The 54,707-nt window shown below is 65.4% G+C and carries 60 protein-coding genes (1 of these 60 running past the window's edge); 29 read left to right on the top strand and 31 right to left on the bottom strand.

Annotated features, from left to right (window positions below; translation table 11 throughout):
- Positions 1–198 carry the 3' portion of a hypothetical protein gene (locus tag ACT3SZ_RS11360; protein WP_444618690.1) on the top strand. 342 nt of this gene lie to the left of the window's left edge, so 198 of the gene's 540 nt are visible here — the last part of the coding sequence; its start codon lies beyond the left edge, outside the window; its stop codon occupies positions 196–198.
- Between the two features lie 43 nt (positions 199–241).
- A complete protein-coding gene (locus ACT3SZ_RS11355; protein ID WP_444618688.1) occupies positions 242–1,258 on the top strand; it encodes a DUF808 domain-containing protein in 1,017 nt (338 codons plus the stop codon).
- A gap of 23 nt (positions 1,259–1,281) precedes the next feature.
- Here the strand turns inward: ACT3SZ_RS11355 and ACT3SZ_RS11350 are convergent, their stop codons facing one another.
- Complete coding sequence (locus tag ACT3SZ_RS11350; RefSeq protein ID WP_444618686.1) at positions 1,282–2,406, bottom strand: magnesium and cobalt transport protein CorA; 1,125 nt, start codon at positions 2,404–2,406, stop codon at positions 1,282–1,284.
- Between the two features lie 34 nt (positions 2,407–2,440).
- Positions 2,441–3,163, bottom strand: a complete 723-nt coding sequence (locus tag ACT3SZ_RS11345; RefSeq protein WP_444618685.1) for an endonuclease/exonuclease/phosphatase family protein — start codon at positions 3,161–3,163, stop codon at positions 2,441–2,443.
- 150 nt (positions 3,164–3,313) lie between these two features.
- On the opposite strand from ACT3SZ_RS11345, the gene arr reads away from it, so the two are divergent.
- Positions 3,314–3,733, top strand: coding sequence for an NAD(+)--rifampin ADP-ribosyltransferase (gene arr, locus ACT3SZ_RS11340; RefSeq protein WP_444618683.1), 420 nt, complete (start codon positions 3,314–3,316; stop codon positions 3,731–3,733).
- A 21-nt stretch (positions 3,734–3,754) separates the two neighbouring features.
- On the opposite strand, the gene ACT3SZ_RS11335 is transcribed toward arr, so the two are convergent.
- From ACT3SZ_RS11335 to ychF, 6 genes are all read right to left on the bottom strand, one after another.
- Positions 3,755–4,075, bottom strand: coding sequence for a YchJ family protein (locus ACT3SZ_RS11335; RefSeq protein ID WP_444618681.1), 321 nt, complete (start codon positions 4,073–4,075; stop codon positions 3,755–3,757).
- Complete coding sequence (locus ACT3SZ_RS11330) at positions 4,075–5,667, bottom strand: LTA synthase family protein (protein WP_444618679.1); 1,593 nt, start codon at positions 5,665–5,667, stop codon at positions 4,075–4,077. The genes ACT3SZ_RS11335 and ACT3SZ_RS11330 overlap by 1 nt, the downstream gene beginning before the upstream one ends.
- Before the next feature lie 223 nt (positions 5,668–5,890).
- A complete protein-coding gene (locus tag ACT3SZ_RS11325) occupies positions 5,891–6,427 on the bottom strand; it encodes a peptide-methionine (S)-S-oxide reductase (RefSeq protein WP_444618677.1) in 537 nt (178 codons plus the stop codon).
- A 59-nt stretch (positions 6,428–6,486) separates the two neighbouring features.
- Complete coding sequence (locus tag ACT3SZ_RS11320; RefSeq protein ID WP_444618675.1) at positions 6,487–6,774, bottom strand: HigA family addiction module antitoxin; 288 nt, start codon at positions 6,772–6,774, stop codon at positions 6,487–6,489.
- A gap of 48 nt (positions 6,775–6,822) precedes the next feature.
- On the bottom strand, positions 6,823–7,122 hold the full coding sequence (locus ACT3SZ_RS11315; RefSeq protein ID WP_444618673.1) for a HigA family addiction module antitoxin: 300 nt from the start codon (positions 7,120–7,122) through the stop codon (positions 6,823–6,825).
- An 88-nt stretch (positions 7,123–7,210) separates the two neighbouring features.
- Entirely contained in the window at positions 7,211–8,296 is a 1,086-nt protein-coding gene (gene ychF, locus ACT3SZ_RS11310) for a redox-regulated ATPase YchF (RefSeq protein WP_444618671.1), read from the bottom strand.
- A 230-nt stretch (positions 8,297–8,526) separates the two neighbouring features.
- On the opposite strand from ychF, the gene ACT3SZ_RS11305 reads away from it, so the two are divergent.
- Genes ACT3SZ_RS11305 through ACT3SZ_RS11290 form a run of 4 tightly spaced genes read left to right on the top strand, consistent with a single transcriptional unit; the run spans position 8,527 to position 12,841 of the window.
- Positions 8,527–10,182, top strand: a complete 1,656-nt coding sequence (locus ACT3SZ_RS11305; RefSeq protein WP_444618669.1) for a sodium-dependent transporter — start codon at positions 8,527–8,529, stop codon at positions 10,180–10,182.
- Positions 10,179–10,358 carry a methionine/alanine import NSS transporter subunit MetS gene (gene metS, locus ACT3SZ_RS11300; protein WP_444618667.1) on the top strand — a complete coding sequence of 60 codons (180 nt, stop codon included), beginning with the start codon at positions 10,179–10,181 and terminating at the stop codon, positions 10,356–10,358. Before ACT3SZ_RS11305 ends, metS begins: the two co-directional genes overlap by 4 nt.
- Positions 10,359–10,401: 43 nt before the next feature.
- Positions 10,402–12,024, top strand: coding sequence for an AI-2E family transporter (locus ACT3SZ_RS11295; RefSeq protein ID WP_444618665.1), 1,623 nt, complete (start codon positions 10,402–10,404; stop codon positions 12,022–12,024).
- Positions 12,025–12,046: 22 nt separating this feature from the next.
- The gene (locus ACT3SZ_RS11290) at positions 12,047–12,841 is read left to right on the top strand and encodes a DUF6542 domain-containing protein (protein ID WP_444618663.1); all 795 of its coding nucleotides are present in this window, start codon (positions 12,047–12,049) and stop codon (positions 12,839–12,841) included.
- A gap of 84 nt (positions 12,842–12,925) precedes the next feature.
- Here ACT3SZ_RS11290 and ACT3SZ_RS11285 read toward each other — a convergent pair whose 3' ends face one another.
- Entirely contained in the window at positions 12,926–13,960 is a 1,035-nt protein-coding gene (locus ACT3SZ_RS11285) for a 4-hydroxy-3-methylbut-2-enyl diphosphate reductase (RefSeq protein ID WP_444618661.1), read from the bottom strand.
- A gap of 35 nt (positions 13,961–13,995) precedes the next feature.
- On the opposite strand from ACT3SZ_RS11285, the gene xseA reads away from it, so the two are divergent.
- Both xseA and ACT3SZ_RS11275 read left to right on the top strand, forming a co-directional pair.
- Positions 13,996–15,366, top strand: coding sequence for an exodeoxyribonuclease VII large subunit (gene xseA, locus ACT3SZ_RS11280; RefSeq protein WP_444618659.1), 1,371 nt, complete (start codon positions 13,996–13,998; stop codon positions 15,364–15,366).
- Positions 15,359–15,610 carry an exodeoxyribonuclease VII small subunit gene (locus tag ACT3SZ_RS11275; RefSeq protein ID WP_444618657.1) on the top strand — a complete coding sequence of 84 codons (252 nt, stop codon included), beginning with the start codon at positions 15,359–15,361 and terminating at the stop codon, positions 15,608–15,610. The genes xseA and ACT3SZ_RS11275 overlap by 8 nt, the downstream gene beginning before the upstream one ends.
- Before the next feature lie 27 nt (positions 15,611–15,637).
- Here the strand turns inward: ACT3SZ_RS11275 and ACT3SZ_RS11270 are convergent, their stop codons facing one another.
- The gene (locus ACT3SZ_RS11270; protein WP_444618655.1) at positions 15,638–16,237 is read right to left on the bottom strand and encodes a DUF4245 domain-containing protein; all 600 of its coding nucleotides are present in this window, start codon (positions 16,235–16,237) and stop codon (positions 15,638–15,640) included.
- A 135-nt stretch (positions 16,238–16,372) separates the two neighbouring features.
- Between ACT3SZ_RS11270 and glpX the strand changes: the two genes are divergently transcribed.
- The 5 genes from glpX (at position 16,373) to ACT3SZ_RS11245 (ending at position 22,388) form a co-directional block, all read left to right on the top strand.
- Entirely contained in the window at positions 16,373–17,404 is a 1,032-nt protein-coding gene (gene glpX / locus ACT3SZ_RS11265) for a class II fructose-bisphosphatase (RefSeq protein ID WP_444618653.1), read from the top strand.
- A gap of 96 nt (positions 17,405–17,500) precedes the next feature.
- Positions 17,501–18,898, top strand: coding sequence for a class II fumarate hydratase (locus tag ACT3SZ_RS11260; RefSeq protein ID WP_444618651.1), 1,398 nt, complete (start codon positions 17,501–17,503; stop codon positions 18,896–18,898).
- A 112-nt stretch (positions 18,899–19,010) separates the two neighbouring features.
- Positions 19,011–19,970 (top strand): RNase H family protein, encoded by a 960-nt coding sequence (locus tag ACT3SZ_RS11255; protein WP_444618649.1) that lies wholly within the window; start codon positions 19,011–19,013, stop codon positions 19,968–19,970.
- A gap of 70 nt (positions 19,971–20,040) precedes the next feature.
- Positions 20,041–20,739: a TetR/AcrR family transcriptional regulator gene (locus tag ACT3SZ_RS11250; protein ID WP_444618647.1), complete on the top strand. Its 699-nt coding sequence runs from the start codon at positions 20,041–20,043 to the stop codon at positions 20,737–20,739.
- 71 nt (positions 20,740–20,810) lie between these two features.
- Positions 20,811–22,388, top strand: a complete 1,578-nt coding sequence (locus ACT3SZ_RS11245; protein WP_444618645.1) for an MDR family MFS transporter — start codon at positions 20,811–20,813, stop codon at positions 22,386–22,388.
- On the opposite strand, the gene ACT3SZ_RS11240 is transcribed toward ACT3SZ_RS11245, so the two are convergent.
- The 3 genes from ACT3SZ_RS11240 to ACT3SZ_RS11230 form a co-directional block, all read right to left on the bottom strand.
- Positions 22,385–22,924 carry a GNAT family N-acetyltransferase gene (locus tag ACT3SZ_RS11240; RefSeq protein ID WP_301443346.1) on the bottom strand — a complete coding sequence of 180 codons (540 nt, stop codon included), beginning with the start codon at positions 22,922–22,924 and terminating at the stop codon, positions 22,385–22,387. The two genes, ACT3SZ_RS11245 and ACT3SZ_RS11240, sit on opposite strands and share 4 nt — an antisense overlap.
- 48 nt (positions 22,925–22,972) lie before the next feature.
- Complete coding sequence (locus ACT3SZ_RS11235; RefSeq protein WP_444618642.1) at positions 22,973–24,352, bottom strand: PhoH family protein; 1,380 nt, start codon at positions 24,350–24,352, stop codon at positions 22,973–22,975.
- Positions 24,353–24,425: 73 nt separating this feature from the next.
- Positions 24,426–25,016, bottom strand: coding sequence for a hypothetical protein (locus tag ACT3SZ_RS11230; RefSeq protein WP_444618640.1), 591 nt, complete (start codon positions 25,014–25,016; stop codon positions 24,426–24,428).
- Between the two features lie 59 nt (positions 25,017–25,075).
- Between ACT3SZ_RS11230 and ACT3SZ_RS11225 the strand changes: the two genes are divergently transcribed.
- Both ACT3SZ_RS11225 and ACT3SZ_RS11220 read left to right on the top strand, forming a co-directional pair.
- Positions 25,076–25,420, top strand: a complete 345-nt coding sequence (locus ACT3SZ_RS11225; RefSeq protein ID WP_444619030.1) for a DUF5997 family protein — start codon at positions 25,076–25,078, stop codon at positions 25,418–25,420.
- A gap of 854 nt (positions 25,421–26,274) precedes the next feature.
- The gene (locus ACT3SZ_RS11220) at positions 26,275–27,447 is read left to right on the top strand and encodes an acyl-CoA dehydrogenase family protein (RefSeq protein WP_444618638.1); all 1,173 of its coding nucleotides are present in this window, start codon (positions 26,275–26,277) and stop codon (positions 27,445–27,447) included.
- Positions 27,448–27,538: 91 nt separating this feature from the next.
- Here the strand turns inward: ACT3SZ_RS11220 and ACT3SZ_RS11215 are convergent, their stop codons facing one another.
- Positions 27,539–27,703: an isochorismatase family protein gene (locus ACT3SZ_RS11215; protein ID WP_444618636.1), complete on the bottom strand. Its 165-nt coding sequence runs from the start codon at positions 27,701–27,703 to the stop codon at positions 27,539–27,541.
- Between the two features lie 479 nt (positions 27,704–28,182).
- Between ACT3SZ_RS11215 and ACT3SZ_RS11210 the strand changes: the two genes are divergently transcribed.
- Positions 28,183–29,256, top strand: a complete 1,074-nt coding sequence (locus tag ACT3SZ_RS11210; RefSeq protein ID WP_444618634.1) for an IS630 family transposase — start codon at positions 28,183–28,185, stop codon at positions 29,254–29,256.
- Positions 29,257–29,677: 421 nt separating this feature from the next.
- On the opposite strand, the gene ACT3SZ_RS11205 is transcribed toward ACT3SZ_RS11210, so the two are convergent.
- The 4 genes from ACT3SZ_RS11205 to glyA form a co-directional block, all read right to left on the bottom strand.
- A complete protein-coding gene (locus tag ACT3SZ_RS11205) occupies positions 29,678–29,926 on the bottom strand; it encodes a hypothetical protein (RefSeq protein WP_444618632.1) in 249 nt (82 codons plus the stop codon).
- 493 nt (positions 29,927–30,419) lie between these two features.
- Complete coding sequence (locus ACT3SZ_RS11200) at positions 30,420–30,719, bottom strand: hypothetical protein (protein ID WP_444618630.1); 300 nt, start codon at positions 30,717–30,719, stop codon at positions 30,420–30,422.
- 493 nt (positions 30,720–31,212) lie between these two features.
- The gene (locus ACT3SZ_RS11195; protein WP_444618628.1) at positions 31,213–31,797 is read right to left on the bottom strand and encodes an isochorismatase family protein; all 585 of its coding nucleotides are present in this window, start codon (positions 31,795–31,797) and stop codon (positions 31,213–31,215) included.
- A 21-nt stretch (positions 31,798–31,818) separates the two neighbouring features.
- Complete coding sequence (glyA, locus tag ACT3SZ_RS11190) at positions 31,819–33,126, bottom strand: serine hydroxymethyltransferase (protein ID WP_444618626.1); 1,308 nt, start codon at positions 33,124–33,126, stop codon at positions 31,819–31,821.
- A gap of 131 nt (positions 33,127–33,257) precedes the next feature.
- Between glyA and coaA the strand changes: the two genes are divergently transcribed.
- On the top strand, positions 33,258–34,187 hold the full coding sequence (gene coaA / locus ACT3SZ_RS11185; protein ID WP_444618625.1) for a type I pantothenate kinase: 930 nt from the start codon (positions 33,258–33,260) through the stop codon (positions 34,185–34,187).
- Positions 34,188–34,204: 17 nt separating this feature from the next.
- On the opposite strand, the gene ACT3SZ_RS11180 is transcribed toward coaA, so the two are convergent.
- The 3 genes from ACT3SZ_RS11180 to mca are packed head-to-tail and all read right to left on the bottom strand — an operon-like array spanning position 34,205 to position 36,144.
- The gene (locus tag ACT3SZ_RS11180; RefSeq protein WP_444618624.1) at positions 34,205–34,960 is read right to left on the bottom strand and encodes an isoprenyl transferase; all 756 of its coding nucleotides are present in this window, start codon (positions 34,958–34,960) and stop codon (positions 34,205–34,207) included.
- Positions 34,957–35,313: a hypothetical protein gene (locus tag ACT3SZ_RS11175; RefSeq protein WP_444618623.1), complete on the bottom strand. Its 357-nt coding sequence runs from the start codon at positions 35,311–35,313 to the stop codon at positions 34,957–34,959. Before ACT3SZ_RS11175 ends, ACT3SZ_RS11180 begins: the two co-directional genes overlap by 4 nt.
- 36 nt (positions 35,314–35,349) lie before the next feature.
- Positions 35,350–36,144 carry a mycothiol conjugate amidase Mca gene (gene mca / locus ACT3SZ_RS11170; RefSeq protein ID WP_444619029.1) on the bottom strand — a complete coding sequence of 265 codons (795 nt, stop codon included), beginning with the start codon at positions 36,142–36,144 and terminating at the stop codon, positions 35,350–35,352.
- A gap of 257 nt (positions 36,145–36,401) precedes the next feature.
- On the opposite strand from mca, the gene ACT3SZ_RS11165 reads away from it, so the two are divergent.
- Complete coding sequence (locus ACT3SZ_RS11165) at positions 36,402–36,836, top strand: DUF4307 domain-containing protein (RefSeq protein ID WP_444618622.1); 435 nt, start codon at positions 36,402–36,404, stop codon at positions 36,834–36,836.
- A 189-nt stretch (positions 36,837–37,025) separates the two neighbouring features.
- Positions 37,026–37,547 (top strand): transcription elongation factor GreA, encoded by a 522-nt coding sequence (greA, locus tag ACT3SZ_RS11160; protein WP_301442766.1) that lies wholly within the window; start codon positions 37,026–37,028, stop codon positions 37,545–37,547.
- 109 nt (positions 37,548–37,656) lie between these two features.
- Here greA and ACT3SZ_RS11155 read toward each other — a convergent pair whose 3' ends face one another.
- On the bottom strand, positions 37,657–38,547 hold the full coding sequence (locus ACT3SZ_RS11155) for a Bax inhibitor-1/YccA family protein (protein WP_444618621.1): 891 nt from the start codon (positions 38,545–38,547) through the stop codon (positions 37,657–37,659).
- Positions 38,548–38,753: 206 nt separating this feature from the next.
- On the opposite strand from ACT3SZ_RS11155, the gene ACT3SZ_RS11150 reads away from it, so the two are divergent.
- Complete coding sequence (locus ACT3SZ_RS11150; RefSeq protein WP_444618620.1) at positions 38,754–40,337, top strand: succinic semialdehyde dehydrogenase; 1,584 nt, start codon at positions 38,754–38,756, stop codon at positions 40,335–40,337.
- 16 nt (positions 40,338–40,353) lie between these two features.
- Here the strand turns inward: ACT3SZ_RS11150 and ACT3SZ_RS11145 are convergent, their stop codons facing one another.
- The gene (locus ACT3SZ_RS11145) at positions 40,354–41,043 is read right to left on the bottom strand and encodes an SDR family oxidoreductase (RefSeq protein WP_444618619.1); all 690 of its coding nucleotides are present in this window, start codon (positions 41,041–41,043) and stop codon (positions 40,354–40,356) included.
- Positions 41,044–41,148: 105 nt separating this feature from the next.
- Here ACT3SZ_RS11145 and ACT3SZ_RS11140 point away from each other — a divergent pair, with 105 nt between their 5' ends.
- Positions 41,149–41,409 (top strand): hypothetical protein, encoded by a 261-nt coding sequence (locus ACT3SZ_RS11140; protein ID WP_444618618.1) that lies wholly within the window; start codon positions 41,149–41,151, stop codon positions 41,407–41,409.
- A gap of 11 nt (positions 41,410–41,420) precedes the next feature.
- On the opposite strand, the gene ACT3SZ_RS11135 is transcribed toward ACT3SZ_RS11140, so the two are convergent.
- The 4 genes from ACT3SZ_RS11135 to ACT3SZ_RS11120 all read right to left on the bottom strand — a co-directional run bounded on the left by ACT3SZ_RS11135 (position 41,421) and on the right by ACT3SZ_RS11120 (position 45,091).
- On the bottom strand, positions 41,421–42,743 hold the full coding sequence (locus ACT3SZ_RS11135) for a threonine/serine exporter family protein (RefSeq protein ID WP_444618617.1): 1,323 nt from the start codon (positions 42,741–42,743) through the stop codon (positions 41,421–41,423).
- Between the two features lie 31 nt (positions 42,744–42,774).
- Complete coding sequence (locus tag ACT3SZ_RS11130; protein ID WP_444618616.1) at positions 42,775–43,242, bottom strand: DUF4442 domain-containing protein; 468 nt, start codon at positions 43,240–43,242, stop codon at positions 42,775–42,777.
- A gap of 95 nt (positions 43,243–43,337) precedes the next feature.
- Positions 43,338–44,075, bottom strand: a complete 738-nt coding sequence (locus tag ACT3SZ_RS11125) for an ABC transporter permease (protein WP_444618615.1) — start codon at positions 44,073–44,075, stop codon at positions 43,338–43,340.
- A gap of 8 nt (positions 44,076–44,083) precedes the next feature.
- Complete coding sequence (locus tag ACT3SZ_RS11120; RefSeq protein ID WP_444618614.1) at positions 44,084–45,091, bottom strand: ABC transporter ATP-binding protein; 1,008 nt, start codon at positions 45,089–45,091, stop codon at positions 44,084–44,086.
- A 151-nt stretch (positions 45,092–45,242) separates the two neighbouring features.
- Between ACT3SZ_RS11120 and ACT3SZ_RS11115 the strand changes: the two genes are divergently transcribed.
- The gene (locus ACT3SZ_RS11115; RefSeq protein ID WP_444618613.1) at positions 45,243–46,550 is read left to right on the top strand and encodes an MFS transporter; all 1,308 of its coding nucleotides are present in this window, start codon (positions 45,243–45,245) and stop codon (positions 46,548–46,550) included.
- On the opposite strand, the gene ACT3SZ_RS11110 is transcribed toward ACT3SZ_RS11115, so the two are convergent.
- Positions 46,525–47,442 carry a helix-turn-helix transcriptional regulator gene (locus ACT3SZ_RS11110; protein ID WP_444618612.1) on the bottom strand — a complete coding sequence of 306 codons (918 nt, stop codon included), beginning with the start codon at positions 47,440–47,442 and terminating at the stop codon, positions 46,525–46,527. The two genes, ACT3SZ_RS11115 and ACT3SZ_RS11110, sit on opposite strands and share 26 nt — an antisense overlap.
- Before the next feature lie 140 nt (positions 47,443–47,582).
- Between ACT3SZ_RS11110 and ACT3SZ_RS11105 the strand changes: the two genes are divergently transcribed.
- The 5 genes from ACT3SZ_RS11105 to ACT3SZ_RS11085 all read left to right on the top strand — a co-directional run bounded on the left by ACT3SZ_RS11105 (position 47,583) and on the right by ACT3SZ_RS11085 (position 52,396).
- Positions 47,583–48,608 carry a zinc-dependent alcohol dehydrogenase family protein gene (locus ACT3SZ_RS11105; protein WP_444618611.1) on the top strand — a complete coding sequence of 342 codons (1,026 nt, stop codon included), beginning with the start codon at positions 47,583–47,585 and terminating at the stop codon, positions 48,606–48,608.
- A 470-nt stretch (positions 48,609–49,078) separates the two neighbouring features.
- The gene (locus ACT3SZ_RS11100) at positions 49,079–49,813 is read left to right on the top strand and encodes an RES family NAD+ phosphorylase (RefSeq protein WP_444618610.1); all 735 of its coding nucleotides are present in this window, start codon (positions 49,079–49,081) and stop codon (positions 49,811–49,813) included.
- A 181-nt stretch (positions 49,814–49,994) separates the two neighbouring features.
- The gene (locus ACT3SZ_RS11095; protein WP_444618609.1) at positions 49,995–51,215 is read left to right on the top strand and encodes an MFS transporter; all 1,221 of its coding nucleotides are present in this window, start codon (positions 49,995–49,997) and stop codon (positions 51,213–51,215) included.
- Positions 51,216–51,386: 171 nt separating this feature from the next.
- Complete coding sequence (locus ACT3SZ_RS11090; RefSeq protein ID WP_444618608.1) at positions 51,387–51,731, top strand: hypothetical protein; 345 nt, start codon at positions 51,387–51,389, stop codon at positions 51,729–51,731.
- A gap of 317 nt (positions 51,732–52,048) precedes the next feature.
- Positions 52,049–52,396, top strand: coding sequence for a hypothetical protein (locus ACT3SZ_RS11085; RefSeq protein ID WP_444618607.1), 348 nt, complete (start codon positions 52,049–52,051; stop codon positions 52,394–52,396).
- On the opposite strand, the gene ACT3SZ_RS11080 is transcribed toward ACT3SZ_RS11085, so the two are convergent.
- The 3 genes from ACT3SZ_RS11080 to ACT3SZ_RS11070 form a co-directional block, all read right to left on the bottom strand.
- Positions 52,353–52,739: a hypothetical protein gene (locus tag ACT3SZ_RS11080; protein ID WP_444618606.1), complete on the bottom strand. Its 387-nt coding sequence runs from the start codon at positions 52,737–52,739 to the stop codon at positions 52,353–52,355. The genes ACT3SZ_RS11085 and ACT3SZ_RS11080 overlap by 44 nt on opposite strands.
- Positions 52,740–53,283: 544 nt before the next feature.
- A complete protein-coding gene (locus ACT3SZ_RS11075) occupies positions 53,284–53,676 on the bottom strand; it encodes a hypothetical protein (protein WP_444618605.1) in 393 nt (130 codons plus the stop codon).
- Complete coding sequence (locus ACT3SZ_RS11070) at positions 53,673–54,062, bottom strand: hypothetical protein (protein ID WP_444618604.1); 390 nt, start codon at positions 54,060–54,062, stop codon at positions 53,673–53,675. The genes ACT3SZ_RS11075 and ACT3SZ_RS11070 overlap by 4 nt, the downstream gene beginning before the upstream one ends.
- A 90-nt stretch (positions 54,063–54,152) precedes the next feature.
- Here ACT3SZ_RS11070 and soxR point away from each other — a divergent pair, with 90 nt between their 5' ends.
- Positions 54,153–54,605 (top strand): redox-sensitive transcriptional activator SoxR, encoded by a 453-nt coding sequence (soxR, locus tag ACT3SZ_RS11065; RefSeq protein WP_301443167.1) that lies wholly within the window; start codon positions 54,153–54,155, stop codon positions 54,603–54,605.
- The last annotated feature ends 102 nt before the right edge of the window (positions 54,606–54,707 follow it).

Genomic DNA, 54,707 nt, shown 5'->3' with positions numbered 1-54,707 from the left:
ATTTCGCTGGTGTACCTGTGGTCCGGGGTGCTGCTGCACCGACGCGCGAGCCATCAGGACCGTGACTTCCGCAAGGCGGTGGGCGCGCTGCTGCCCGCAGCGTCCGGCGCGCAGTCGCGCAGCGAACTGGTCGACCTGCTCCACGACAGCGACGTGGCCGACCTCAGCGGCCGCACCCGCCACGACACACCCCACTGAGTTAGCCCCTCAGAGTTAGCCCCTCAACCCTACGGAGAACACCATGGCCGGTGGCCTGTTCGCACTACTCGACGACGTCACCCTGATCGCACGCAAGGCCGCGGCCAGTACCGGTGACGTGGCCCGCGCGGCCGCCACCACCAGCACCAGGGCCGCCGCCGTGGTCGTCGACGATGCCGCAGTGACCCCCGGTTTCGTCGAGGGGGTCACCCCCGCCCGTGAACTGCCGATCATCTGGCGAATCACCAAGGGCTCGCTGGTGAACAAGATCATCATCATTCTGCCGGTGATCCTGCTGCTCAGCTGGCTTGCGCCGTGGGCGCTCACCCCGATCCTCATGGTCGGCGGCACCTACCTGGCCTATGAGGGTGCCGAAAAAGTGTGGCACGCCGTCGCCGCGCAGCGCGGCGGGAAGGAAAGCCACGCGCAGGACGCACCGGACGCCGAAGCGTCCTCCCCCGACGGCCCCGACGGCCCTGAAGGCCCTGATGATGAGGAGTCGCTGGTCAAGGGCGCGGTGCGCACCGACTTCATCCTCTCGGCAGAGATCATGGTCTTGTCACTCAACGAGCTGACCGACCGCAGCGTGCCGGAGCGTGCCGCGATCCTGGTCGGGGTCGCCCTGATCATCACCTTCGCCGTCTACGGTGTGGTCGGGCTGCTGGTGAAGATGGACGACGTGGGCCTCGCCCTCGCCGACCCGGAGCGCGACCGGCCCACTATCGTGCGGCGTGCCGGACGTGGTCTCGTTGCTCTGATGCCGAAGATCCTGACGACCTTGTCGGTGGTCGGGACCGCGGCGATGCTCTGGGTTGGCGGGCACATCCTGCTGGTCGGCACCGACGACCTCGGCTGGCACCTGCCCTACTCGGTGGTGCACCACCTCGAGGAGTCTGTCTCCAGCGCCGGCGGGGCCGTGCAGTGGCTCGTGGAGACCGGCTGTTCGGCGGTGGTGGGCCTGCTCGTCGGCTCCGTGGTCCTCGCCGTGCTTGCCGGTATCACCGGCGTGCGCTCGGCCGTCAGCTCCGCTCGTCCGGGGACTCCTCGCCCCGGGAATTGATATCGCCGCCGGGCGAACGGTACTTACATCCAGTCGCTACGGCGGAAGAAGTAGTAGAGCAGCACCGCCACCCCCAGCATCATGCCGAGCGCCATCGGGTAGCCGAGGGCCCAATGCAGTTCGGGCATATCATCGAAGTTCATGCCGTAGATCGCACCGACCAGGGTCGGCGCGAAGAGGATCGCCGCCCAACCGGAGATCTTCTTCATGTCCTCGTTCTGCCGTTGCGCCACCAGCGTGGCGTTGACGTTGAGGATCTGGGCGAGAGCATCGCGGTGGTCGGACGCCATGCGCCCGGCGCGGGTGAGGTGGTCGGCGACGTCGTCGAGGTAGGAACGCAATTCCTCGTGGATGTCGTACTTCACGAAGCCGGCGCGCAGGGAGTCCAGCACCTCGGTCATCGAGGCGATCGTCTGCTGGACGTCGATGACCTCCTGGCTCAGCCGGTAGATGCGCTCGGCGACGGCGGCGTCGCCGCTGAAGACCTGTCGTTCGATCTCTTCCTTGTCGATGGCGATGCCACGCAACACCGACGGGTAGCCATCCACGATCGCGTCCAGGATGCGGTAGACCACGGCCTCCGGACCGAGCCGCAGCAGGTCACGGTTGGCGAGCATATCGCCTCCGCGGGGGTCTGGGTTGTCGAGCCGTCCGACGGACGACGCGGCGAAAGCCTTGCTGTCCGTGCCATCGATCCACCGTCCGTCCTGGCAGAGCACCGCAACGGAACCGTCGCGCACGAGGATGTGGAACTCCGAGAAGGCGACGTCCTCGGCGGCGTCGTTGTAGCGCGCCGAGCGGGCCACCAGGAAGAGAACGTCGCCGTAGCGTTCCAGCTTCGGACGTTGGTGGGCGTTGACGAGATCCTCGACCAACAGTGGGTGCAGGTCCCACACCTCCACGAGTTCGCCGAGGCCCTCGCGCCCGGAGGCGGGGTACAGCGCCATGAGCATGCGCGCATCGTCCTCAGCGGCGGACGCTGTGGCATCGGCCAGCGAGACGTCCTGCGGGACGGCATGGGCGACGCCGTCGTCGACGTAGGTGAGCACCGGCGGCGTGGACGCCGGCACGGCTATCAGCCCCACCTCGCGGCTCTTTCCGCGGGTCAGCCGGCTCATTCTGCTGTCGTTCGTCCTACGGTTTCCCATGAGGTTACTTTATCCCGCTCGTACCGCCGGAAGCTCAGGCGGTCACCATGGGGCCCTGCGCAGAGAGGGCGGTGACTGGCAGAGCCGCCCGGTTCAACGACGTGCGCACCACGATCGGCAGGTGGTCGGACCCACCCTGCGGAAGGACATCGACCTGCGCGGGGCCAAAACCACGGGAGACCGCGAAGTCGTAGTTGCCACGCAATACGCCGTAGCGCGAATACGTTGCCTTCTGACTCCTCGACATCTTGTATCCCTGCGTCCCCAACTCGCGCTTCAGCCCGCGCTGGAACAACGGATAGTTGAAATCGCCGACCATGACCGACGGCAGTCCGGCACCGATCTGCTGGAGGGCGTCAAAGGAACTGCGGATCTGCTGACGGCGCAGCGAATTCGTGGCCGTCAACGGTGCCGCGTGGAATGATGCGACGACGACCTCTCGGTCGTGTTTCGCATCGTGGGCGCGGACCATGACCAGGCGCTCTGCGGCCGGTTTCATGACCCGGTCGTGGAAGGACTTCTCCAGAGCGATCACCTTAAGCTCCCTCGCATCAAGACGACTGGTGCGCAGGTACACGGCCAGGCCGAGTCGGTTCTCCGAGGTTGCGTGAACGAGGTCGAGGTCGCCGATATGGCGGGGCAGTCGGCGGGTGTCCGCCTCCTGGACGCAGAGGGCATCCGGGGCGTGACCGGCCACCAGCGGGGTCAGCTCGGTGACGGCGTTGTGTTTGTGCAGGTTGTAGCTAATCAGCTTCATTGATCATCAACCTTAGTACACCGCAGCACCGCTGAAATGTGCATATCCGTTGACATCGGTGGGATATTCCTCAGCTTTCGCTCGCCTCCCGGCCTTTCAGCGCATCGCTTTCACTCTTCCATCGACGCCCTGACCTGCTACGATCACGAGATGGAGCATAATGCGGAAACCGGCCCGTTCTTCCACGGCACGCGGGCGGAATTCGCGGTCGGTGACCGGGTGTGTCCGGGCCATCGGTCGAACTACAGGCCCGAGATCGTCATGAACCACGTCTATTTCACCGCCCTTAGTGACGGAGCCGCACTGGCGGCCGAGATCGCCGCCATGCTCGCCGGCGAGGACGCGCAACCCCACGTATACCGTGTCGAGCCGACCGGCACTGTCGAGGACGACCCGAATGTCACGGACAAGAAGTTCCCCGGAAACCCGACCCGGTCCTACCGGACGGACGCCCCGTTAGTCGTCGTCGAGGAGGTGCACGACTGGCCCCGCCTGTCGCCGCAGGATCTGGAGGCGTGGCGGGGACGCCTGACGGCGTTGCGCGACGGCGACGCCGAGATCATCAACTGAGCATCCCGGTACGCGTTCCCGTCAGTACACGTCACCGTCGATGTAGTACCAGCGACCCGACTCGCGGACGAAACGCGACCGCTCGTGGAGAGTGTCGACTCCCCCGGCTTCGGCAACGTAGGTTGCGCGGAACTCCACGATCCCAGCGGTGTCCCCTGCCGCTCCATCGACGACGTCAACGATCTGCAGGCCACGCCACCGTGGGTTGTCGGACAGGTCCAGCGTGCCGGGACGCGTGGAGGGATGCCACGTCCTGAGCAGCCAGTCAGCGTCCGCCCTGCGGAAGGCGTCGAACCGGGAACGCATCAGGTCCTCGGCGGTGGCAGGTTCCGGTGCGTCCACTACTGCAGGACCTCACCCTCCCACGCGTCGGAGTAGAACTCCGCGGACCGTGAGCCCAGCAGTTCCCGGTAGACGTCCGGGTCGAGGCTCTGTGCAGAGCCCGCCGGGATCTTATCGGAGAACGCCGAGACACCCAGGCCGGCCTCCCGCCCCTGCAGCCGGATACCTGCGGCCTCGAGAATCGTCGGCATCATGTTGACCTGGTCGACGCCGTTGCGCATCGTCGAGGTGAACTTGTCGTCGCCGGGAACCCAGACCCGGTTGAAGATGGTCCGGTTCGGGTTGTCGCCGAGCTCGTCACCGAAGGCATTGCTCGACCCCATGTGCTTGAGATGGTCGCCCATGATCACCACCGCGGTGTCGTCCAGATAGCCCTGGGCCTCCATGTGGTCGACGAAGCCTGCAACCTGCTCCATGGAGCACTGGTACGCCGAGATCAGCTCTTCCTCGGTGTCTACGTTGCAGTAGTCGTAGATATGCACCGGCTCGTGGGTGTCGACCGTGAGCATGGACAGGTTGAATGGCTGCCCGGTCTCCTCGGACTCGGCGTGGAGCTCATCAACCTTGTCCTTGGCGTTGGCCATGAGGCGGTTGTCACTGAGCCCCCAGTCATCGCGGAACTGATTGTCCGGCTCGCCCTGGGCGCGCCAGTAGTTCAGGTCGTAGAGCTCGTCGTAGCCATGATCGGAGAGGAACTGGTCTTTCGCAGCGAAGGAGCCGTTGGCTCCTCCCATGAAGACATTCTTGTAGCCTTCGTCGGCGAAGATATCGCCGCTGCAGGTCAGTCCGCCGAGGTAGTCACCCAGATCGCCACCCAGCGAGTTCAGCCCGGACTTGCCCGTCACGATGCCGTTACCCTTTAGCGGGATACCGCACTGCGTGCTGGCCAGGCCGGACATGGTCCAGCCACCGCCCTCGTACTGCTGGAAATCGTCGACGCTCTGCCACCCGTCGTCTTGCGACGTGGCGTCCTTCAGCGGGATGTAGGGGTCCTTCTCGAACAAAGTGGTGTCCGAGAGTGTCTCCTCCCCGGACTCCAGGTAAATCGTCACCAGGTTGCGCTTGCCTTCTGCGGACTCCACCTGGGGTGCGGTGTAGTACTGGTCAATGGTGTACTCCGAGTTCACGGCCTTGATGTACTCCCCGACGTGCACCGAGGAGCTGAAGGCCGTAGAACCCACGACCACCACTGCGGTGACCATCACTGCCGACACCGTGCGCGTGACCCACCGGGGTCCAAGAGTACGGACACGTGTTGAATCGTCTTCCGCTTCGTCGGCGGAGGTCCGAGCGGACCGAGTACGCACCTTGCGAACGTGACGGTAGTGGAAGAACCCGACGCCCAGGGTGATGAGAACAGGAAGCACGCCGAAAGCGAGGACTCCGGTGATCACCAGGGACCCGCCGCCACCGTCCGTGTCCGTGGCGACGAGGTTCATCAACATCTGGTCGACGCTGATCGGTCCCCACAGCATGCGAATTCCGATGCCGGTGACGAGCATGAAGACACCGGCCCAGATGAGCACGTACATGGCGACGTACCCCAGGATTGAACCGATTCGCTTGGCGGCGGTCACACCGGTACCAGACAATTGAGCATCTCACCTTTCCGACACCGAGACTGTGACGCATACGCTGGCGCGGGCTCCGGTCAGGTGCAGAACGGATCGCTTCCAGGTAGAAAATTCATTGACAGATCATAAAGTATTCAATCATAGTTCACCGCCTAGCCGCGAGAAGTCAAGTACAATCCGGCGTCTGTGGGTGGGGCCACTACGACGGGAATGAGCGGGCCAACGGGGTGGCTGCTGCCCGCTAATCGCGATACCGGTGGAGCAGTTCTGGTGGTAGATGGCAAGAATCCCCTGGGCATCGATCGAGCCGGTGCTGGTGCTCCTCGGCGCTGCGGACGTAGTTCGTCAAGGGCAGCACCTCGACGGCGATGCGCGGGGCGTCCTCGCGGGCCGCAAGGTAGTCGCGGGCCTGTTCGAGGTGTCGCGGATCCTGCGAGTACAGCCCAGTGCGGTACTTCTCCCCCACGTCCGGGCCCTGCGCATTGACGCTGTAGGGATCGATGATCTCGAAGAGGTACCCCATCAGTCCGGCGACGTCGACGATCTGCGGGTCGAACCTGGTGCGCACGCACTCGGCATAGCCGTCGTACTCCCCCACCAACGACCTCCCCGCACCGTTCGCCCGACCTGCCTCGGTGTGGGTCACCCCAGGGATGGTGGAGAAGAAAGCCTGCACTCCCCACAGACAGCCACCGGCGATGAACACCTCGTCGGTGGTGGCGGTGACTTCCCCGTCGGCCGGTTGGCCCGACCACTCTGTCGCTCGTTGGGAGTTCATCGAAGCGATGGTACTACCGCGGTTGGCTACAAACCTCTCAACGGAGAGATCGCTGTGACCTACTCGCGCGACGTCCTGGGTTCCAGCCGAAGTTCGTAGTTCGACTGCAGGGTCATCCAGCACTCCTCGGAAGTACCGAAGTACCGCGCCAGACGGATCGCCATGTCAGCGGTGATCCCCCGCTTGCCGTGCACGATCTCGTTGATCCGACGCGGCGGCACCCCGATGGACACGGCAAGCGTGTTCTGTGTGATCCCGAAGCCCTCGATGAAGTCCTCCATCAGGATCTCCCCCGGGTGGATCGGCTCGATCAGATCTCGCTCAGTGGTAGTCGACGAGTTCGACATCTTCTGCACCTCCCCCTCTCCAAACGAAGCAGAGACGCCATTCCACACTCACGCGGACTGCAGCGGGGCGATCGCGGCGACCTGCTCGCCGACGAGCTCCCCCGCAACCTCCAGCTCGAATCGCGTCTGCAAGTTGAGCCAGAACTGCGGATCCACCCCGAAATAACGACCCAGACGCAGGGCGGTGTCGGCGGTGATGGCCCGCTTGCCGTGCACGATCTCGTTGATCCGACGCGGAGGCACGCCGATGGACACGGCGAGCTTGTTCTGCGTGATGCCGAACCCCTCGATGAAGTCATCCATAAGGACCTCGCCCGGATGAATCGGCGAGTAAAGCTTCTCGGACATCACTCCTCCTCAGTGGTAGTCCACGATCTCGACGTCCTCAGCACCGGCATCGGCCCAGCGGGAGCAGACACGCCACTGGTCATTAACGCTAGACGTTAAATTTGAAGTCCACGACGTCGCCGTCCTGCATCACGTACTCCTTGCCCTCCTGGCGCACCTTGCCGTGGTTACGAGCCTCGGCGACGGAGCCGTACTCGTCCAGGTCGGAGAAGCCGACGATCTCGGCCTTGATGAAGCCACGCTCGAAGTCGGTGTGGATCACACCGGCGGCCTGCGGGGCGGTCGCGCCCTGCGGGATCGTCCAGGCACGCGTCTCCTTGGGCCCGGCCGTGAGGTAGGTCTGCAGACCCAGGGTCGCGAAACCAGCCTTGGCCAGCGTCGCCAGTCCCGGCTCGTCCTGCCCGACGGACGCGAGCAGCTCGGCGGCCTCCTCGTCGTCGAGCTCGAGCAGCTCCGCCTCGGTGGCGGCGTCCAGGAACACGCAGTCCGCCGGCGCGACGAGGTCGCGCAGCTCCTGCTGCCGGGACTCGTCCGTCAGCACGGCCTCATCGGAGTTGAAGACATAGAGGAAAGGCTTGGCGGTCATCAGGTGCAGCTCGCGGACCGCAGCAAGGTCGAATTCGCCGGAGACCGAGGCGGAGTACAGCGTGCGGTCGTCCTCCAGGATCGCCTGGGCCTTCTTGGCGGCCTCGGCCTGCTCGGCCTTGTCGCGATCCTTGCGCCCCTCCTTCTCCAGGCGGGGCACCGCCTTCTCCACGGTCTGCAGGTCGGCGAGAATCAGCTCGGTTTCGATGACCGAGATATCCGTGGCCGGATCGACACGGCCGTCGACGTGAATCACGTCGTCGTTCGAGAAGGCACGCACGACCTGACAGATCGCGTCGGCCTCACGGATGTTCGCCAGGAAGGCATTGCCCATCCCTTCGCCCTCGGAAGCGCCCTTGACGATGCCGGCGATGTCCACGAAGGACACCGTGGCCGGCAGGATGCGCTCGGAGGAGTAGATCTCGGCGAGCCGGGTCAGACGAGGGTCCGGCAGTTCGACGAGGCCGACGTTGGGCTCGATCGTGGCGAAGGGGTAGTTCGCGGCGAGGACGTCGTTGCGGGTCAGGGCATTGAACAGCGTGGACTTACCGACATTGGGCAGGCCGACGATTCCGAGAGTAAGGGTCACGGCGACCATCCTATCCGGTCGACTCCCCACCGGGCAGTCCGCCCCTCGCCCCTGTCACCCCAGCCAGCACTCCCCCGACCATCCACCCTGCCCCGCACAGGACGGCACAACCGCCCGGGCCGTAAGCTCTCCAGAAACTGTCCGTTTCCTGGAAGACCAGTGGGAATCTAGGATAGATTCGATTTCCTCACTTCCCCTGCCGCAACAAGAGACCCCGGAGGCTCACGCACATGTCTGCAGACGCTCCCGCCGGGCCGCAGGTCGGATCAGACGGCAAGGACGGAAAGGTTACCCGCGACACGTTCAACTCGCGGCTCCTGTTCCTGTTCGCTGCCATCGGTTCCGCCGTCGGTCTCGGCAACATCTGGCGATTCCCCTACGTCGCCTACGAATCAGGCGGCGGAGCATTCCTCGTCCCCTACATGATCGCCCTGCTCACCGCGGGCATCCCGCTGCTGTGGATGTTCTTCGCGCTGGGCCACCGGTTCCGGGGCTCGGCACCGCTGGTCTTCCGCCGGATCCACCCGCGCGCCGAGATCCTGGGCTGGGCCCAGGTCGGCATCTCCTTCTTCATCGCCGTCTATTACGCCGCGATCGTCGGGTGGGCACTGCTCTACACGATGAAGTCCTTCACCAAGGGCTGGGGAGAGAACCCCGGTGACTACTTCTCCGGGGAGTTCCTTCAGGCTGACACCGAGTCGGTGTTCTCCGGCACCTTCGTGATGCCGATCCTCATCACGATGATCGTGGTGTGGATCATCGTCCTGGCAACTCTCGTGCTCGACGTGAGCAAGGGCATCGGACGACTCAACATCATCTTCATCCCGCTGCTGCTCGTGCTGTTCATCGTGATGGTCGTGCGTGCGCTGTTCCTCGACGGTGCCTCCACCGGCCTGGACGCCCTGTTCACCCCGGACTGGAGTGCGCTGACCGACTCCTCGGTGTGGATCGCGGCCTACGGACAGATCTTCTTCTCGCTGTCCATCGGCTTCGGCATCATGATCACCTACTCCTCTTACCTGAAGCCGCGCTCGAACCTGACGAGCACCGGCCTGGTCACCGCCTTCGCCAACTCCTCGTTCGAGGTTCTCGCCGGCATCGGCGTGTTCGCCGCGCTCGGTTTCATGTCCGCGGCGTCCGGCGTCCCGGTCAGCGAGGTCGCGACCTCCGGCATCGGCCTGGCGTTCGAGGCGTTCCCGACGATCATCAACCAGATGCCCGCAGGCGAACTCTTCGGCATCCTGTTCTTCGCCAGCCTCGCGATCGCCGGTGTCACCTCTCTGATCTCCATCGTGGAGGTCGTGTCCTCTGCCGTGCGAGACAAGTTCGACATGTCCCGCCGCGCCGCCGCCCTGTCGGTCGGCGTGCCGATGGCGGTCCTGTCGATCCTGGCCTTCTCCGCCACCAGCGGGCTGGTCACTCTGGACGTCATGGACAAGTTCACCAACAACGTGGGCATCGTGCTCGCCGCCCTGGTGGCCATCATCGTGGTCGGTGTGATGACGATGCGTATCAACGAGCTGCAGCAGCACCTCAACGCCGTGTCCTCGTTCAAGGTCGGCGCCACCTGGCGCACCTTCCTGATGTACGTCACCTCCGTGATCCTCACCTTCACCCTTCTCAGCGAGGTCGCGACCCTGCTGGACGAGGGCTACGGCGGCTACGAGGACAGCCAGGTCTTCACCTGGGGCTGGTTGGTGATCATTGTCGTCCTGGTGGCGGCCATCATCATGCACCTGATCCCCTTCACCCGTCAGTCGATGGTTCTCGACGGGACGCCCGGCTCCGACTTCGGTGTCCCGCCCGGCGGGCGGGCGCGCGGCGCCTCCAACCCCCTGGCCAACGCCGGCAACGCGGCGTCCGAGAAGCAAGGAGCGAACCGATGAGCACCACCGCGATCGTCATGATGGCCCTGTTCATGGTCTTCCTGTGGGGAGGCCTGCTCGTGGCCACAATCAACCTGCGCAACCACTCCGACGAGGAGTCCGGCGACTTGGGGACCGCCCCGGGTACCACGGACGAGGACCTGATCTTCCACGCCTCATCCCACCCCGCGGGGTGAGTCACCGGGCTACCCGGTGACGAACACCCCACCATCGTGCACAATGGGTGGGGTGAGCAGCGATTCAAACAACACCAACGGGTCCTCGGGGAGCAAGAAGCCCGACGGACAGAACAGTCCGAACAACCCGGACCCGCGCGATGTGGTCGACGGGCGGGACTTCGCCGACATCCTCATGGGGTCGGGCCGCATGGACCCTGAGTCGTCACTCCCGCTGCCTGGGGAGGAAACGGCCGCGGTCCGCAGCCCGAAGGAGGCCTCCGAGGGGTCCATCTTCTTGGAGGGTGACCCGGCTATGCAGGAGCCCGACGACAACGCCGAGGCTCTGCAGTCCGACGACGAGGGCACTCCCGGCAAGGAGATCCGCGACCGCGCCGAGGTCATCGGCACCTCTGCGCGCTGGACGGCCGGATGGAGCCTGCGCTTCCTCGTGACCGCCGCGGCCCTGTGGGTCCTCTTCTACGCCCTGTCCCGTCTCTGGGCGGGCATCCTTCCGGTCATCCTGGCCATCATCGTATGTACCGTGCTCTGGCCGCTGGTCCGCCTCTTCCGCAAGTGGCACTTCCCCAACGCCCTGGCGGTCCTGTCGACGCTGATCCTGTTCTTCGCTGGGTTCGGCGGCATCATCGCCGCCATCCTGCCGAGCGTGTCCAGTCAGATCCCCGACCTCGTGGACCGCGGCGCCGCGGGAATCGAGCAGATCCAGAACTGGGTCGCCGGCCCCCCGCTGAACCTGCAGAGTGACCAGATCGACAACATGATCGACCAGGCCACGAGCTGGGTGCAGGACCAGACCGCCCAAATCACCCAGACCGCGATCACCGGGGTCTCAGCCGTCACGTCAGCGGCGATCACCCTGTTCGTGATGCTCGTGCTGATCTTCTTCTTCCTGAAGGACGGCGATAAGTTCCTGCCGATGGTTCGTCGCATCGCCGGACGCCGCGTCGGCTGGCACCTCACCGAGGTGCTGACCCGCTGCTGGAACACCCTGGGCGGCTTCATCCGCACGCAGGCGATCGTGAGCTTCATCGACGCCTTCTTCATCGGCCTGGGTCTGGTCATCCTCCAGGTTCCCCTCGCCCTTCCGCTGGCGATCATCACCTTCTTCGGTGGTTTCATCCCGATCGTGGGTGCCTTCACCGCTGGCGCCCTGGCGGTCCTCATCGCCCTGGTCACCCAGGGTTTCACCACCGCACTGATCGTGCTGGGTGTCGTGCTCCTCGTCCAGCAGCTCGAGGGCAATGTGCTGCAGCCTGTGCTGCAGTCCAAGGCCATGAAGATGCACGCGGTCATCGTCCTGCTCTCGGTGATCATCGGTAGCGGCATGTTCGGCATCATCGGTGCCTTCCTCGCCGTGCCCGTGGCAGCGATGATCACCGAGATCTTCCGCTACATCGGCGATCTCACCGACTTGGCTACCGGCGAGAAGCATTCCGCCGACATCAGTTTCGCCACCTCCGCCGGTCAGCAGACCGGTGAACAACGCGAGCAGGCCGCGCAGCGTTGGCAGGACTGGCGCAAGTCCCTGAAGAGCGACGAGTCCGGGGAGCCCAAGGCATTCAGCCGGTTCCTCGCGCCGCTCCTGCCCGATGATAAGTCCGAAAAGACCGAGAAGGACGAGAAGGACGACAAGCCGAGTGACGACTCCACCTCAAAGCGGTCCTGAGCTTCGGGTAACATCAGCCGCCGTGACTTCTGAGACCACTGACGAGCCCGCCCCGCTGAACCGCCGGGGCCTGATCCCGGTATGGGCTCCCCTGCTGGTGATGGCGGCTGTCATCCTCACCGGGGTCGTCCTCAGCAGCGTAGGCACCTCCTATGTCGTACTCTTCGCTGTGGCCGCGATCGTGTGTACCGCGCTGGTGGAACTGCGCGGCCTCTTCCTCACTGTCGTGCTCCTGCCGGTCTACTGGTTCTTCGGTATCACCGGGGTCGGGCTGATCAGTGCCGACTCCGGTACCGCGGGATCGAACTTCAAGACGAGCTTGATCACCGCCGCGTATCCGGCGATCGAGAAGTTCCTCTGGCTGGCGGTGACCTTCCTGATCTGTCTGGTGATTGCCATTGGACGACAGCGCATCGACGCCGCCGTGCTCAAGGCCCAGCACCGACGGGACCGCTCACGCCGTCGGCAGATGACGGACGCCGAGGAGAGCAACCAGCGTCTCAACGCCCGCTACCGCGACAGCGACCGGCCGGCCGGCGATCGCGCCCCCTCCCCGCGCCAGCGACCTGAGCGCACTGAGCGTCCTGAGCGCACCGAACAGCGGCCGGCGTCCTCCCGCCGCTATAGCGACCGCCCCCGCGGTGATTACCCGCGCTACCCGTCGCAGCGCGACGAAGCGTCCCGCGGCACGCAGGACTCCCCCGCCCCGGACGAGCAGGAGCAGCCGGAGACCCGTACCCGCACCGCCGCCGAGTTGCGCGAGGCGAGCCGGCGCCGCCGCTCGCGGAGCCAGGACCGCCCGCTCGACATGGAGTGAGCGAGTCGCAACCGGCACCGCACGACGAAGGGGCCGACCCAGGAAATGATTCCCGGGTCGGCCCCTTCGTCGGTGCCGCTGAGGTCAGCTGGCGTTGCGTGCCGGGCGCAGTTCGCGCGGCAGGGAGAACACCAGGTCCTCGGTGGCGGTGGTGACTTCCTCGATGCTGTTGAAGCCGTGCTCGGCGAGCAGCTCCAGCACACCGCGCACGAGCAGCTCCGGCACCGAGGCACCGGAGGTCACGCCCACGGAGGTCACACCCTCGAACCAGGCGGGGTCGACCTGCTCGGCGTAGTCGACCAGGTGGGATTCCTTCGTGCCGTGCTGGAGCGCGACCTCGACGAGCCGCACCGAGTTCGACGAGTTCTGGGAACCGACGACGATCATCAGCTCGACCTTCGGCGCAATTGCCTTGACCGCGACCTGGCGGTTCTGGGTGGCGTAGCAGATGTCGTCGCTGGGCGGGGTCTCCAGCTGGGGGAACTTCTCGTGGAGGAACTTCACCGTGCGCATCGTCTCGTCCACGCTGAGCGTGGTCTGCGACAGCCAGATCAGCTTCTGGTCCTCGGGGAACTCGAGGGCGTCCACGTCCTCCTTGCCGTCGACGAGGTGCACCACGTCCGGGGCCTCGCCTGCCGTACCCTCGACCTCCTCGTGACCGTGGTGGCCGATGAGGATGATCTGGTAACCCTGCTTGGCGAAGCGCTTAACCTCATTGTGCACCTTGGTGACCAGCGGGCAGGTCGCGTCGAAGGTCTTGAGCTTGAGCAGTTTGGCGTCCTCGTGCACCTTCGGCGAGACACCGTGTGCGGAAAACACCACGTTGGAGCCCTCTGGCACGTCCATGGTCTTGTCCACGAAGATCACGCCCTGCTCCTCCAGGGTCTTCACGACGTGCTTGTTGTGCACGATCTCCTTGCGGACGTAGAGCGGTGCGCCGTGCTTCTCGAGGGCCTTCTCCACGGTCTCCACGGCGCGGTCGACGCCGGCGCAGTATCCGCGGGGGGCGGCGAGCATGACTCGCTTGGCGGAACGGGCCGGGGTATCGCGTTCGTCACGGTCGATGGTGGTCGTCGGGGCAGTTGTGGTGAAGTTATCCACAGGTGAAGCCTCAGTCATGTCCCCCATGCTATCGGACCTCTACAATCAGAGCCATGTCAGATGCCTCGCCCGCCTCGCCGACCGCTGCGACCGGTTCACCACCGTCGCCCACCTCTGCAGAGGCCCCCTGGCCGGTTCATGTCGTCAACGACAAGGTGAAGGGGTGGATCGAGCGTCTCGGCCACCTGTGGGTTGAGGGGCAGATCACCCAGGTCAACATGAAGCCGTCCTGGAAACTGTCCTACATCACCCTGCGTGATGTGGAGATGGAACAGTCCGTCCCGTTGACGTGCTCCACCTCGATGCTGCGCGCTATGCCGACGCCGCTGAAGAACGGCGACCGGGTGGTGGTCTACGGAAAGCCGGCGTTCTACTCCGGCCGCGGTTCCTTCTCCCTGTGGGTCTCCCGGATCCAACACGTGGGTGTCGGCGAGCTTCTGGCCCGAATGGAACAGCTCAAGCGCGCGATGGACGCAGAGGGGTTGTTCGACCCGCGGCTCAAGCGTCCGTTGCCGTTCCTTCCGGGGCGTGTCGGACTCATCACGGGACGCGGCTCGGCCGCCGAGCGCGACGTGCTCGCCGTCGCGCACGACCGTTGGCCGGCGGTGCAGACCGAGGTGATCAACACCGCGGTGCAGGGCCCACAGGCCGTGCCGCAGGTCATCGCCGCCCTCCAGAAACTTGAGGACGACCCGCGTGTGGACGTGATCATCGTGGCGCGTGGTGGTGGTTCGGTGGAGGACTTGCTGCCGTTCTCTGAGGAGGCGCTGGTGCGCCAGGTCAGCCGGATGACCACACCGGTGGTCAGCGCCATCGGGCACGAACCGGACAATCCGATCCTCGACAACGTCGCCGACCTGCGGGCGGCCACGCCCACCGACGCCGCCAAGCGGGTCGTGCCGGACGTTGCGGCGGAGCTGCGGCTCGTGTCCGAACTACGGGACCGCGCCGCCAGTGCCCTGCGTTCCTGGGTGGCCAATGAGCAGCGTGGCCTGGCGACGGTGCGCTCGCGTCCGGTCCTGGCCGACCCGTTGCTGCCGATCCGGCGTCAGCAGGAACTGGTCACCGAGGCGCGCGGCCGCAATGACCGTGCGCTGGGGATCACGATCCGCGACATGCGCTCCCAGGTCGTCTCCCTCAAAGCCCAGGTCAATGCGCTGGGCCCGTCACAGACCCTGCGGCGTGGCTACTCGGTGGTGCAGGTCCTCCCCCGCGACCACTCCCCGGCCCAGGTCGTGACCACCGTGGACGACGTGACCCCGGGTTCCCAGCTACGCATCCGCGTATTGGACGGCTCGGTCACCGCCGCGGCAATGGCCGTGCAGCACTCCGAGGCCGCGCCCGAGAAGCCGGCGCCTGAGAAGACAGAATCAACCGACGCAACCGACGCCCCCGAGAACAAGGAGACCCCGAGCGATGAGTGACACCGAGAACACCCAGACCTTCCGTCCGCTGGACGAGCTGAGCTACGAGCAGGCCCGCGATGAGCTGGTGGAGGTCGTCAAGATCCTCGAGCTAGGTCAGATGAGCCTGGACGAGTCCCTGAAGTACTGGGAGCGCGGCGAGGAACTGGCCGCCTACTGCGAGCGCTACCTCGACGGTGCCTCGGAGCGGGTGGAGGCTGCACTGCAGAACCGCCGTCCCGATGGGGAGGACGGCGGCGAGTAGTCCCGGGGTCGCCCGGGGTAGTTACACCTAGCCGGTGACGATCGGGTCGGTGGTCACGACCTTGTCCGCCAGCGTCTCGTAGATCTCCCCGGTGGCGGTACCCGACAACATCACGGTGGAGTCTCCCAGGTCTGCGGCCCAGACCGTCCGGGCGTCGTCTCCGGTGAAGATGCGCCAGGTGACCGTGTCACCGGCGGTCTCGGCGGTGACCCCGGATGCCGAACTCTCCCGCGAGTCGGTCTCCTCGCGGTACTCGTCGTCCACGTCGGCGACCGCGTCCTCCAGCTCGACGGAGGTCTGGGTCAGCCCGATGTAGTAGCGCTCGTCAATGACCCAGCCGGCGATGGAGGAGGGTTCCCGGTCGATCGTGGTGCGGCGACCGGAGTTCGCCTGCCAGTCGTCGGGCACGTCCGGGTTGCGCACCGGGAAGTTCAAACTGCGCGCTTCCGAACCGAGGATCGCATCGATGTCGACCTCGTTGACTGGGCCGGTGGTCTCCGCCGGGCCGGGATTGTAGCTGCACAGGCCGGTGAAGCCGACGGAAAACGCCATGACCACACCCAACACGCCCAGCGATATCAGCAGGTCACGGGTGGAGGTGAACATGCGCGGTTTCTCGAGTTTCACGCCCCCGATTATTGCAGACAGGTACCCCGGGGGCCCTAACCGTCACCCTCTGAACGACCGCAGCACGCACCGGAGGGTGGCTCGTGGAACAATGGTGGGTACCCCCGACGCCCGATAGCAGAAAGCTGGTCTTCCATGACTTCCGGATCCGACTCCGTTCCCACCCCGCCCGAGGCCCTCCCCGCCTCTTCCCCGGACCGCAACCTGGCCATGGAGCTCGTGCGCGTCACTGAGGCGGCGGCCCTGGCGTCCGGCAAATGGGTGGGACGCGGCAAGAAGGAATCCGGCGACGGTGCCGCCGTCGACGCTATGCGCCGCATGATCAACACCGTGCAGATGAACGGCACCGTGATCATCGGCGAGGGCGAGAAGGACGAAGCCCCGATGCTGTTCAACGGTGAGTCCGTCGGCACGGGCGAGGGCCCGGCCGTCGACATCGCCGTGGACCCGGTGGACGGCACCACGCTGATGGCCGAGGGACGCCCGAACGCCATCTCCGTGCTCGCCGCCGCCGAGCGTGGCTCGATGTACGACCCCTCCGCCGTGTTCTACATGAAGAAGATCGCCGTGGGCCCCGAGGCCGCCGGCAGCATCGACATCCAGGCACCTGCCGCCCACAACATCAACGCCGTGGCCAAGGCCAAGGGCGTTCACCCCTCGGACGTCACCGTGGTCGTGCTGGACCGTCCCCGTCACCTCGACCTGATCGCGGAGATCCGCGCGGCGGGTGCGAAGGTGCGGCTCATCGGCGACGGTGACGTTGCCGGTGCCGTGGCCGCCGCCGGCGAGAGCCACGCGGTCGACCTGATGATGGGCACCGGTGGCACCCCGGAGGGCATCATCACCGCCTGCGCGATGAAGTGCATGGGCGGCGAGATCCAGGGCGTGCTGGCCCCCACCGACGACACAGAGCGGCAGAAGGCGATCGACGCCGGCCTGTCGCTCGACACCGTCCTGGGCACCAATGACCTGGTCTCCTCGGACAACTGCTACTTCGTCGCCACCGGCGTGACCAACGGCGACATGCTGCGCGGCGTCAGCTACCGTGCCGGCGGCGCGACCACCCGCTCGTTGGTGATGCGCGAGCGTTCCGGCACGATCCGCAGCATCGAGGCCACCCACCAGCTGCAGAAGCTCAAGGACTACTCGGTCCAGGACTACATCTGATCCTCCCCCACCCCCGCAGGCACACCGTCCGGAACGCCTGCGGGTACCCTTATATGTCAGTCGTCACAATAATCAGGAAGGACACGACAGTTCATTATGAGTGAGCAGGAATTCCGCATCGAGCACGACACCATGGGTGAGGTCAAGGTCCCGGCCAAGGCCCTGTGGCGTGCACAGACCCAGCGTGCCGTGGAGAACTTCCCGATCTCCGACCGACCCCTGGAGGCCGCGCAGATCCGTGCCATGGGCCTGCTGAAGGCAGCCTGTGCCCAGGTCAACAAGGACTCCGGCGCGCTGGACGGCACCAAGGCGGACGCCATCATCGCCGCCGGCAAGGCCATCGCCGAGGGCACCTACAACGACGAGTTCCCGATCGACGTCTTCCAGACCGGTTCGGGCACCTCGTCGAATATGAACACCAACGAGGTCATCGCCTCGCTGGCCAAGCAGGACGGGGTTGAGATCCACCCGAACGACGACGTGAACATGGGCCAGTCGTCGAACGACACCCTCCCCACCGCCACGCACGTCGCGGCGACCGAGGCGGCCGTCACCAGCCTGATCCCGGCGCTGAAGACCCTGCACTCCTCCCTCGCGGCGAAGGCCTCCGAGTGGAAGAACGACGTGAAGTCCGGCCGCACCCACCTCATGGATGCCGTCCCGGTGACCCTGGGCCAGGAGTTCGGCGGCTACGCCCGTCAGATCGAGCTGGGCATCCAGCGCATCGAGGCCACCCTGCCGCGTCTCGGCGAGCTGGCCATCGGCGGCACCGCCACCGGTACCGGCCTGAACACCTCCGCCGACTTCGGCGCGAAGGTCACCGAGGAGCTCAAGAAGCTCACCGGTGTCGAGGAGCTGACCGAGGCGGAGAACCACTTCGAGGCACAGGCCGCCCGCGACGCACTCGTGGAGTTCTCCGGTGCGATGCGCACCGTGGCCGTCTCGCTGAACAAGATCGCCAATGACATCCGCATGATGGGCTCCGGCCCGCTGACCGGTTTCGGCGAGATCCACCTCCCCGACCTGCAGCCGGGTTCCTCGATCATGCCCGGCAAGGTCAACCCGGTGCTGTGCGAGACCGCCACCCAGGTCGCCGCGCAGGTCATCGGCAACGACGCCGCCATCACCTTCGGTGGTGCACAGGGCCACTTCGAGCTCAACGTGTTCATCCCGATGATGGCCCGCAACGTGCTGGAGTCCGCCAAGCTGCTCGCCAACACCTCCACGGTGTTCGCCGAGCGCCTGGTCGACGGCATCGAGCCGAACAAGGAGCGCATGCGCACCCTGGCGGAGTCCTCGCCGTCCATCGTGACCCCGCTGAACTCCGCGATCGGCTACGAGGCCGCCGCGAAGGTCGCCAAGACCGCGCTGGCCGAGGGCAAGACCATCCGCCAGACCGTAATCGACCTGGGCTTCGTGCCCGAGACCCTGTCGGAGGAGGAGCTGGACAAGCGCCTCGACGTGCTCGCCATGGCGAACACCGACCGCGACTAGCAGCTCGAGCAGTCCCCGCCCTGAGGGGCAACTGGATAAGAGAGGGGCACCGCGACATCACCGTCGCGGTGTCCCTCTCTTCATGTCCGTGGCGTGTGGGACGATACCTTGCATGACGATCACCGCAGCCGCTGACGGCTCCGCCCTCGGAAACCCCGGCCCCGCAGGCTGGGCCTGGTACATCGACGACGACACCTGGAAGGCCGGCGGCTGGCCGCACGGCACGAACAACATGGGCGAGCTCAAGGCCGTCCTGGACCTGCTGGAGACCACGGCCGCGCACCCGGACGCCGCGGGCCAGCACCTGCTGATCCTGTGTGACTCCCAGTACGTGATCAACTCGGTGACGAAGTGGATGCCCGGCTGGAAGCGCAAGGGCTGGAAGAAGCGCGACGGCAAGCCGGTGCAGAACGTCGACCTGATGAAGGCCATTGACGCGGCGATGCAGGGCAGGGATGTCGCTTTCGAGTGGGTGAAGGGGCACGCCGGGCACCCGATGAACGAGGCGGCGGACAAGCGGGCGAACGCCGCGGCCACCGCCTTCTCACAGCGCCGCTCCCCCGAGACCGGCCCCGGCCTCGACGGCGCGCAAGGGCCAGCCGTACCGGCGCAGGACGCCGCAACGTCCGGAACGTCCGACGCGTCGGGCACGTCCGGAACGTCCGACGCGTCGGGCACGTCCGGAACGTCCGATGCGACCGACGCGGCGCAGGACGCAGAGGACGCTGCCGCCCGGGAGCTGGCGCTCTACAGCGACGAGGTGCGCGGTAACCGTGAGTTCGCCGAGGCGCTACTGCACCCGGACCTGCACGTCGTGGACCGAGATGGTCGAGTTCTCGACCGCGACGGATTCTTAGACTCACTGGCACCCTTGCGCGGCTTCGACCGGCTGGAAGTTTCCGACGTGGTGACCGAGGCAGTGGGGGGCGACGCAGTGCTGGTGCGGTCCACGGCGACGGGGGCCTACGGGACCACGGTGCGCACCTCGGTGTGGGTACGCGCCAGCGGAACCGACGGGGAGGGTGATGCTCATCTCATTCTGCGCCATCATCAGCAAACCGTGCGGGGCTAACCACCCCCATAAGGGGGTTAATGATATTGTTGCATTGCGTGCAAGTTTTCACCGGGTGTAGACCTGTCACGTGACTGAGACAAGGAATGAATCCGCAACGGGCGCCGACGGGTGTGGCCTCCGCGAGCGAAAGCGTCGGGAAACCCGGCTCCGCATCGAGGACTGCGCCACCGAACTCATCCTCGCCCGCGGATTCGACCAGGTCACCATCGACGAGATTTGCGAGAAGGCCGACGTGAGCCGCCGGACCTTCTTCAACTACTTCGAGTCAAAGGACCAAGTCGCCGCAGGACGCGGCGTCCCCCCACTTCCGCCAGAGGTGCTGGACGCCCTCGCCGCGACCGACTCCCCGAACATCATCCGCGACATCCTCGACTTCATCGGACGCTCGCTGGACGACGACCCCGAGTCCTCGCCGCGATTGTCCCCCGACCCGGGGATCAGCATGAAGATCAAGGAACGGCGACGCCAGATCATCCAGGAGACCCCGCTGCTGACCGTCGCGGGAATGCGCCGGTTCGACGAACTCGCCGGGGACATCCTCGCCGCGATCGACGACTACCTCTCCCGCTACCCGCAGCGTCGGCATCTCCCGGACCTCACCGTCCACGAGGAGGCCCTGCTACTCACCGGCCTGGTCCGCACCAGTTTGGCCACTGGCGGCCTGTTCCACCGCGACCAGCCGGCGAAGGACCGACGCGAGATCCTCACCTTCGCCGGACGAAACCTCACCCAACTGTCGGCGGCCTATACCACCGGTTGGGACTGACTTTTCCGTCCGGCACCACCGTCACACCCTGCACGACTACTTGCGTAAGAAAGCACGAGAAGAGATCCTCCATGAGCCCCGTTGAGAAAGTAGAGTCGTCGCCGACGACTCCAGAGGCCACCACCGCCTCGAAGAACAACATCCCCCTGGTCTTCGCCAGCCTCATGCTCGGCATGTTGCTGGTCTCCCTGGGCCAGACCATTTTCGCCACCGCCCTGCCGACCGTCGTCGGCGAGCTCGGCGGCGTGGACCAGATGAGCTGGGTGATCACCGCCTTCCTGCTGGCCCAGACCATCGGCCTGCCGATCTACGGCAAACTCGGTGACCAGATCGGCCGCAAGCCGCTGTTCATCTTCGCCCTGAGCATGTACCTGATCGGTTCGGTCGTTGGTGCGCTGGGCCAGAACATCTGGATCATCATCGTCGCCCGCGCCATCCAGGGCCTCGGCGGCGGCGGCATGATGGTGCTGTCCCAGGCCATCATCGCCGATATCATCCCGGCACGTCAGCGCGGCAAGTACATGGGCCTGATGGGCTCCGTCTTCGGCCTGTCCTCCGTGCTCGGCCCGTTGCTCGGTGGCTTCTTCACCGACGGCCCCGGCTGGCGCTGGGCCCTGTGGTTCAACGTGCCGCTGGCCCTGATCGCCATCGCGATCGCCGTCTTCGCCATGCACCTTCCGGCCCGCGGCAGCGGACACGCCAAGCTCGACATCTGGGGCACGGTCTTCATGGCCGGCTTCGCCACCTGCCTGATCCTCTTCCTCAGCTGGGGCGGCAAGGACTACGACTGGGATTCGGTCACCATCATCGGCCTGATCATCGCCACCGTGGTCTGTGCAGTGCTCTTCGTCTTCGTCGAGCTCAAGGCGGATGAACCGCTGATCCCGATGACCCTGTTCACCAACCGCAACTTCGTGCTGTGCACCCTCGCCGGCCTCGTCATCGGTGTGGTCATGCTCGGCACCCTGTCCTACATGCCGACCTACATCCAGATGGTCCACGGGATGTCCCCGACCAAGGCCGGTCTGATGATGATCCCGATGATCCTCGGCATGATGCCGACCTCGATCGTGGTGGGCATCATCGTCAGCCGCACGGGCAACTACAAGTGGTACCCGGTCGTCGGAATGTTCGTCACCGCCGTGGGCCTGTTCCTGCTCGGCGGTCTGGAGACCCACGACAGCCTGCTGCACCTGGGCCTGGTGCTGTTCGTCTTCGGCTTCGGCCTGGGCTGCGCCATGCAGATCCTCGTGCTGATCGTGCAGAACGCCTTCCCGGTCAGCATGGTCGGCACGGCCACCGCCTCGAACAACTTCTTCCGCCAGATCGGTATGTCCGTCGGCTCGGCCGTCGTCGGTTCGGTGTTCACCTCGCGCCTGCAGTCGCTCATGGGTGAGCGTGTCCCGGGGGCAATGCAGGAGATGGGTTCGGACGCGGCAGACTACGCCGACTCCTTCTCGGACTCCGGGTCGCACAGCATCACCCCGGACATGGTCAGCCACCTGCCCGGCGCCCTGCACGAGGCCGTGATCACCAGCTACAACGATGCACTGGTCCCGATCTTCACCGTGCTGATCCCCCTGGCGGTCATCGCCGGCATTGTCCTGATCTTCACCCGTCAGGAGAAGCTCAAGGACACCGTCGACTAGCCGCCCACGCGTTCCCGGTACTCCGGGTACGCGGGCCCTCCCTCGAGGATCTTTTCCAGCAGGAGGATGTCGCGCCAGCGACCCTCCATCGGCCCGTAGTTCATACGGGCCATCGTGTGTGCCACGCCGATTTCGGTGAAACCACGCGAGAGGTGCAGCTTCAACGATCCCTGATTCTCCGGGAACACCGTGGAGTGCATCGCCCAATATCCGGCATCGGTCGCCGCCTGGATCATGTGGTCCAGTAGTGCCCCTGCTACGCCGCGTCCGGCGGCGTCCGGCGCAATATAGACCGAATCCTCCACCACCCCGGCGAATACCTCGCGGCGCGACGCTTTGGCCGCCGAGACCCAGCCCAGGACGTCCCCGTCCTCGTCGGCGACGAACATGAGGTCACCGATCTTGTGCTCGGTGAAACCGTCCCAGGTGGGGGCCTCCCCCTCATAGGTCGCGTGCCCGGTGTCCATGCCCGACTGTTGGATGCGCGCCACCTGGGCGTAGTCGTCCCTCCGCATGGGACGAATCTTGAATGTCATGCAAGGCATTGTAAACGTGCCGGGACCTCCGCGCAGCCGTGCAGCGCATCAGCCCTTTTCCAGCAGGCTGGTGACCAGTTCTGCCACGGCTGAACGCTCGGATCGAGTCAGGGTGACGTGCGCGAACAGCGGGTTGCCCTTGAGCTTCTCGACCACGGCGAGCACACCGTCATGGCGTCCCACGCGCAGGTTGTCGCGCTGGGCCACGTCGTGGGTGAGCACCACCCGAGAGTTGCGTCCCAGCCGGGACAGCACCGTGAGCAGCACATTGCGTTCCAGCGACTGCGCCTCGTCGACGATGACGAAGCTGTCGTGGATGCTCCGTCCGCGGATGTGCGTCAGCGGCAGCACCTCCAGCAGGCCGCGATCATCGATCTCGTCGAGGACGTTCTCGCTGACCAGCCCGTCGAGCGTGTCATACACGGCCTGCGTCCACGGGTTCATCTTCTCGACGCCGTCGCCGGGCAGGTAGCCGAGGTCCTGGCCGCCGACGGCGTGCAGCGGACGGAAAACCACGATCCGACGGTGCGACTGGCGTTCCAGCACCGCCTCCAGCCCCGCGCACAGCGCCAGCGCCGACTTGCCGGTACCGGCGGAGCCGCCGAGCGAGACGATGCCCACCTCCTCGTCGAGCAGGATGTCCAGCGCCACGCGCTGGCGGGCGCTGCGTCCCCGCAGGCCGAATGCCTCCAGGTCCTGCGGGACCTGGCGCAACACCCCGTTGGACGCCACCCGCGCCAGCGCCGACTGGCTGCCGGCGGTCAGCTGGACGCCGCAGTGCACCGGCAGGTCCACGGCGTCCTCCACCTCCCCGGTGGCGTCCACCGCGCCGTCGGCGAAGAGCCCGTCGATGAGAGAGGCACTCACCTCTGCGGTGACCATGCCCTCGTAGCCGGTGAGGACGACGTCCTGCGCGCGGTACTCGTCGGCGTCCAGCCCCACCGCGCCGGCCTTCACGCGCAGCGGGACGTCCTTCGTGACCAGGGTGACGTTGTTGCCCTCGGCGCGCAGGTTCAGCGCGGAAGCGAGGATGCGCCGGTCATTGTCCGCGCCGTCGTCCGGGCGGGCGCGCAGCCCGGCGGGTAGGACGGACTGGTCGACGTGGTTGAGTTCCACGCGCAGCGTTCCGCCGTCCGGGGTGACCTCGATGGCGCGGTCCAGGCGACCGCTAGTGCGGCGCAGGTCTTCGAGCAAGCCGAGGGCCTGGCGGGCGAACCAGCCGAGTTCCGGGTGCTGACGCTTGGCCTCCAACTCGCTGACGACCACGATGGGCAGGACCACGCTGTGTTCAGCGAATTTCAGCAGCGCCCACGGGTCGGAGAGCAGGACGGAGGTGTCGATGACGTACGTGCGCACCGCGCCCGGGGTTCCGGAAGCGGCGGCGGTGGGAGTGGGGGTGGTTGAGGTGGCGACGGTGGCTCTGGTCATGCCCCCGAGGCTAGGAAGCACACGTGTAGATCACATGGTTGTGAGATGAAGTCTGGGTGAACTCACCGGGAGACTAGCGGGAGCTGGAAGAGCGCCGGCCACGGCAGATGCCGACGAACTGCTGCACGACGTCGTCGTCGCGCTCACGCAGCCATACCAGCGCGATGCGGGTCGGCGACTGCCCCGCCAGGCGCCGGTGGACGACGCCGCGGCGGTTCACCGCGCGCAGCAGCGGGCGCGGGGCGACGACCACACCGACATTGGACGCGACCACGTCGAGGTGCTCGCGCACCGCCGCCGGGTCCACGCCACGGTAGAGCACCATCTCACCGTCCATGTCGGCGGCGGTGACCTCCTCGTTCTCCCCCACGGCCTCCAGCACGTGCTCCTTAGGCACGGCGACGCCCGGCTGCTCGTCGTAGAGGACGACCCGGTGGAGGCCAAGACGCTCCATCGCTGAATCGTCCACGTTGCTGTCCGCCATACCGTCCCAACCGTCGGACAAACGGACGAGGGCGATATCTGCCGCCCCGCTGAGGACGTAGGCCAGCGGGTCGTCCGCCGAGGCGGAAGCGGCCTTCCAGCCGTCCATGCGCTCGTCGAACCTGCCGAACCATTTACCGGGGACGGCACCGGGTGCGAAGACGACCTTCAGGTATTGCATGGTGACCATCGTATCCCCCACGGGTCGACCAGTTAGACTCTGCAGGTATGAGTGACCGGATGAAACCCCAGACCGCGGCAAAGAAGCTGAACATCTACCTTCCCGCGACCCCAGAGACCTTCCAGGAAGGCACGCTCGGCCACGACGAGTTCGTGGCCCTGCAGAACAACCCGCCCGAGTGGCTGCAGGACCTGCGCCGCGAAGGCCCGCACCCGCGACCGGAGGTGGCCCGCAAGCTCGGCATCACCATCACCGCGTTGAAGGCCAATGACATGGACAAGCCGCTGACGACCGCCGACATCAAGGCGCTGCTGGAGAACCAGCCTGACTGGCTGCGCAGCGCCCGGAGCTCCCTGGCGGAGAACCGCACGGCCGGTGACGCCGAGGCCGACTCTCAGGAGTAGGGGCCTTCCCGCCGCGCGGGGCGCAAGGGGCGCGGGGCGCAAGGGGGGCGGGGCGCAAGGGGGGGCACGAAGGGCCAAGATCGAGCGTGGGATGGTTGAATCTGCGGGTTCAACCATCCCACGCTCGATTTCGGCCCCTGGCGGGGGTTCGCAATGAAAAAAGTGAGGGCCCCGTCCTCCCGGGTGACGAACCGGGAGGGCGGGGCCCTCGTGGAGAGCGCGAGCGCCGGGTGACGAATCCGGTGTCGCGAAGTTTCTCCGCTGTGCCGCGACGGGCAGGTGAACTGCAGTCCAGGGCAGCGCGTTGGAGGTGCCGCAGCCCGAGCGCGTCGATCCGGTGAGAAGAGGAAGCCGGATCGCGCGGATTCGGACTGAACCCTGGGTTCCACCTGCCGTTGCGGCTGATCCACAACTGCAGTGCGTCGAGGTGACTAGCCTTCGACACATCCATGAGGTTAGCGAGACCTAAACCGGTGTGTCAACAATTAAACAACATTCGCGTGATGTAATTCGTGAAAGCCTGCCCTAACTTGTTCTGACCTGCCATTTTGCCCGTCAGGCTTTCCGCCCACAGCACCACCCCCACCCTCTGCCCCCGCGGTCGGCGGCCTATGCCCTCGAACCTCGGGGCCCCTCCGGGACCTCCGCTCGCCCCCTTCCCGAGCTCACTGTGATCCGGTACTCGCTGTCGACGATATTGTTTCCCACCCCACAATCCTCCCCCAGGTTGGGCTGTCATTACCCCTTTCTCCACACGATGGTTAATATGAATTTGTAACATCTAAGAGACGTGGATCACATGGACAAGGTTATTGCCCCCTCCACGGCCCTCGGCTCCGATCCGGAAGGACGCAATGAAGAACTACCTCCCCCGCACCATCTTCGACGAGGAACACAACATGTTCCGGGAGACCTGCAAGGACTTCGTCAACGCCGAGGTCCGCCCCTACGTCGACAAGTGGCACGAGCAGGGTTTCAGCGACCGCACCATGTTCAAGGCGGCCGGCAACCTCGGCCTGCTGGGCATCACCTCCCCCGAGGAGTTCGGCGGCGGCGGAATGCAGGACTACCGCTTCAACGCCATCCTCTCCGAGGAGCTCGCCGAGGCCGACTGCGGTTCGGTCATCGTCTCCCTCCAGGTCATCAATGACCTGGTGATCCCCTACCTCGAGCGTTTCGCCAACGACGAGCAGAAGGAGAAGTTCCTCCGCCCGCTGTGCGCCGGTGACAAGATCGCCGCGATCGCCATGACCGAGCCCGGTGCCGGCGCGGACCTCGCAGGCATCCGCACCACCGCCCCGCGCGACGAGGACGGCAACTTCGTCCTCAACGGTTCCAAGACCTTCATCTCCAACGGCATCCAGGCCGACTTCACCATCGTCGTCGCCATCACCGACCCCGCCAAGGGCCGTGCCGGTGTCTCCCTCCTGATCGTCGAGGAAGGCATGGAGGGCTACACCAAGGCTGCACCGCTGAAGAAGGTCGGTCTGAAGGCGCAGGACACCGCCGAGCTGTCCTTCGAGAACGTCAAGGTCCCCGCCGAGAACCTCCTCGGCGAAGAGGGCGCCGGCTTCGGCTACCTGCGCACGAACCTGGCCCAGGAGCGCGTCTCCATCGCCGTGGGTTCCATCGCGACCTCCCGCCGCGCCTTCGACCTGGTCTACAAGCACTCCCAGGAGCGCAAGACCTTCGGCAACCGTCTGGTCGACCACCAGGCCTACCGCTGGGAGCTGGCCAAGATGGCCACCGAGATCCAGTCCGCGCAGTCCTTCGTGGATGCCGCCGTGGCCGCCAAGGTCAAGGGCGAGCTCGACGAGACCACCGCATCGATGGCCAAGTACCTGACCACCGAGCTGCAGATCAAGGTCGTCAACACCGCCGTCCAGCTGCACGGTGGCTACGGCTTCATGCTGGAGTACCCGATCGCCACGCACTACCTGGACTCCCGCGTCCAGCCGATCTACGGCGGCCCCAACGAGATCATGTTGGAGATTATCAGCCGCAAGCTGGCCAAGGGCGAGAAGTAGTACCCACTCCTCCCCCTCACTCTCCTGCATGACTCAGCAACCCGGGAGGCTGGTTCGACCAGCCTCCCGGGTTACTGTGCTTCCGATTGGCTCACGCCACGGTGACCCCCACATAGGCCATCTGCTCCACGGCCACCGCCCCTCCGGTCACGGTCACCGGCGAGCACAACTCACTGAGCAGCTCCACCGTGAAGCCCTCCGCCACCGCGTCGAGGGCCGTGGCACGCACACAGAAGTCTGTGGCGATGCCACACACCGTCACCTCCGTGACGCCGCGCGAGCGCAGCCACGCCGCCAGGGTGCTGCCCTCCGCAGCACCGGCGTCGCCCTCCCCCGAGCACTAGAACCCAAGACTTAGCCGCTTTTCCGGTTCGCTTGGAGAGCTTTGGAGAGGCAGTTGGAGTGCACGTCCTACTCACTCGGTCCGGCCACCTCCAACATGCGTAGGCGATACAGGGAACCCCTTCGACCTACGTCGTAGGCGTCGTAGGCCTTAGCCCACAGTCGTCCAGGACCTTCGATATGGGATTCCCGATCTCACTCATATCCTCAGCGCTCACGCGAGGTGTCGCTGTCGGCAGAGTGATCTTCTGATAAGCGAGCACTTGGCCCTCGCCCTCGGAATCGCCGGCGCTGAAGACTTACCACGCCGGTAGTCGCGACGCCTTTCTCCTCGCACACCTAGTGTCGCGTTTCGTTAATTCATTAATGGTTCGTGGTGTGGGAGAATGAACCATGCCCAACAACCCCGCACCTGCACTTTCCTTACGCGACGGCGACAAAGAGATTCTGGAGTCCTGGGTCCGCTCCACAACCATCAAAGCCGGGCTGGTGCAGCGCGCGAGGATCATCCTGCTCGCCGCCGAGGGGATGGCGAATGCGCATATCGCAGAAACCATCGGCACCACGACAACCTCGGTGTGGAAGTGGCGTAACCGCTACCGCGATGCCGGGGTCACCGGACTCGATGACGCGGCCCGCTCGGGCCGACCGAAGCAGGTCAGTGACCTGGATATCGTGTACGCAACACTCACCCGCCCGCCGAAGAAGTACGGGGTGACCCACTGGTCATCCCGACTGCTGGGCCAGCATCTCGGGCTAGGAAATGCGACAGTATCGCGAGCGTGGCGAGCCTACGGGGTACAGCCATGGAAGGCCGAGACCTTCAAATTCTCCACTGATCCTGAACTCGTCGGCAAAGTTACCGACGTCGTCGGGCTATATCTGGATCCGCCGGACAACGCGATCGTATTGTGCGTCGACGAGAAGTCCCAGATACAGGCACTGGACCGCACCGCACCGATGTTGCCGATGCGCATCGGTGACGCTGAGAAACGCACCCACGACTACAAGCGACATGGTACGACCACACTGTTCGCCGCATTGGAGGTCGCCACCGGGGCGGTCACCGGGGCTGTAAAGCCGAAGCACCGTCGGCAAGAGTTCTTGAGCTTCCTACGCCAGATCGACCGCGCCTACCCGGATCAGGATCTACACCTGGTGATGGACAACTACGCCACCCACAAAACCCCCGAGGTACGGGACTGGCTGGCGCAACATCCACGCTTCCACGTGCATTTCACCCCGACGTCCGGGTCGTGGTTGAACCTGGTGGAGGTGTGTTTCGGCATCATCGACCGCCAGGCAATCAAGCGGGGCGTGTTCACTTCAGTCAAGGATCTGAACGCGAAGATTCGGGCGTTTATCACCGGGTGGAACAAGCGTAAGCACCCGTTCGTGTGGACGAAAACGGCTGATGAGATCCTGGCGAAAGCGAACCGTCAACCTACTTCAGAAACGCGACACTAGGAACACGCCTCAATAATTGAGTAAACGCACGACTGAGCCTTCTTCCAGATGACGACGTTGGTCAGCGCGATGTCAATCGAAACAAGGTGCTTACTAGGGCAAATAGGTTACGCCTAGGGAACTTCCCTGGCCGCCTCCGAAGCCCGGTCCTCGACGGCCTCACTATCTCCTTCATGCTTTGTGTTGGGTGCTAAACCTTGCATTCTTCGCCTTCAAGCGCTCGGCGGCCTACCAAGTGACTGCCTCGCCCTCTTGCTTCCCGCCCACACCCCTAGGCTCGCCCTAGCCTGCAACCAAACGGACTCAATAGAACGTCTTTCCATGAACTACGAGGCCATATCTCTGCTCCCAATATCCGCGAAAGCAACGTTCCCGAGCACTCCGCCTTTAGGCCAGAAGACTTCCTCCATTCCCATTCCTTTTACATCTGCACGGCAGCCGCCTCCAAGGTAGCCCTCACTACCGGACCGACCGAAGGGGGTAGTCTTCGCACGAGCTCTTCAGTGAGATCCCCAGTCTTGTAGTTGCTCAGGTAGGGAAGCTCTCTCCTCTTCTCCACCTCATCGACGTAGCCAGTGTCACAAAGCGCAACAATGGGGTCGATGCTTCTTCCCTTTGCTATTTGTATGACCCCCTCAGCGGAGATACGCCTACGCTGCTTGAAATTCATAAACGTCCGAGGATTCATACCCACACTTACCGCGAACTCTCGCGCACTCTCCGACCCTTGCACTCCGGAAAGCCAACTCATCTGCCGTTCCTCGATACTTCGCTCTTCCATCACACTAGCCCTCTTTACCGTAGCCTGAATAATTCCACTTGAACCTTATCTTGCGAGTAGGTGAACCATTCACCGCATTATAATTTCATACTATCCAATCCGCATCTACTCGAAGGTTCCCACTCCTTGACCAACGTGAAGTTTCATGTTGGGTCGCTCTCAAGCCGGCCCGATCGGAACCAACTAAGGCGGACCACTTACGACTAGATACACCTCGAGTTTCTTTCCATGAATGACACCACACAGACGGCGCAGACGTGACAGTGAAAAACTACGTTTCGGTATAAGCCCCGGAAGGGTACACGTCTGAATTCGTGGCCGAGACACGCGAAACAAGTAGGCAGAGGTCACATTGCAGAATATCTACGGAGCCATCCTGCGCCTAGTTTCTTCCGTCGCGAATCGCGGTGCGGTCCTCGGTGCGCCACCGGCGGTTACGCATGGCATTGGTGGTTAGGGGAACTCCGCTGCGACTCATCTCCGCGTACGAAATTTTGTGATTGTATGCGTCGAGAAAAGCGCGCCCGGTCATCTCTCGAGCCATCTCTAGACGCTTCTCTAATTCCGCCTCGACTTCGAGAAGGGTTAAGATTTCGGCCACCCAGTCTCCAACGGTGCGGTCGCGGAGGTCCTCCCCCTTTCGGTGCGCAAAGGCTTCCTCTTGTGCTTCATCCCAATCCATGTTGACGATTGTGCCAGATGCCTTTCCCTCTCGTGCAACGCCCCCAATCTTCAATAGCCCTGAAGCTGGGCAGGGTGATTTCACCTCGGCATATTGGCTACCTTCATGAGGTCAGAAGCCCACTGCTGAATCTTGCACCGTGACCGCTCTAGTGAAGATTGTCTTCTCGAAGGCCTTTGAACATCGCAATGCCCTAAGCTCAGGCTCAAGTTTAGCGTTTCAGCCAAAGAGGCGCCTACGCTCGAGTCTGACGGGTCAACCGAATAGGAATCGTCTAACTTCTCTCATGGGCCGCGAGCTCAGCAAGAGAGGCCATCGGCGTTGGCTGATCGCACCGATGTCATGCAAGTTACGATGACTGCGAGCAGACTCGGTGGTGTCGATCCAACTGAGGAAGAGTCGACTACGCTTATAGGGTGAGGAGTAATGCCCACCCATCCCCTCTCCCTTCATTCTCCTTCCAGCCTCCCGGGTTGCGGTGTGTCCGATTGGCTCACGCCACGGTGACCCCCACATAGGCCATCTGCTCCACGGCCACCGCCCCTCCGGTTACGGTCACCGGTGAGCACAACTCACTGAGCAGCTCCACTGTGAAGCCCTCCGCCACCGCGTCGAGGGCCGTGGCACGCACACAGAAGTCTGTGGCGATGCCACACACCGTCACCTCCGTGACGCCGCGTGAGCGCAGCCACGCCGCCAGGCCGTCCTCCCCCGCACCGTCCTCCAGGTGCCCTTCAAAACCGGAGTACGCCGCGGTGTACTCCCCCTTCAGGAACCACGCGTCCACGAGCGACGCGTCCAGCGCCGGGTGCAGTTGCGCCCCATGCGTACCGGCCACGCAGTGCACCGGCCAGGTCTCCTCAAAATCGGGTTCGACCCCGTCGGGCGCGAAGTGCCCGGCGGGGTCGATGTGCCAGTCCTTCGTCCCCACGACGACGCCGTAGCGCTCGCCGTGGGCACGCAGGTGTTGCGTGATCGCCGCCGCGACGTCCGCCCCCTTCTCCGTACCCAGGGAGCCCCCTGGGCAGAAGTCGTTCTGGACGTCGACGACGATCAGTGCCCGGTGTGCAGCGTTCATGACGCCAACACTAGAGCCGGGTTAGTTGATCTTCCAGTCCTCCAGCCCCGGGTACAGGGGGAAGTCCGCGGCAATCTTGTCGACGCGGGCGCGCAGCGCCTCGGTATCGGCCGCCTTGCCGGCGGCGAGGGCGGTGCCGATCACGTCGGCGACCTCGGTGAACGCCGCAGCGTCCAGACCGCGGGACGCCAGAGCGGACGTACCGATACGCAGGCCGGAGGTGACCATCGGCGGGCGCGGGTCGAAGGGCACGGCATTGCGGTTGACGGTGATGCCGACCTCGTGGAGCAGGTCCTCGGCCTCCTGGCCGTTGAGCTCGGAGTTGCGCAGGTCGGCCAGGACGAGGTGGACGTCCGTGCCGCCGGTGAGGACCTGCACGCCGGCGTCGGCGGTGTCCTTGGCGGTGAGGCGCTCGGCGAGGATCTTCGCACCCTCGAGGGTGCGTGCCTGGCGGTCGCGGAAGTCGTCCGTCTGGGCGACCTTCATCGACACGGCCTTCGCCGCGACGACGTGCATCAGCGGTCCGCCCTGCTGGCCCGGGAAGACTGCGGAGTTGAGCTTCTTGGCCCACTCCTGCTTCGCCAGGATCATGCCGGAACGCGGTCCGCCCAGGGTCTTGTGCACGGTGGTGGAGACCACGTCGGCGTAGGGCACCGGCGAGGGGTGCAGATCGGCGGCGACGAGGCCGGCGAAGTGGGCCATGTCCACCCACAGCTTCGCCCCGACCTCGTCGGCGATCTCACGGAACGCGGCGAAGTCCTGGTGACGCGGGTAGGCCGACCAGCCGCCGATGATCACGGCCGGCTTCTCCTTGATGGCCTGCTCGCGGACCTTGTCCATGTCCAGGCGGAAGGTCTCCGGGTCGACCTCGTAGGCGGCGACCTCGTAGAGCTTGCCGGAGAAGTTCAGCTTCATGCCGTGGGTGAGGTGACCACCGTGGGCCAGGGAGAGGCCCATGATCTTGTCGCCGGGGTTGGCCAGGGCCATCAGGACCGCGGCGTTGGCCTGTGCGCCGGAGTGCGGCTGCACGTTGGCGAACTCGGCGCCGAAGACGGCCTTGGCACGGTCGCGGGCCAGATCCTCGATGACGTCGACGTGCTCGCAGCCACCGTAGTAGCGGCGTCCGGGGTAGCCCTCGGCGTACTTGTTCGTCAGAACGGAGCCCTGCGCCTGGAGGACCGCACGGGGAACGAAGTTCTCGCTCGCGATCATTTCCAGGGTGTCCCGCTGGCGGGAGAGTTCGCCGGCGATGGCCGCGGCCACCTCCGGATCGAAGTCCGCCAGTTCAGCGTTGTGCTGGGACTGGTCTGGGTGGTTCGTCTGGCTCATGGGGTGGATCGCCTTTCACGTCGGGCCGCACTGGATCAGATCAATCACGAAACATCATAACCTGACACACCCGCGGGCATTGCTGGCGGGTGATTGGCCCCACATGGTGCCGGGGTAGCACAATAGCCTCCATGCCAGCCCGTAACTCCGACGAGTACTCCCCCTACATCGAGCTCGACCGGTCGCAGTGGCAGTCATTGCGACGCTCCATGCCCCAGGTCCTGAGCTCCGAGGAGCTCGAGGAATTGCGCGGTATCGGTGAGGACATCGACATGGACGAGGTCAGCGAGGTCTATCTCCCGCTGTCCCGGATGATCGACCTGCGCTTCGAGGCGATCCGGCAGCTCAACCGCGCCACGGAGACCTTCCTGGGCGAGGACATGCCCCATGTGCCCTTCATCATCGGCGTCTCCGGGTCCGTGGCGGTGGGCAAGTCGACGACCGCCCGCCTGCTCCAGGTCCTCCTGCAGCGCTGGGAGTCCCGCCCGCGGGTGGACCTGATCACCACCGACGGTTTCCTCTACCCGGCCGATGAACTCAACAAGCGGCACATGATGGGCCGCAAGGGGTACCCGGAGAGCTACGACCAGAAGGCCCTGCTCAACTTCGTCACCGCGGTGAAGTCGGGCGCACCTCGGGTTCCGGCTCCGGTGTACTCCCACGAGAAGTATGACCGGCTCGACGAGGTGCACGTCGTCGACCGCCCGGACATCCTCATCGTCGAGGGGCTCAACGTGCTGCAGACGGGGCCCACGTTGATGGTCTCCGACCTCTTCGACTTCTCGGTCTACGTGGACGCCGCCCGCGGCGACATCGAACGCTGGTACGTGGAGCGCTTCCTGAAACTGAAGAACACCGCCTTCCGCAAGCCGGACGCCCACTTCCGCTACTACGCGGCGTTGAGCGACGATGACGCGTTGGTCGTCGCCCGCGAGATCTGGCAGACAGTGAACCTGCCGAACCTGGTGGAGAACATCCTTCCCACCCGGGTGCGCGCCTCCCTGGTCCTGCGTAAGGGCCCCGACCACCTGGTGGAGTCGGTGCGGATGCGCAAGATCTAGGCGCTATTTTGCGCGTCCTACTTGCCGTAGCGGCGTTCGCGCACGGAGAAGTCGCGCAGCGCGCGCAGGAAGTCCAGGCGGCGGAACGCCGGCCAGTAGGTGTCGGTGAACCAGATCTCGGAGTACGCCGACTGCCACAGCAGGAAGCCGGACAACCGCTGTTCGCCGGACGTCCTTATCACCAGGTCCGGGTCCGGTTGGCCCGAGGTATAGAGGTGGTCGCCGATAGCGCCGTCGGTGATGTGCGCGCTCATCTCCTCCGGCGCGATCCCCTTGCTCGCGAGCTCGTCGACGAGCTTCTGGACGCCGTCGACGATCTCCTGCCGTCCGCCGTAGCCGACGGCGATGTTGACGTGCACCCCGGTGTGGTCGGCCGTCCGCGCCTCGGCATGACGCATGCGCTCGCGCAGCTCGTCGGGGATGAGGTCGAGCCGGCCCATGACGTGCAACCGGAAGCGTCCTTTGGCGGCGGCGAGTTCGTCGGAGACGTCGCCGATGATCCGCATCAGCAGACCGAGCTCCTCGGCGCTGCGCCGCAGATTCTCGGTACTGAGCAGGTAGACGGTCACCGACTCGATGTCTTGTTCGTCGCACCAGTCGACGACCTCGACGATCTTCTTCGCCCCCACCCGGTGACCGTGGGAGACGTCGGTGAATCCGTTCTCGCGGGCCCACCGGCGGTTGCCGTCGCACATGATGGCGACGTGCTTAGGCCGCCGACGGCCCTTCAGCTCACGCTGCAGTCGTCGCTCATAGAGCGAGTAGAGAATCACCGCTGGTCGCCACCTGCATCTTCTTCGTCGGCGGGACGCCCGGCACGTTCGGCGGCGTTGCGGCGAGTGTTCTCCACGTCCGCTGCGTCCTCCTGGGCCATCCGCCTATCGATGGTGTCGATGTCGAACGGGTCGATGCCATTGGCCTCGGCGAAGTCACGCCGCTTGTGCATCTTGCGCATCCTGCGGTTGAACAGGTACCCCAGGGCGAGGATGACGACGAGCAGGCCCACGATCACCAGCAGACCGACGGGTGCCGCCTTACCGAACTCCGGGCCCTGCGGGCCGCGGTTGACCTGTTCCTGGGCAACCAGGGAGACGGTGGAGGTTAGGGACGGGGAAACCGTGATCATGTCTTCAGAGCCTATCGAAGGTAGCGGCCGTCAGCCTCATTCGGGCACGACGCCGGCGAAAAGGTCGTCCTCGGGCGGGGAGGTCTCCACCCGGGACTTGGCGAGCTCGAACTCCTCGGTGGTCCACACCTGCTGTTGCAGGGTGGTCGGCACAGCGAAGAACGGGCCCTCGGGATCGATCTGGGTGGCGTGCGCCCGCAGGGCGTCGTCCCGACGCTCGAACCACGGCGCGCACTCCACGCGAGTGGTCACGCGCGGCATGATGTCCGGCATATCCTTCCACCGGTCCAACGCCACGGTGGCGCTGTCATCGCCGGACTCGAGGCTGGCCTGTGCCAGCAACTCGAATCGGCGCTTGATGAAACCGTGCGTGTAGTACACCTTCTGCACCTCCCACGGGCGCCCGACTTCCGGGTGGTAGTCGGGGTCGGCAGCGGCGTCGTAGGCGCGCATGCTCACCGCGTGGGTCTTGATGTGGTCGGGGTGGGGGTACCCGCCGTTCTCGTCGTAGGTGATGACCACGTGCGGACGGAAGTCCCGAATCACCCGGGTGAGTTCCAGGGTGATCGCCTCGGTGTCCTCGAGTGCGAAGCAGCCCTCCGGCAGCGGGGGCAGCGGGTCGCCCTCCGGCAGCCCGGAGTCCACGTAGCCCAGCCACCGGTGGGAGACGCCGAGGATGTCGGCGGCCTTCGCCATCTCCTGACGGCGCACGTCGTTCATGTTGTCCACGACGCCGGGGACGTCCATCTTCGGATTCAGGATGCTGCCGCGTTCGCCACCGGTGCAGGTGAGCACCATGACTTCCACGCCTTCATCGGCGTAGCGTGCCATCGCCGCCGCGCCCTTGCTGGACTCGTCGTCCGGATGGGCATGGATGGCCAGGAGCCTCAGGCCCTGACCGGGACGGCCCTGGGCGGTTGTGCTGTCTGTGCTGCGGTCGGGAGCTCCTTCGCTCACTGGTCGCACCCCTTACGGTTGTCGTCTATGTGGTCTGTTTCGGTCAACTCTCCCATTCAACGCTTCCGGCCGGGGTGCGTCCAATCCGTCCGACTGGCTATTCCATGGTGGCAGGGCCTACGATTTGTGGAATGAGCAAGGCGACCTACGGTTCCTCCCGTCAACAGGGTGTGAGCGGCAAGTTCATCGTTATCGGCATCGTGATCCTGTTGATCGCGGTCGGTGTCTACGTGTTCTCGCAGTTCCGCAATAGCACCAGTGCCGAGGCCACCGGCGACGCCGCGGGCCACGAGCTCGTCGGCGACGACACCCTGCGGATGACCGTCGACATCACGCGCGACGATACCGACAAGCCCGCCTACTGCATCGTCACCGCCCTCGACCAGTCGCGCGCGGAGATCGGACGCCGCGAGGCGGTAGTCGCCGCCGGCGGCACGTCCAGCACCCGCCTGGTCGTCGACATCCCGACATCAGGACGTCCCGTCGCGCCCGACGTATACGGCTGCTCGACGGTCTTCCCCGACTACCTCGACTCCGAACACACCTCCGGCATCGACGAAGACTGACGAAGACTGACGGTGTTGTGACGGTAGCCTGACGGCACGGGGGAATCACCCGAATCCCCCTGGTGGTACACTGTGCCCCGACAACTGTGCCGTGGGGACTGCCCCGCGGCTTTTCCCGAACGACCTCAGACCCTGTCCGGCAAAACAGGCCGAACACTGTGGTCTACCTGCAGGAGGACGCGAACGCTCATGGCTGACAATCAGACGACCTGGCTCACCCAGGAATCCTTCGACCGGCTCAACGACGAGCTCAACGCACTGAAGGCGAATCGTCCTGCTCTGGCCGCCGAGATCAACGAGCGCCGTGAAGAGGGTGACCTCAAGGAGAACGGCGGCTACCACGCCGCCCGCGAGCAGCAGGGCCAGGAGGAGGCCCGCATCGCCTACCTCGAGGAGCTGCTGGACAGCGCCACCATCGGCGAGGCCCCGCAGGAGTCCGGCGTGGCCCTGGTCGGTTCCGTGGTGCACATCTACTACGACGGCGACGAGGACGACAAGGAGACCTTCCTGATCGGTACCCGTGGTCTGGAGTCCTCCAACCCCGACCTGGAGACCTACTCCACCGACGCCCCGCTGGGTGCCGCACTGATCGGCGCCAAGGAGGGTGAGTCCCGCGAGTACAAGAGCCCGACGGGTGACACGATCACCGTGACCCTGGTCAAGGCGGAGCCCTACGACCCGGATCGCGACGTGCCGCGCGCTGAGCAGTAGGACGCGACGGGCCAGTATCGGCCCCAGTGGCCACACACAAGAACCGCCCCACCGGAGAGGATCCGGTGGGGCGGTTCTTGTGTGTCACCCGAGGGTGACGCCGTGGCTGCTAGTCCCTGTTGAAGTAGGACAGCAGTCGCAGGATCTCGGTGTAGAGCCAGACCAGGGTGACGGCCAGGCCGAGGGCAACGCCCCAGGAGTAGCGGGACGGGGCGCCGGCACGGATCATCTTGTCCGCCTGGTCGAAGTCGGCGAGGAAGCTCATGGCTGCCAGGCCGATGCAGACCAGGGAGAAGATGATGGCGAGCGGGCCACCATCGCGAAGCATGCTGTTCTCGCCAGTGATCATGGCGTAGACGAAGTTACCGAGCACCAGCACCAGGACACCGACCATGGCGCCGAGCAGCATCTTGGTGAACTTCGGGGTCACGCGGATCGCGCCGGTCTTGTAGACGATCAGCATGCCGGCGAACACGCCGATGGTGCCGAGCACGGCCTGGAAGATCATTGCGCCAGCGTTGGCACCGCCGCTGAACTCCACGCTGGTGAACATAAAGGAGAAGCCACCAACGAAGAGGCCCTCGAAGGCCGCGTAGACCAGGGTGACTACCGGGGAGCCGTACTTCTTTCCGAAGGCGGAGATCAAGACGGCAATCAGACCGCCGACGGCGCCGACGAGGGTCAGCGTCATCGCCAGGCCCTGGTTGCTCTGCGCAATCATGAAGTTCACTGCGGCCATGACCACGATGACCGCCAGGGTGATGCCGGTCTTGGTGACCACGTCGTCGATGGTCATCGGGCGGTCAGCACTACCGGTCTGGGCACCGTAATTCGGGGACTGCTGGTAGCCGGGCTGCTGCTGGGTCTGCTGACCCTGCTGGCCCCACTGCTCCCCCGCGGACTGGTAGCCCTGCTGGTATGCGGCGGACTGCCCCTGGCGGCCCTGCCCGGAGCCCTCCGACTGGGCCAGCGAACTCATAAAGGGGTTTGAACTTCTCACGACGTCTTTGTCCTTCCGTCACATTCTCTATGTCTGTGTCCCCCGCGGCCCCACCTGGGCCGGCCGTCGTCGCCGACGCCGACGTCCCGAGTGAACGCGGTTACTGCTGTACACCATATCAACGTACAGACCCCGCCCCGTGTTCCCGTAGGCGTGATTACACAATTCCGCGACGTGCTCCCCCATTCTTCGATACTGTGCTTCACATGACGAAAAAGACCCTGGCAACCGGCCCCCTTCCCGACGCCCTGGCGTCCGAGCTCCGGGCCCTCACCGTAAACGCAGCCACCGGAAGCATCGACAACGGCGACCGCCTCGAGATCGAGGGCCCGTTCACCGGCGAGACCATCGGCTGGGTCGGCCGCGGCACGGAAGACGACGTCGACGAGGCGTTCCGTCGTGCCCGCGCGGCCCAGACGCGGTGGGCTCAGGTCGACCCGAAGAAGCGCGGGAAGATCCTGCTCAAGTTCCACGACACCCTGCTCAAGAACCAGAAGATGATGATGGACATCATCCAGCTGGAAACCGGCAAGTCGCGTGACTCCGCCTACGAGGAAGTGATCCACTGCGCGATCACCGCCCGTTACTACGGCAACCAGGTGCACAAGCTCCTCAAGCCGAAGCACCGTGCAGGTGTGATGCCGGTGCTCACCAAGACCACCGAGCGCCACCTGCCCAAGGGCGTCATCGGCCAGATCAGCCCCTGGAACTACCCGCTGACGCTGGCCCTGTCGGACGCGCTGCCCGCCCTCGCCGCCGGCAATGGGCTCGTCGCCAAGCCGGACTCCTCCACCCCGTTCTCCGCGCTGTACGCCTTCAAGCTCCTCTTCGAGTCCGGCATGCCCCGCGGTCTCGTGCAGCTGGTGACCGGCCCGGGCCGCGTGGTGGGTAACTCCATCGCCGAGCAGTGCGACCACCTCATGTTCACCGGCTCCACGGAGACCGGCAAGAAGCTCGGCGAGATCGCCGGACGTCGCCTCATCGATTACTCCGCCGAGCTCGGCGGCAAGAACCCGATGATCATCACCGGCGACGCCGATCTGGACAAGATCATGCCCACCGTGCTGACCGGCTGCTTCTCCAACTCCGGTCAGCTGTGCGTGTCCATCGAGCGCATCTACGTGCACAAGGATCGCTACGACGCCTTCGTCCCGAAGTTCGCCCAGGCCACCAAGGACCTGCGGCTCGGCTCCGGATTCGACTGGAACATCCAGATGGGTTCACTCAGCGGTGCCAGCCAGATGTCCACGGTCGAGAAGATGGTGGACGACGCGGTCGACAAGGGTGCCACCCTCGTCGCCGGCGGCAAGGCGCGTCCGGACCTGGGGCCCTACTTCTACGAGCCCACCGTCTTCACCGACGTCTCTGAGGAGGCGGACATCAAGCGCGGCGAGGTCTTCGGCCCCGTCGTCTACGTCGAGAAGGTCGATTCCCACGATGAGGCCGTGGAGAAGGCCAATGACACCAACTACGGCCTGAACTCCGCTGTCTTCGGCCCCTCGAAGACCGCCACCGGCATCGCCGAGCGACTGTTCTCCGGCACGGTGAACATCAACGACGGCTACGCCGCCGCCTTCGCCTCGGTGGACAACGAGATGGGCGGCACCGGCGAGTCCGGACAGGGACGTCGCCAGGGTGCCCACGGTCTGCTGAAGTACACCGAGACCCAGAACGTCACCGACGAGCGCGTCCTGCCGATCCGCGGCCCAGAGTTCCTCAAGCCGCGCGCCTACGCCGCGGTGATGACCGTCCTGCTGCTCGCCGGCAAGACCTTCAAGATCCTGAAGTAGCGTTCAGCAGTAAGTCTCAGCCGCGGACCGGGCGGACGGACACCTCCTCGATGATCGCCTCGTCGGTGGTGTCCACCGCCAGGCGAACCGCCGCGGCCACCGACGCCGGGGCGACGTAGCGCGTCCCGTCGTAGTCGATATTGCCGCGTCCCTCCTGAAGAGCCACCTGCATATCCGTGTCGACGCGGCCCGGGTGCACGGAACTGACCCGCACCTGGCCGCGTTCCTCCTCGCGGAGGGCGTCCGTGACGGCCCGCAGCGCGAACTTCGTCCCGGAGTAGGGGCCTTGGGCCGCCCCGGAGCGGAAGCCGGAACCCGAGTTGATCGCGACCACCGTGCCGCTGGCCGCCCGCAGTGCGGGCAGGAGCAGCCGGGTGAGCTCGGCGACGCCGAAGACGTTCACCGCGAACATCTTCTGCCAGGTCTCCCAGCCCGTCTCCCCGACCGTGGACTCGCCGGCCAGCCCCGCGGAGTGGACCAGCACGTCCAACCGGTTCAGCCCGGCCTCCCCTGCCTCACCGTCCTGCAGGCGCTCCACGGCCCGCGCGATCGATGCCGGGTCGCTGAGGTCCACGTCCGCACTGGACCAGGAGATCACCCGGTGCGTGCGTGAGAGGTCCTCGACGATGGCCGCCCCGATCCCCCGCGAGCCGCCGGTGACGAGGGCCAGTGGTCTAGTCTGTTCAGTTCCTGTCGTGGTGTCCATGCCCTACGAGAGTAACGGGCGTTACGTATGCTCGTAGATACCCCTGGGCACACCGCCCCACGGGGCTCGAAGTCTCAAGTTCACGCACCGTGAAAGGACACCGTCATGTTCGGTACCGCCATCACCACCCTGATCCTCGGCGCGCTCTCCGGCGCCGGTGCCTGGTTCGCCTGGGACCAGAATCGCAAGAGCCTGTCAGTGGCGCTGACCATCCTCACGCTCATCCTCGCGGTCATCGCTATCTCCACCGCTTTCGCCGGTGCCGTGGCGCTGATCGTCAAGCTGCTGCCGATCGTGCTGATCGTGCTCGTCGGCTGGCTCGGCATCAAGCAGCTGCAGAACAAGAAGTCCAAGCCCAGCGCCTGAGAATCACGCGGTCACCGGGGCGTCACTGCATCTGCGGTGTCTGCCCGCCGTGCCCGCCGGAACTCCCGCGTCCTGTTGGCCACGAAGGCACCGAGTGCCGTCCCGGTGCCGATCGCCACGCTCACGGTCATCGCGGACACGAAGTGCTCCGCCCCGGACTCCCCGCCCATCACCTCGAGGATTCCGGAGACTACCGCAATGCCGGGCAGGATCGCACCGGTGACTCCCATCAGCGCGAAGACGTGGTCGGGGTAACCCGTGCGTACCGCCATCACCACCGACAAGGCGCCCAGGACGGTCGCCGCCCCGGCGGCCGCCCACACGGTGGACGCACCGGCGACGACCAGGAGGAACTGGTTGACCACACCGGTCACCACGCCGATGGTCACCGCCGGCAACGCCAACCGCAGCCAACCGCCGTTGGCGAAGGCATTGGCCAACGCCCCGAGCCCGGAGAACACCAACGCCAGGTACCAGGGCAGCCCCGGAACATCGCTGATCAACGGGTGATCCATGTCCAACACCTCCCCGAGGGTGAACACGTAGACCCCGCCGATCGCCAGGCCGAACGCGGTGACCACCACGCTGCCTGCACGGGTCACCGCCGACAGGTAGTCGCCGTCGATAACGTCCGTCATCGCACCGATGACCTGGGGCAAGGGGATGATCAACAGCCAGTTCACCGCGATCGCCGCGGCTGCCGCCACCGGGTCGAGCACGTCGACAAGCACCAGTACGGTCGCCAGGGTGCCGGCGATCGCGGACTTGATCACGGTGGAGAACAACTCCGGCATCCGGAACTTCCCCAATGCCTGACCACAGAAGGCCGTGACCAACTGCACTCCGGCCGCGGCGAACCACGCTTGCCAGCCCACCCCGAGCTGCATCGAGATCACGAAGGCGAGCATGGTTGTGCCGCCAGCCACCGCCCACCACGGAGTGCTGATCGCCCGCAGCCGGGTGACCTGCTCGTGCAGTGAGTGGATGCTGCGATCGGTGGGGCCGGACCTGTCCTCCCCCTCCCCGATGATTTCCTCGGCCAGCCGGTGCAGCTGCCAGGAACGGGTGCAGTCAATGAGGTCCAGCGCCTTCGCCGAGGTCGTGACCGTCACCGTGCCGCTGTCCGGCAGGGAGGCCTCGACGATGACGAGGCGTCCGACGGTGGTGAAGTGGAACCCCACCAGCCCGCGAACTTCCGCGCACTGCTTCAGCGTCTCCCCGACCCGCCACCCGGGCTGCCCGGATTCCAGGAAGCCGCACCCCAGGTCGGCGAGCAGGCCTAATTGATCACGGATGTGCTTCGCGCCAGCACGGTCCGCCGGAGTTGTGTCCATGGCTACGCAGTCTAAGCCACGCCGGGCACTTTCAGTCTTCGCTGCGCGGAGGCTTGAGTCTGAAGTAGACCCGACTGCGCACGCTGGCGACCACATCGCCCTTCTCGTCGGTGATGTCGGTATCGAACCAGTGGAGGTACTTCGAGCCGTCGGCGGTCTTCTCCCGGATGAGGTCGAAGGTCTCATCGTCGGTCCGCATGTCGGCGACGATCCGCCCGCGGCCGGGCTTGCGGTAGACCACGTGGGACTCCACGTCCCACACGTTGTAAGCCCCACCCAAGCGGGTCAGTCCCATGAACAGGTAGAACCCGTCCGTCATGGTCTGGATCGTGCCACCGAAGGCGGTACCGACCAGGTTCGCGTTGATACGGCGCGGACGGTGCGAGGTGATCACCCGGGAGCCGTCGTTGGCGATGTAGTTGATGCGAATACCCGAACCGAGGTAGGGCGGGAAGACCCCCAGGAGGGTCTTCAGTTGGCGCGGACTCGGCTTCAGCATGGGCCCTCCGTGGAGTGGTCGGTACAGTGCGGGATCCCGACGATGATAGAACGCCACACCTCCCCCGCGCGGGCGTTCCGCATACTTCAAGGAAACTACCGGACGTCCGCCGTCGCGTTACGCCACAGACCGACCCCGCCGAGGACCACAAACCAGCCGATGATGATCAGGTAGCAGACCGCCGGGGCGATTCCGAGGCCGAGCTGGTCGGCCCCGCTGATCAGCTGGTCCTGACGCTGGACCGGGGCGATCGCGGCGAGGGGCCGGAAGGCCTCGAACTGTTCGGCGGCGAAGCCCACCATGCCGTCGATCAGCAGGATCCAGGCGGCGGGCACGGCGACCGCGCCGACCTGACTACGGATCACGCAGGCCAGGCCCACGCTCGCCGCGGCGAACAACACCGAGCTGATCAGCGGCACATAGGCCGCACTGGCACCGGCACCGAGTTCGAGCCCGGAGCCCAGCACCGCGGCGACGCCAAGGGACAGCAGCACCCCCACCACGTAGAACACCGCGACGAAGACGGCGGTGACCAGCATCTTCGCCACCACCCATTGCCAGCGTCCTGCTTGGGTCACAAAAGCCTGGGCGTGCATGTGGTTCCGGATGTCGCCGGCGGTGGAGGAGGCGGCGAAGATCACCGCGATGAGCAGGAAGATCTGGTAGCCGAAGGTGATCGTCGCCCAGTCGAAACCGGGGCGGTCGCCGAAGACGCCCATCAGGGCGACTGGTCCGAACAAGGACCCTGCCATCAAGATGGCGTACACCAGCGTGGCCCGGACGCTGAACAGTTTGGTGGTCTCGGAGCGCAGGGATGTGAGCAGTGTATTCATGGGTGGTTCTACTTTCCGGTGGTCAGGAGGGTGGTCTCGGCACTATCGGTACCGTCGGCACTGTCGGTCCGATACTCCTGGGCGTCGGCGGTGGCTGCCAGGAAGCGCGACTCCAGGTCCTCGCTCTGCGCGTGCAGTCCGGTGACCAGGACGCCCGCGGTGAGGGCGGTCTCGGCGACGGCGCGTCGCACCACCACGTCGCCGACCCCGTCGGGGACGTCCACGGTGATCCGGGAGCCGGACGCCCGGTCGGCGTCCTTCCCCACGGCGTAGCCGGCGGTGAAACCGGCGGTAGCCAGCGCGGAGCACAGCGTCCTCCCGGCGCGGGCGTCGGTGGTCTCGACGAGCACGTGGGCGCCGCCGGCGAGGAACTCGTCCATCGAGTACTCACCGATCATGCGGCCCTTGCCGATCACGACCAGCCGGCCGGCGGTCTGCTGCATCTCGGAGAGCAGGTGGGAGGACACCAACACGGCCCGCCCCTCCCCCGCCAGGGCGCGGATGGTGTGTCGCATCCAGCTGACGCCCTCGGGGTCGAGCCCGTTGACCGGCTCGTCGAGAACCAGGTGCGCCGGGTCGCCCAGCAGCGCTCCGGCGAGACCGAGACGCTGCTTCATGCCGAGCGAGTAGCCGCCGACCTTCTTATCCCCGGCGGCGGTCAGGCCCACCAGCTGCAGGCATTTCTCTACGCGGGAATCGGGGATCCCCGCGCCGCGCGCCAGCACTTTCAGGTGGGAGCGTCCGCTGCGTCCGGGCGTGAACCAGGTGGCCTCCAGCAGGGCGCCGGCGGTGGCGGGCTTGTCGGCGATGCTCCTGAACTCCTGCCCGTCGAACTCGGTGTGCCCGGCGGTGGGGCGGTCGAGTCCGAGCATGCAGCGCATCGTGGTGGACTTGCCGGCACCGTTGGGGCCGAGGAAGCCGGTGACGGCGGCGTCCGGCACGCTGAAGGAGAGTTCCTCGATGGCCGGTGTACCGGAACGGCCGTACCTCTTCGACATCTTTTCTACTGTGATCATGGTTCCCAAGTCTTCTCCCCGGCCCCCTGCCGGCACATCGACCTGCGGGGGGATCTACGGGGACAGTTTGGGGTGCCGTACCTCATACCCAGGTATGAGCACGGGGCGTACTGTCGGCACGACATTTTCCCCGACCGAAAGGGTTCCCTGCGTGCCCACCACCCGACGCCGCCAGCGACGCCGCCAGTCGATGTTCGTCGCCGCCTTCGGCACGATCGTCGAGTGGTACGACTTCTCGATCTTCTTCTACGTCTCGGCGAGTCTGGCGAATACCTTCTTCAACGGCGACGACGGTTCCCTGCTGCTCACCCTCGCGCTCGGGGCGGCCGGCTTCGTATTCCGTCCCCTCGGCGCGATGGTCTTCGGGCACCTGGGTGACAGGATCGGACGCAAGTCGTCGTTGATCGTCTCGGCGTCGCTGATGGCGGTGGCGTTGGCGGGCATCGCGGTGATGCCCGGGTTCGACACCATCGGGATCTGGGGCGGGATCGGGGTACTGGTGCTGCGGTGCGTGGCCGGGTTCGCCGTGGGCGCGGAGTACACCGGCATCATGGTCTACCTGATGGAGTCGGCCAAAGACGGTCGCCGCGGGGTGGCGGCGAGCTGGGCGGCGGCGAACTCGGAGGTCGGCTCGCTGCTGGCGGTCGGTGGCGGCTACCTGATGGCGCGCTTCTTAAGCGCCGAGGACCTGGACGCCTGGGGGTGGCGCGTGCTCTTCCTCGTCGGTGCGTTGCTCGCCGCGGTGATGGTGCCGATGCGCCGGCTGATGGATGAGACGGAGACCTTCACCGAGGTCAAGGACACCGCGGAGAACACCGCGCGCTCCCCGCTGGTGACCGTGCTGAAGACCCATCCGCGTGCTGTGCTGGTGGCCTTCCTGGTGTCGTCGGTGGGTTCGGCGGCGTACTTCCTCAACATCACCAACGTGCCGACGTACCTGGAGACCACCGCCTCGATCGACAGTTCCACGTCCTTGTGGCTGGGCACGGTCGCCGCGGTGGTGGCGATCCTGGTGACGCCGCTGGCCGGTGTGGCGTCCGACCGTTTCGGACGACGCCCGGTGTTCATTCTCGTCGGCGTGGTCATCCTGGCCACGACGATCCCGGCGTACATGATGCTCGGCGGCGGGACGGGGTCGACGGCGCTACTCGGCGGCGCGCTGCTCGCCGTGCCGGCGGCGGGCTGGAGCGCGGTCGCCGCTTCGGCCGTCCCGGAGCAGTTCACCGCGGTGGGACGTTTCTCGGGCATGGCGATCGGCTACAACACCGCCACGGTGCTGTTCGGCGGGTTGTCGCCCTTCGTGGCGACGTGGCTGATGACGGTCACCGGTTCGCCTTACGCCCCAGCGTGGTACGCCGTGGCGATCATCGTATTCGCCGGGATCCCGATGCTGCTGCTCTTCCGGGACCGGGCGCGGGTGCCGCTCGCCGAGATCAACTCAGGTGCCGCGGACGGGTGACGTCGCCGAGTTCGGCGCCGGCCGCCCCAGTAGCCGCCCCGGTAGCGGCCCAGGACGCGAGCAACTTCATGGCGTCCTCAGACGGTGAGCCGGGTTCGGGGGCGTAGATCGTCCACGTCAGCCCGCGCTCGCCCTCCATGCGTAGCCCCTCGTAGGCCAGGGTCATCTCCCCGACTTCCGGGTGGTGGAAATGCTTGAAGCCGCTGCCGTGGTGACGCACGTCGTGGGCTCCCCACCGGGTGCGGAACTCGTCGCTACGGGTGCACAGTTCGCCGACGAGGTCGTGCAGCGCCTTGTTGTGGGGGTCGCGCGCGGCCTCGCTGCGCAGGATCGCCACGGTGATGTCGGCCATGCCCTCCCAGTCCGGGTAGAAGTCGCGGGCCCGGTCGTCGAGGAAGGCCTGCCGGGCGATATTCGGCGGGCCGGCGGGACGCCCCGGCATGTCGTAGAGCTGCGTGTAGAACGCCTTGGCCAGGGTGTTCGTGGCCAGCAGGTCCATCCGGCCGTTGCGCACGAAGGCGGGGCCGGCGGTCACGGCGTCCAGCGCCCACTGCAGGCCAGGCCCCGGCGTCCAGGTGCGCCCGTCGCGCCTCTTCGGGGGACGTGCCGTCGGCCCGGCGGCGTGGGCGAGGTCGAAGAGGTGGGCGCGTTCGGCATCGTCGAGGCGCAGGGCGCGCGCCAGGCTCTCCAAGACCTCGGGGGACGCACCGGCGACCGCGCCGCGTTCCAGTTTCGTGTAGTACTCCACGCTGACGCCGGCCAGCGCGGCAACCTCGCTGCGGCGTAGCCCCGGCACGCGCCGGTTCGTCCCCGCCGGAAGCCCCACCTCGCCCGGCGTGACCTTGGCTCGCCGGGTGGTGAGGAACTCCTTGACCTCCGCCTTATTCTCCATACCCCGAGCATAGGGCCCTCCTCTCCGCTGAGGGAGGTACCGCTGGTACCCCGCCCGGCAGGCTCTCCCACAGCCTCGCCGTAACTGGTTGACTCGACGGACAGTAAGGAAGACACGAACCTTCACGATTGGAGACCACCTTGCGTGCAGTCATCATGGACGCCCCCGGCCAGATCCGCGTCGGCGAGCGCGACGACCCCCGGATCATCGACCCGACGGACGCCGTCATCCGCATCACCGCGACCTGCATCTGCGGCTCGGACCTGTGGCCCTACCGGGGCGTGGAGCCGGCCGACCACCTGCACATGGGCCACGAGTACGTCGGTGTGGTCGAGGAGGTCGGCGACGCGGTGACCACCGTGGCACCCGGGGACCACGTGGTCGGCTCGTTCGTGATCTCCTGCGGCGAGTGCGAGATCTGCCGGTCCGGCTACCCGTCGAAGTGCGTCCACGCCGAGTTCGTGCACGGCGGCATCGGCACCCAGGCCGAGCGCGCGCGGATTCCCCACGCCGATGGCACGCTGGTGGCCACTCCCGGCGAGCCGGACGCGGACCTCGTTCCGTCCCTCCTGGCGGCGTCGGACGTCCTGGGTACCGGGTGGTTCGCCGCGGACGCCGCGGCCGTCGGCCCCGGCAAGACCGTCGCCGTGGTCGGCGACGGCGCGGTCGGCCTGATGGGTGTGCTGGCGGCGAAGGAGATGGGTGCCGAGAGGATCATCGCGATGTCGCGGCACGCTGAGCGCCAGGCGCTGGCGCGCGAGTTCGGCGCCACCGACATCGTCGAGGAGCGTGGGGACGCCGGGGTCGCGAAGGTCCGTGAACTGACCGGCGGCCTGGGCGCGCACAGCGTGATCGAGGCGGTCGGTACCCGCGAGTCCTTCATGCAGGCCATCCACTCGGCCCGCGGTGGCGGGCACATTGGTTTCGTGGGTGTAGCCCACGAAGGCGTGGACCTGCCGATGGATCAGGTCTTCTTTGCCGAGGTCCACCTGCACGGTGGCCCCGCCCCGGTGCGGCGCTACCTCCCGGAGCTCATCGCCAAGATCTGGGCCCGAGAGATCAACCCGGGCAAGGTCTTCGACCTCTCCCTGCCGATGGAGGACGCCGCCGAGGGCTACGCCGCGATGTCCGAGCGGCGTGCGACCAAGGTGATGCTGACGCTATGAGGGCCACCGACAGTGTGATCCTTCTTGTGATTTGAGGTGTGATACCCCTTGCACCTCGATCGTCGGGCCAGGATAATGGGGCACATGCAACCTCTACTCACTCCCGACGAGGAGATTCGTGCGCACGGCAGCGCCAATAGCCGCCTTCCGCGGGCTGTGTCGCGCCTGCGCGATCTTCTAGGTGCCAAATTGGTCGCCTACCTCGGAGGAGTCAAGGAGACGAGGGCTGTCACCCAGTGGGCAACCGGTGTTCGTGCCCCCTCGGCATCAGGCGAACGCCGAATTCGCGATGCCCTGCAGGTCGCAGAACTCATCGTTGAACATGAGGACCCCGGTGTCGCCAGGGCATGGTTTCAAGGTATGAATCCGCACCTGGATGACGTGGCTCCGGCCCGGTTCCTGAGGGAATCACCCGGCGGACAGGGCGGGCCCACCGTCTTGGCCGCGGCACGGTCGTTCCTCTCGAACCGATGAGTGACGAACGTCCACAGCTTGCGATCCACCAGGAGGACCGGGCGGTGTGGCGCGTGGGCCACCGCCCGGATCCTTGGGCGTGGGCACCCTGGAAGTACGCCGTCCGCGGTCGGTTCGGCGGCCGCTGGGATGATCCAGATGGCACATTCCGCACTGTATACGCAGGTGAAAGTCTTCTCGCTTGCCTATTGGAGGTCTTGGCCTGCTTCCGTCCGGATACGGCACTGTCAGCAGAACTGGACGCCATCGAGGACAACGATTCCGCCAAAGATCCGACACCTCGCCCGGGAGTAGTGCCTCGAAGCTGGGCACTGCGTCGATGTGTGGCAACGGCCCAGATGACGGGCCAATTCTGCGCCGTATCCCACTCGAAGAGCATCTCGGCACTACGAACTCTGTTTCTCGCAGACGCACGGAAATTGGGCCTGGACGATTTCGATGCTGCAGCGCTGCGGGATTCCCGTCCGCGAGAATTGACCCAGCGAGTCGCTGCACAGCTGTGGCAGACCACCGATCTCGATGGCGTCAGATACTCCTCACGCCACGGAGACGACCACATGCTGTGGGCTGTTTTCGAGCGTCATGACGATGGCGAGATTGCTCGGTGTCTGACCAAACGCTCAACGGGTGATCTCACACCCGATGACCCGAGCCTCATCGAGGCGTTCAAGATCCATCATCTGTCCTGGGAGGATCCGCCCGAGGAATCCTCGACGGCACCCCGCACCTGACGAGCGCACAGTGGACTGCGCAGCGACGGCATCCCGTCCCACAGGGAGGCCCTCGCGGTACCCCCACCAACCTGGACTCCTCGTCGGCCGCGGAACATGGTGCGATGTATGGCGGTCGTCCTCACCCGTGGTTATTGCGGCGACCCGCACACATCCCATGACAGAAAGACCTCCTCCCCGCATGTCGAGCCCCACTCCTCCACCGTCCACCGAATCGCGCCTGCCGTTCGTCACCTACGTCCTGGCGTCGGGCGTCTTCCTCATGGGCACCACGGAGTTCATCGTCGCCGGGATTCTCCCGGAGATCGCCGAGGACCTCAACGTGTCGGTCTCCGACGCCGGTCTTATGATCACCGTCTTCGCCATCGGCATGATCGTCGGCACCCCGGCCATGGCGGTGCTCACGCTCCGGCTCCCGCGGCGCGTGACCCTCTCCCTCGCGCTCCTGGTGTTCGCGGTAGGCCACATCATCGTGGCGTTGTCGTCGTTGATGCCGGTGATCCTGGCGGCACGTTTCCTGACCGCGCTCGCGACCGGAGCCTTCTGGGCCGTCGCCGCGGTGGTGGGTGCGCAAGCTGCGGGCCCGTCCCTGTCGTCGAAGGCGTTGGGCATCGTGCTCGGCGGCGGGATGCTCGCCAACGTCGTCGGCGTCCCATTGGGTTCCTTCGCCGGCCAGACCATCGGCTGGCGCGGCCCTTTCTGGATCCTCGCCGTGCTCGCGGTTCTCGGCGCACTCATCATCTTCCGTCAGGTCCCGCCCGATCCGCAGGACGCACCGGCGCCGTCCTTGCGCGCGGAACTGCGCGCCCTGCGCGACGGGCGCGTGTGGCTCGTGCTCGCAGGTTGCGCGGTGGTCTGCGGTTCCTCGCTGGCGGTGTACAGCTTCATCGCCCCGTTGTTGACCGACAACAGTGGACTGCCCGCCAGCGCCGTGCCACTCGTGCTCGTCGGCTACGGGATCGGGGCGTTCATCGGCTCGAACGTGGGTGGCAGCATCGGCGCACGTCGTCCATTCGCCTTGCTGTTCTTCTCCGCGGCGGCAACGTTCCTGGTGCTCGTCGCGCTGTTGCTGTTCTCGCATAACGCAGTGGTGACGGTCATTCTCGTCGCTCTGCTCGGTTTGTTCGGCATGTCCACCAACCCAGTGCTCATCGGCATGGCCGTGCGTTACGCGGACAAGGCACCGACGTTGGCATCGGCGATGGCGACCGCGGCTTTCAACTTCGGTACGGCTGTCGGCTCCTGGATCGCCGGGATGACGCTGGCCACGGCCATGGGCGCGAGCGGACCGGTGGCCGTGGGTACCTGCGTGGCCGCACTGTACGTGATCCCGTTGACGCTACTGCTCCGCCGCGAGCGTGCGGATCTTCGCCGACCCACGGTCGAGCCACTTCCGGGCTGACACACGCGCCCGGCAAAGAGGGACCCCAGCATTACCGGCCCTGGACGCATTGGCCGGGAGCCAGGCACGCCTGAGGTAGAATCAACGCTTGATCAGCGCACCGGGGACGCTGAACCCCCATTACCCGACAACTATGAAAAATCCGGGCTAGAAGAAGGTACCCCATAGATCATGACAGCAACTGGATTATCATTGGCAGTAATCCTGATTGTCGCCGCGGTATGCCCGATCACCATATACATAGTAAACGTAGAGAAGAAGGACTGCCAGTATCGACGACCGATAGCAGAAGCTATTTTCTTCAACTCGGTAGCCACTCTACTCATGCCACTTCCCGCATCGTTACTCCTCAACGGCTCTTCAAAGCATGTAGCAGGTCTATGTTTCGGAACTATACTTATCTTTATCGCGATGAGGTTCCGACTGGGACTTTCTCCGATACCACCATCGCCGCGCTATATCTGGAACGCAGAGAAAACGCTGTATAATGTCATCCTCAAGAAGGACCACCCATGACCACGGATAATGTGGCTCTTCGCGATACGGAGTGCATAGCTGACGGTGGGGCTGCTGCGATGTGGCACAACATATAGAGGCCCTGGCCGGTACAAGAAGAGAGTTGCGAAGCAATCATCTGAACCGAACCAGGACCCTAGAAGTGCACACTACTGGCAACCTCGTCGCTGACACCATCTGCCGCACCGCTGAAATCGGATTGACCATCACTGACGCCGCGGACGCCGGCCCCTTCACCGTCATCGACGCCGCCCCAGTGTCCGTCGACGACGTTCCTGGTGCTCGTCGCCCTGCTGCTGTTCTCACACAATGCCCTGGTGACGGTCATTCTCGTCGCCCTGCTCGGCCTGTTCGGCATGTCCACCAACCCAGTGCTCATCGGCATGGCCGTGCGCTACGCGGACAAGGCACCGACCTTGGCCTCGGCGATGGCGACCGCGGCCTTCAACTTCGGTACGGCCGTCGGCTCCTGGATCGCCGGCATGACTCTGGCCACGGCCATGGGCGCCAGCGGACCGGTGGCCGTGGTTATCTGCGTAGCCGCACTGTATGTGATCCCCTTGACGCTACTGCTATGCCGCGAGCGTGCAGATCTTCGCCGGGCTACATCCGACGAAGAGTCTACGGAGACACAAGGGACGCAATGCCTGCCCTGGCGACCCTGAAAAGTGAGGACAGAATCAGGGAGGCCGCGATCGCCACTATTACCGGCTCCCCGATACTCGCGCCGACTCCCCTGGTACTGAGTACGTAATACAAGAGCGCTGCGCCTACCGCTGCAATGATCGACGACGTTATCAGTCGGTAGCGATCCACGAACACATCGAGGATTATGGATAGTAGCGCCGATAGCGCTCCACACACCAGGAACATCGTATTCCACAGTCCGCGATCATCCACGCCAGCACCGGAAAGAGCGCCAGCGGCACCGCTCACGCCGAGAAGCGCCACCACCAGTTCGAGAACAGGGAGGCGAACGATCAGGAAGGACAGGCGTTCGCGTGTCATTGTGATTGCTCCTTGAGATTGAGGACTAAAGCCTACTGCGTGGCATCGCCAACTGCCATGTTGGACAATTTGTTCGAACTGAATATTTCGGTGTCCGAAGGCGACAGTAGGTTATTCGCCATGCAAACTGACGAGATCAATTCGGAGACATTCCCCACGTGTATGACCTGTGACCAGCCGGTAGTTCATGACCGGCGTACCGGAAGCTGGTTTCACCTCGACAGCCAGGGGCATCGCCTCAGGCATCAGGGACATCCAGCGAAGGGGCCCTGCCGCACTCCTGGGAAGAAGCGTTACAGAACTGCCCGCGAGGCCGCCAAAGACCTCGACGGCTACCGTAGCGGCGGCGTTATGGAAGGCGGTCGTCCCTACTATTGCGGGGCATGCAGGAGTTACCACGTGACCTCTCAGTCGCTCCGGCCCAACGGAAAGAAAGGCCGAGCTAGCGGGACCCTGGTACATGATCCGAAGCTTCGCCAGTACTTAGAAGAACTGGGGCGGCAGCAGCGAGAGCGGGAGGGCCGATAGGTATCGCACCGTCCACCTACACCCTGCCCTTTCGCCAGGCGATGACCGCGCTCACCACTCCCACCACGGCGAGGAGCGGGAAGAAGGCCAAATAGATCTCAACTGGAAGTGGCCCAAATAACTGCCTGTACTGTTCGCTTGACAGGAACTGCAGGCCGGGGAATCCGTGGCCGTCCGGATAAGGCATCGCTAGGCCGATCGGGTCCTCATGCGAGTTGTAGATCGTCGAAAACTGCGCGTCCAGGACCATCCCGATCGTGGAGACAATCCCGAACACCGCCACGGGGTAGCACACCCAGAACCAGGGAAAAGCCAGGTTCCTCTGGTCCTTCTGCCGCGCCCGCCGCGGCAGAATCACCGCACCAGTCATTGCGACCACCAGGATGCTGCCCAGGAAGACCCAACTCATATGCGCTGCTTCCGCCAGGCCCAAACCGACAACGCGAAACCCGCCACAGCGATCAGCGGGTAGGCGATTGGCGCCCACGGCATCCTGAGCAGATTCGCGGCAGCGGCATCCGACAACAAGGAACTGCCGTAGCCTTCGTCGGCATCTGCCAGCGGCATGTACATCGTCCACCCGAAATCAGCCCCGGTGCCGGCAGTCCACGGTAGCCAGGCCGCGATCCCCAGGGCGATCGCGAACACCGTCAGAGGGAATACGAGCCAGAACCACGGAAACCCGGGACGTTTCTGTTCTTCCGGTTCCAAGCCCCGGTAGGCGGCGCGCCGTGGGAGAACGGCACCGCCGACAAGCAGGACCACCAGGGCGGCGAAGATCAGCAACCACGTCATTCGTGCAGCATAACAGCCGGGCGTAGCATCGGAACGCACGGGAAACCTCATCCTCACTCGAGGTTTCCGGCGACGAAAGGCGGCCCTGACATGAACACCCACACCTCGAACGCCGACGAACTCCTGAGCATCGGCGAGACGAGCCGACGCACCGGCACCGCAGTCTCGGCGCTGCGCTACTACGAGGACCTCGGGCTGATCGCCTCGGTGCGCACCGGCGGCAACCACCGCCTCTACGCACGTCACATGCTGCGTCGGATCTCCCTCATCAGCGTCGCGAAGAACCTCGGCATCCCGCTGAAAAGCGTGCAGGACGCATTCAGCAGCGTCCCGTTGGACCGGGCACCCACGCACAAGGAATGGCAGGTGGCCTCGCGCAGGTGGAAGAAGGAGCTGGAGGAACGGCGCCGCGGCCTCGAACGCCTCGAAAGCGAGCTCACCAGTTGCATCGGCTGCGGCTGCCTCTCGCTGAAGGCCTGCACTCTGCTCAACCCGCAGGACGCTCTGGGCGCCACCGGGCAGGGCGCGCGCCGTCTCTCCTGACGGCGCGCCGCGTCCGGCTTGACCTCAAGTGCACTTGAGGTAATAGCGTGGTCCGCAGATCGACACCGACGAGAAGGAGCACGAACCATGACTGTCTACGAA

Source organism: Corynebacterium sp. AOP40-9SA-29, assembly GCF_052377405.1.
Classification (GTDB): domain Bacteria; phylum Actinomycetota; class Actinomycetes; order Mycobacteriales; family Mycobacteriaceae; genus Corynebacterium.
The sequence above is the reverse complement of the archived record's forward strand: the minus strand, read 5'-3'. Positions and strand labels throughout refer to the sequence as shown.

Coding starts and splice junctions, on each gene's coding strand:
- ACT3SZ_RS11355 (WP_444618688.1), top strand. CDS start 242: ATGGCCGGTGGCCTGTTCGCACTACTCGACGACGTCACCCTGATCGCA.
- ACT3SZ_RS11350 (WP_444618686.1), bottom strand. CDS start 2,406: ATGGGAAACCGTAGGACGAACGACAGCAGAATGAGCCGGCTGACCCGC.
- ACT3SZ_RS11345 (WP_444618685.1), bottom strand. CDS start 3,163: ATGAAGCTGATTAGCTACAACCTGCACAAACACAACGCCGTCACCGAG.
- arr (WP_444618683.1), top strand. CDS start 3,314: ATGGAGCATAATGCGGAAACCGGCCCGTTCTTCCACGGCACGCGGGCG.
- ACT3SZ_RS11325 (WP_444618677.1), bottom strand. CDS start 6,427: ATGAACTCCCAACGAGCGACAGAGTGGTCGGGCCAACCGGCCGACGGG.
- ACT3SZ_RS11320 (WP_444618675.1), bottom strand. CDS start 6,774: ATGTCGAACTCGTCGACTACCACTGAGCGAGATCTGATCGAGCCGATC.
- ACT3SZ_RS11315 (WP_444618673.1), bottom strand. CDS start 7,122: ATGTCCGAGAAGCTTTACTCGCCGATTCATCCGGGCGAGGTCCTTATG.
- ACT3SZ_RS11305 (WP_444618669.1), top strand. CDS start 8,527: ATGTCTGCAGACGCTCCCGCCGGGCCGCAGGTCGGATCAGACGGCAAG.
- metS (WP_444618667.1), top strand. CDS start 10,179: ATGAGCACCACCGCGATCGTCATGATGGCCCTGTTCATGGTCTTCCTG.
- ACT3SZ_RS11295 (WP_444618665.1), top strand. CDS start 10,402: ATGGGTGGGGTGAGCAGCGATTCAAACAACACCAACGGGTCCTCGGGG.
- ACT3SZ_RS11285 (WP_444618661.1), bottom strand. CDS start 13,960: ATGACTGAGGCTTCACCTGTGGATAACTTCACCACAACTGCCCCGACG.
- xseA (WP_444618659.1), top strand. CDS start 13,996: ATGTCAGATGCCTCGCCCGCCTCGCCGACCGCTGCGACCGGTTCACCA.
- ACT3SZ_RS11275 (WP_444618657.1), top strand. CDS start 15,359: ATGAGTGACACCGAGAACACCCAGACCTTCCGTCCGCTGGACGAGCTG.
- glpX (WP_444618653.1), top strand. CDS start 16,373: ATGACTTCCGGATCCGACTCCGTTCCCACCCCGCCCGAGGCCCTCCCC.
- ACT3SZ_RS11260 (WP_444618651.1), top strand. CDS start 17,501: ATGAGTGAGCAGGAATTCCGCATCGAGCACGACACCATGGGTGAGGTC.
- ACT3SZ_RS11255 (WP_444618649.1), top strand. CDS start 19,011: ATGACGATCACCGCAGCCGCTGACGGCTCCGCCCTCGGAAACCCCGGC.
- ACT3SZ_RS11245 (WP_444618645.1), top strand. CDS start 20,811: ATGAGCCCCGTTGAGAAAGTAGAGTCGTCGCCGACGACTCCAGAGGCC.
- ACT3SZ_RS11240 (WP_301443346.1), bottom strand. CDS start 22,924: ATGACATTCAAGATTCGTCCCATGCGGAGGGACGACTACGCCCAGGTG.
- ACT3SZ_RS11235 (WP_444618642.1), bottom strand. CDS start 24,352: ATGACCAGAGCCACCGTCGCCACCTCAACCACCCCCACTCCCACCGCC.
- ACT3SZ_RS11230 (WP_444618640.1), bottom strand. CDS start 25,016: ATGCAATACCTGAAGGTCGTCTTCGCACCCGGTGCCGTCCCCGGTAAA.
- ACT3SZ_RS11225 (WP_444619030.1), top strand. CDS start 25,076: ATGAAACCCCAGACCGCGGCAAAGAAGCTGAACATCTACCTTCCCGCG.
- ACT3SZ_RS11220 (WP_444618638.1), top strand. CDS start 26,275: ATGAAGAACTACCTCCCCCGCACCATCTTCGACGAGGAACACAACATG.
- ACT3SZ_RS11210 (WP_444618634.1), top strand. CDS start 28,183: ATGCCCAACAACCCCGCACCTGCACTTTCCTTACGCGACGGCGACAAA.
- ACT3SZ_RS11205 (WP_444618632.1), bottom strand. CDS start 29,926: ATGAATTTCAAGCAGCGTAGGCGTATCTCCGCTGAGGGGGTCATACAA.
- ACT3SZ_RS11200 (WP_444618630.1), bottom strand. CDS start 30,719: ATGGATTGGGATGAAGCACAAGAGGAAGCCTTTGCGCACCGAAAGGGG.
- ACT3SZ_RS11195 (WP_444618628.1), bottom strand. CDS start 31,797: ATGAACGCTGCACACCGGGCACTGATCGTCGTCGACGTCCAGAACGAC.
- glyA (WP_444618626.1), bottom strand. CDS start 33,126: ATGAGCCAGACGAACCACCCAGACCAGTCCCAGCACAACGCTGAACTG.
- coaA (WP_444618625.1), top strand. CDS start 33,258: ATGCCAGCCCGTAACTCCGACGAGTACTCCCCCTACATCGAGCTCGAC.
- ACT3SZ_RS11175 (WP_444618623.1), bottom strand. CDS start 35,313: ATGATCACGGTTTCCCCGTCCCTAACCTCCACCGTCTCCCTGGTTGCC.
- mca (WP_444619029.1), bottom strand. CDS start 36,144: ATGGCACGCTACGCCGATGAAGGCGTGGAAGTCATGGTGCTCACCTGC.
- ACT3SZ_RS11165 (WP_444618622.1), top strand. CDS start 36,402: ATGAGCAAGGCGACCTACGGTTCCTCCCGTCAACAGGGTGTGAGCGGC.
- greA (WP_301442766.1), top strand. CDS start 37,026: ATGGCTGACAATCAGACGACCTGGCTCACCCAGGAATCCTTCGACCGG.
- ACT3SZ_RS11150 (WP_444618620.1), top strand. CDS start 38,754: ATGACGAAAAAGACCCTGGCAACCGGCCCCCTTCCCGACGCCCTGGCG.
- ACT3SZ_RS11145 (WP_444618619.1), bottom strand. CDS start 41,043: ATGGACACCACGACAGGAACTGAACAGACTAGACCACTGGCCCTCGTC.
- ACT3SZ_RS11140 (WP_444618618.1), top strand. CDS start 41,149: ATGTTCGGTACCGCCATCACCACCCTGATCCTCGGCGCGCTCTCCGGC.
- ACT3SZ_RS11135 (WP_444618617.1), bottom strand. CDS start 42,743: ATGGACACAACTCCGGCGGACCGTGCTGGCGCGAAGCACATCCGTGAT.
- ACT3SZ_RS11130 (WP_444618616.1), bottom strand. CDS start 43,242: ATGCTGAAGCCGAGTCCGCGCCAACTGAAGACCCTCCTGGGGGTCTTC.
- ACT3SZ_RS11125 (WP_444618615.1), bottom strand. CDS start 44,075: ATGAATACACTGCTCACATCCCTGCGCTCCGAGACCACCAAACTGTTC.
- ACT3SZ_RS11120 (WP_444618614.1), bottom strand. CDS start 45,091: ATGATCACAGTAGAAAAGATGTCGAAGAGGTACGGCCGTTCCGGTACA.
- ACT3SZ_RS11110 (WP_444618612.1), bottom strand. CDS start 47,442: ATGGAGAATAAGGCGGAGGTCAAGGAGTTCCTCACCACCCGGCGAGCC.
- ACT3SZ_RS11100 (WP_444618610.1), top strand. CDS start 49,079: ATGAGTGACGAACGTCCACAGCTTGCGATCCACCAGGAGGACCGGGCG.
- ACT3SZ_RS11095 (WP_444618609.1), top strand. CDS start 49,995: ATGTCGAGCCCCACTCCTCCACCGTCCACCGAATCGCGCCTGCCGTTC.
- ACT3SZ_RS11090 (WP_444618608.1), top strand. CDS start 51,387: ATGACAGCAACTGGATTATCATTGGCAGTAATCCTGATTGTCGCCGCG.
- ACT3SZ_RS11080 (WP_444618606.1), bottom strand. CDS start 52,739: ATGACACGCGAACGCCTGTCCTTCCTGATCGTTCGCCTCCCTGTTCTC.
- ACT3SZ_RS11075 (WP_444618605.1), bottom strand. CDS start 53,676: ATGAGTTGGGTCTTCCTGGGCAGCATCCTGGTGGTCGCAATGACTGGT.
- ACT3SZ_RS11070 (WP_444618604.1), bottom strand. CDS start 54,062: ATGACGTGGTTGCTGATCTTCGCCGCCCTGGTGGTCCTGCTTGTCGGC.
- soxR (WP_301443167.1), top strand. CDS start 54,153: ATGAACACCCACACCTCGAACGCCGACGAACTCCTGAGCATCGGCGAG.